This window comes from Rhizobium sullae (assembly GCF_900169785.1).
Classification (GTDB): Bacteria; Pseudomonadota; Alphaproteobacteria; order Rhizobiales; family Rhizobiaceae; genus Rhizobium; species Rhizobium sullae.
Genome location: NZ_FWER01000019.1, coordinates 53886 through 99103 on the forward strand (window position 1 = coordinate 53886; position 45218 = coordinate 99103).

The 45218-nt window shown below is 60.2% G+C and carries 46 protein-coding genes and 4 pseudogenes (1 of these 50 only partly in view); 28 read left to right on the forward strand and 22 right to left on the reverse strand.

Annotated elements, in window-relative coordinates; all coding sequences use genetic code 11:
* The 4 genes from BN1800_RS41445 to BN1800_RS18770 all read left to right on the forward strand — a co-directional run.
* Positions 1–100, forward strand: the final stretch of a protein-coding gene (locus tag BN1800_RS41445; protein ID WP_179213823.1) for a hypothetical protein. Its footprint begins 107 nt before the window's first position; 100 of the gene's 207 nt are visible here — the last part of the coding sequence; its start codon lies beyond the left edge, outside the window; it ends in the stop codon at positions 98–100.
* Positions 101–165: 65 nt separating this feature from the next.
* Positions 166–546 carry a COG4315 family predicted lipoprotein gene (locus BN1800_RS18760; RefSeq protein ID WP_027508900.1) on the forward strand — a complete coding sequence of 127 codons (381 nt, stop codon included), beginning with the start codon at positions 166–168 and terminating at the stop codon, positions 544–546.
* Between the two features lie 10 nt (positions 547–556).
* A complete protein-coding gene (locus BN1800_RS18765) occupies positions 557–1072 on the forward strand; it encodes an RNA polymerase sigma factor (protein ID WP_087000079.1) in 516 nt (171 codons plus the stop codon).
* Positions 1069–1851, forward strand: coding sequence for an anti-sigma factor family protein (locus BN1800_RS18770; protein WP_087000081.1), 783 nt, complete (start codon positions 1069–1071; stop codon positions 1849–1851). The genes BN1800_RS18765 and BN1800_RS18770 overlap by 4 nt, the downstream gene beginning before the upstream one ends.
* A 3-nt stretch (positions 1852–1854) precedes the next feature.
* On the opposite strand, the gene BN1800_RS18775 is transcribed toward BN1800_RS18770, so the two are convergent.
* From BN1800_RS18775 to nthA, 3 genes are read right to left on the reverse strand one after another with little or no spacing between them, the layout of a single operon-like run.
* Positions 1855–2226: a nitrile hydratase accessory protein gene (locus tag BN1800_RS18775; protein ID WP_087000083.1), complete on the reverse strand. Its 372-nt coding sequence runs from the start codon at positions 2224–2226 to the stop codon at positions 1855–1857.
* Positions 2213–2872, reverse strand: a complete 660-nt coding sequence (nthB, locus tag BN1800_RS18780) for a nitrile hydratase subunit beta (RefSeq protein WP_087000085.1) — start codon at positions 2870–2872, stop codon at positions 2213–2215. Before nthB ends, BN1800_RS18775 begins: the two co-directional genes overlap by 14 nt.
* The gene (nthA, locus tag BN1800_RS18785) at positions 2869–3501 is read right to left on the reverse strand and encodes a nitrile hydratase subunit alpha (RefSeq protein ID WP_087000086.1); all 633 of its coding nucleotides are present in this window, start codon (positions 3499–3501) and stop codon (positions 2869–2871) included. Before nthA ends, nthB begins: the two co-directional genes overlap by 4 nt.
* Positions 3502–3599: 98 nt before the next feature.
* Here nthA and BN1800_RS18790 point away from each other — a divergent pair.
* From BN1800_RS18790 to BN1800_RS18800, 3 genes and pseudogenes are all read left to right on the forward strand, one after another.
* Positions 3600–4879: pseudogene (locus BN1800_RS18790) on the forward strand (SDR family oxidoreductase).
* Positions 4879–5356 (forward strand): annotated as a pseudogene (locus tag BN1800_RS18795) (DUF2269 family protein). Before BN1800_RS18790 ends, BN1800_RS18795 begins: the two co-directional pseudogenes overlap by 1 nt.
* Before the next feature lie 168 nt (positions 5357–5524).
* Complete coding sequence (locus BN1800_RS18800; protein ID WP_037141234.1) at positions 5525–5767, forward strand: hypothetical protein; 243 nt, start codon at positions 5525–5527, stop codon at positions 5765–5767.
* Between the two features lie 58 nt (positions 5768–5825).
* Here BN1800_RS18800 and BN1800_RS18805 read toward each other — a convergent pair whose 3' ends face one another.
* A complete protein-coding gene (locus tag BN1800_RS18805; RefSeq protein ID WP_087000088.1) occupies positions 5826–6419 on the reverse strand; it encodes a LysE family translocator in 594 nt (197 codons plus the stop codon).
* Positions 6420–6579: 160 nt separating this feature from the next.
* On the opposite strand from BN1800_RS18805, the gene BN1800_RS18810 reads away from it, so the two are divergent.
* Entirely contained in the window at positions 6580–7428 is an 849-nt protein-coding gene (locus tag BN1800_RS18810; protein WP_087000090.1) for an aldo/keto reductase, read from the forward strand.
* A gap of 27 nt (positions 7429–7455) precedes the next feature.
* Here the strand turns inward: BN1800_RS18810 and ilvN are convergent, their stop codons facing one another.
* Positions 7456–8028 (reverse strand): acetolactate synthase small subunit, encoded by a 573-nt coding sequence (gene ilvN, locus BN1800_RS18815; RefSeq protein WP_087000150.1) that lies wholly within the window; start codon positions 8026–8028, stop codon positions 7456–7458.
* 25 nt (positions 8029–8053) lie between these two features.
* On the reverse strand, positions 8054–9847 hold the full coding sequence (locus BN1800_RS18820) for an acetolactate synthase 3 large subunit (RefSeq protein ID WP_027508890.1): 1794 nt from the start codon (positions 9845–9847) through the stop codon (positions 8054–8056).
* A gap of 349 nt (positions 9848–10196) precedes the next feature.
* On the opposite strand from BN1800_RS18820, the gene BN1800_RS18825 reads away from it, so the two are divergent.
* Positions 10197–12233 carry an ATP-binding protein gene (locus BN1800_RS18825; protein WP_087000092.1) on the forward strand — a complete coding sequence of 679 codons (2037 nt, stop codon included), beginning with the start codon at positions 10197–10199 and terminating at the stop codon, positions 12231–12233.
* A 4-nt stretch (positions 12234–12237) separates the two neighbouring features.
* Here the strand turns inward: BN1800_RS18825 and BN1800_RS18830 are convergent, their stop codons facing one another.
* Together BN1800_RS18830 and miaA are read right to left on the reverse strand one after the other, a co-directional pair.
* Positions 12238–12498 carry a hypothetical protein gene (locus BN1800_RS18830; protein ID WP_027508888.1) on the reverse strand — a complete coding sequence of 87 codons (261 nt, stop codon included), beginning with the start codon at positions 12496–12498 and terminating at the stop codon, positions 12238–12240.
* A 72-nt stretch (positions 12499–12570) separates the two neighbouring features.
* Entirely contained in the window at positions 12571–13473 is a 903-nt protein-coding gene (gene miaA / locus BN1800_RS18835) for a tRNA (adenosine(37)-N6)-dimethylallyltransferase MiaA (protein WP_087000094.1), read from the reverse strand.
* Here miaA and serB point away from each other — a divergent pair, their 5' ends adjacent.
* The 3 genes from serB to BN1800_RS41985 are packed head-to-tail and all read left to right on the forward strand — an operon-like array spanning position 13474 to position 15689.
* Positions 13474–14364, forward strand: coding sequence for a phosphoserine phosphatase SerB (gene serB, locus BN1800_RS18840; protein ID WP_087000096.1), 891 nt, complete (start codon positions 13474–13476; stop codon positions 14362–14364).
* Positions 14361–14927 (forward strand): GNAT family N-acetyltransferase, encoded by a 567-nt coding sequence (locus BN1800_RS18845; protein WP_087000098.1) that lies wholly within the window; start codon positions 14361–14363, stop codon positions 14925–14927. The genes serB and BN1800_RS18845 overlap by 4 nt, the downstream gene beginning before the upstream one ends.
* A 6-nt stretch (positions 14928–14933) precedes the next feature.
* A complete protein-coding gene (locus BN1800_RS41985; protein WP_210191282.1) occupies positions 14934–15689 on the forward strand; it encodes a hypothetical protein in 756 nt (251 codons plus the stop codon).
* Between the two features lie 81 nt (positions 15690–15770).
* Here the strand turns inward: BN1800_RS41985 and BN1800_RS18855 are convergent, their stop codons facing one another.
* From BN1800_RS18855 to BN1800_RS18910, 12 genes and pseudogenes are all read right to left on the reverse strand, one after another.
* Positions 15771–16778, reverse strand: a complete 1008-nt coding sequence (locus BN1800_RS18855; protein ID WP_087000102.1) for a ScyD/ScyE family protein — start codon at positions 16776–16778, stop codon at positions 15771–15773.
* Positions 16757–17527 (reverse strand): formylglycine-generating enzyme family protein, encoded by a 771-nt coding sequence (locus BN1800_RS18860; RefSeq protein ID WP_244564550.1) that lies wholly within the window; start codon positions 17525–17527, stop codon positions 16757–16759. Before BN1800_RS18860 ends, BN1800_RS18855 begins: the two co-directional genes overlap by 22 nt.
* The gene (locus BN1800_RS18865; RefSeq protein ID WP_087000106.1) at positions 17514–18575 is read right to left on the reverse strand and encodes an ABC transporter ATP-binding protein; all 1062 of its coding nucleotides are present in this window, start codon (positions 18573–18575) and stop codon (positions 17514–17516) included. Before BN1800_RS18865 ends, BN1800_RS18860 begins: the two co-directional genes overlap by 14 nt.
* A 5-nt stretch (positions 18576–18580) precedes the next feature.
* Positions 18581–19450, reverse strand: coding sequence for a carbohydrate ABC transporter permease (locus tag BN1800_RS18870; protein ID WP_179213824.1), 870 nt, complete (start codon positions 19448–19450; stop codon positions 18581–18583).
* Positions 19451–19452: 2 nt separating this feature from the next.
* Positions 19453–20376 (reverse strand): carbohydrate ABC transporter permease, encoded by a 924-nt coding sequence (locus BN1800_RS18875; RefSeq protein WP_087000108.1) that lies wholly within the window; start codon positions 20374–20376, stop codon positions 19453–19455.
* 148 nt (positions 20377–20524) lie between these two features.
* Positions 20525–21784 (reverse strand): ABC transporter substrate-binding protein, encoded by a 1260-nt coding sequence (locus BN1800_RS18880; protein ID WP_087000110.1) that lies wholly within the window; start codon positions 21782–21784, stop codon positions 20525–20527.
* A 561-nt stretch (positions 21785–22345) separates the two neighbouring features.
* Entirely contained in the window at positions 22346–23017 is a 672-nt protein-coding gene (locus BN1800_RS18885) for a flavin reductase family protein (protein ID WP_027508878.1), read from the reverse strand.
* Positions 23018–24442, reverse strand: coding sequence for a M24 family metallopeptidase (locus BN1800_RS18890; protein WP_087000112.1), 1425 nt, complete (start codon positions 24440–24442; stop codon positions 23018–23020).
* 47 nt (positions 24443–24489) lie between these two features.
* Positions 24490–25311, reverse strand: coding sequence for an ABC transporter permease (locus BN1800_RS18895; RefSeq protein ID WP_027508876.1), 822 nt, complete (start codon positions 25309–25311; stop codon positions 24490–24492).
* Positions 25304–26134 (reverse strand): ABC transporter permease, encoded by an 831-nt coding sequence (locus BN1800_RS18900; protein ID WP_210191283.1) that lies wholly within the window; start codon positions 26132–26134, stop codon positions 25304–25306. Before BN1800_RS18900 ends, BN1800_RS18895 begins: the two co-directional genes overlap by 8 nt.
* 8 nt (positions 26135–26142) lie before the next feature.
* Positions 26143–27183, reverse strand: coding sequence for an extracellular solute-binding protein (locus BN1800_RS18905; protein WP_087000114.1), 1041 nt, complete (start codon positions 27181–27183; stop codon positions 26143–26145).
* Between the two features lie 57 nt (positions 27184–27240).
* A pseudogene (locus BN1800_RS18910) lies at positions 27241–28436 on the reverse strand (ABC transporter ATP-binding protein).
* Between the two features lie 527 nt (positions 28437–28963).
* Here BN1800_RS18910 and BN1800_RS18915 point away from each other — a divergent pair.
* The 5 genes and pseudogenes from BN1800_RS18915 to BN1800_RS42495 all read left to right on the forward strand — a co-directional run.
* Positions 28964–29896: an ABC transporter substrate-binding protein gene (locus tag BN1800_RS18915; RefSeq protein WP_087000118.1), complete on the forward strand. Its 933-nt coding sequence runs from the start codon at positions 28964–28966 to the stop codon at positions 29894–29896.
* A gap of 4 nt (positions 29897–29900) precedes the next feature.
* Complete coding sequence (locus tag BN1800_RS18920) at positions 29901–30779, forward strand: amino acid ABC transporter permease (RefSeq protein WP_087000120.1); 879 nt, start codon at positions 29901–29903, stop codon at positions 30777–30779.
* A gap of 85 nt (positions 30780–30864) precedes the next feature.
* Complete coding sequence (locus BN1800_RS18925) at positions 30865–31995, forward strand: sugar phosphate isomerase/epimerase family protein (RefSeq protein ID WP_087000122.1); 1131 nt, start codon at positions 30865–30867, stop codon at positions 31993–31995.
* A gap of 173 nt (positions 31996–32168) precedes the next feature.
* Complete coding sequence (locus BN1800_RS18930) at positions 32169–32915, forward strand: GntR family transcriptional regulator (RefSeq protein WP_087000124.1); 747 nt, start codon at positions 32169–32171, stop codon at positions 32913–32915.
* 619 nt (positions 32916–33534) lie between these two features.
* Positions 33535–33700 (forward strand): annotated as a pseudogene (locus tag BN1800_RS42495) (GNAT family N-acetyltransferase); the annotation flags it as partial.
* Positions 33701–33867: 167 nt separating this feature from the next.
* Here BN1800_RS42495 and BN1800_RS18935 read toward each other — a convergent pair.
* On the reverse strand, positions 33868–34704 hold the full coding sequence (locus BN1800_RS18935) for an SDR family NAD(P)-dependent oxidoreductase (protein ID WP_087000126.1): 837 nt from the start codon (positions 34702–34704) through the stop codon (positions 33868–33870).
* 333 nt (positions 34705–35037) lie between these two features.
* Here BN1800_RS18935 and BN1800_RS18945 point away from each other — a divergent pair, with 333 nt between their 5' ends.
* The 7 genes from BN1800_RS18945 to BN1800_RS18975 all read left to right on the forward strand — a co-directional run bounded on the left by BN1800_RS18945 (position 35038) and on the right by BN1800_RS18975 (position 40670).
* The gene (locus BN1800_RS18945; protein ID WP_027508844.1) at positions 35038–36078 is read left to right on the forward strand and encodes a cysteine synthase A; all 1041 of its coding nucleotides are present in this window, start codon (positions 35038–35040) and stop codon (positions 36076–36078) included.
* Between the two features lie 5 nt (positions 36079–36083).
* On the forward strand, positions 36084–36821 hold the full coding sequence (locus tag BN1800_RS18950) for an alanyl-tRNA editing protein (protein ID WP_027508843.1): 738 nt from the start codon (positions 36084–36086) through the stop codon (positions 36819–36821).
* 22 nt (positions 36822–36843) lie between these two features.
* Complete coding sequence (gene sseA / locus BN1800_RS18955; protein ID WP_087000130.1) at positions 36844–37713, forward strand: 3-mercaptopyruvate sulfurtransferase; 870 nt, start codon at positions 36844–36846, stop codon at positions 37711–37713.
* Positions 37714–37721: 8 nt separating this feature from the next.
* Positions 37722–38282 carry a GNAT family N-acetyltransferase gene (locus BN1800_RS18960; protein WP_027508841.1) on the forward strand — a complete coding sequence of 187 codons (561 nt, stop codon included), beginning with the start codon at positions 37722–37724 and terminating at the stop codon, positions 38280–38282.
* A gap of 87 nt (positions 38283–38369) precedes the next feature.
* On the forward strand, positions 38370–39596 hold the full coding sequence (gene chrA / locus BN1800_RS18965; RefSeq protein ID WP_244564551.1) for a chromate efflux transporter: 1227 nt from the start codon (positions 38370–38372) through the stop codon (positions 39594–39596).
* A gap of 76 nt (positions 39597–39672) precedes the next feature.
* Positions 39673–40056, forward strand: a complete 384-nt coding sequence (locus BN1800_RS18970) for a VOC family protein (RefSeq protein ID WP_027508839.1) — start codon at positions 39673–39675, stop codon at positions 40054–40056.
* A 104-nt stretch (positions 40057–40160) separates the two neighbouring features.
* Positions 40161–40670, forward strand: coding sequence for a DUF1203 domain-containing protein (locus tag BN1800_RS18975; protein WP_087000134.1), 510 nt, complete (start codon positions 40161–40163; stop codon positions 40668–40670).
* Positions 40671–40686: 16 nt separating this feature from the next.
* Here the strand turns inward: BN1800_RS18975 and ald are convergent, their stop codons facing one another.
* Entirely contained in the window at positions 40687–41805 is a 1119-nt protein-coding gene (ald, locus tag BN1800_RS18980; protein ID WP_027508837.1) for an alanine dehydrogenase, read from the reverse strand.
* A gap of 158 nt (positions 41806–41963) precedes the next feature.
* On the opposite strand from ald, the gene BN1800_RS18985 reads away from it, so the two are divergent.
* The 4 genes from BN1800_RS18985 to BN1800_RS19000 form a co-directional block, all read left to right on the forward strand.
* Positions 41964–42425 (forward strand): Lrp/AsnC family transcriptional regulator, encoded by a 462-nt coding sequence (locus tag BN1800_RS18985; RefSeq protein ID WP_027508836.1) that lies wholly within the window; start codon positions 41964–41966, stop codon positions 42423–42425.
* Positions 42426–42496: 71 nt separating this feature from the next.
* The gene (locus tag BN1800_RS18990) at positions 42497–43378 is read left to right on the forward strand and encodes a DMT family transporter (RefSeq protein WP_087000136.1); all 882 of its coding nucleotides are present in this window, start codon (positions 42497–42499) and stop codon (positions 43376–43378) included.
* An 88-nt stretch (positions 43379–43466) separates the two neighbouring features.
* Entirely contained in the window at positions 43467–43799 is a 333-nt protein-coding gene (locus BN1800_RS18995) for a PilZ domain-containing protein (RefSeq protein ID WP_027508834.1), read from the forward strand.
* A 100-nt stretch (positions 43800–43899) separates the two neighbouring features.
* The coding region (locus BN1800_RS19000) for a bifunctional 2',3'-cyclic-nucleotide 2'-phosphodiesterase/3'-nucleotidase (RefSeq protein ID WP_087000138.1) at positions 43900–45218 on the forward strand (1319 nt) is incomplete at its 3' end.

A 45218-nucleotide genomic window follows, 5' to 3' on the forward strand; every position in this document is an offset into this window, starting at 1 on the left:
GCAATTTAAGCGACGAATGTTTCTGGTTCAAGGCGGGCAAGTCGCCATCGGGCGCAAACGAGGCATTCATTTCAAAAATCTCACCCTCCACATGGAATAAAATCACCGCTCCCCGTGTCTCATCTCCGGCAGCGAAAAGCCTGCCGAACGTGAGGAGAGACCCGCATGAAATCCGCAAAATTCTTGATCGCTTTCGCCGTCGCATCCGCTGCGGCAACGGCTGCATTCGCGGCAGAGCCGGTGATGACCGTCGAGACCGCCAAGGGCAAAGTGCTTGCCGGCGAAAACGGCATGACGCTCTACACCTTCAAGAAGGATACGAAGGGCGTTTCCAATTGCTACGACCAATGCGCCAAGAACTGGCCGCCGCTGAAGGCCGCTAGCGATGCGAAGGCCGATGGGGCATATTCGATCATCGATCGCAAGGATGGCACGAAGCAATGGGCCAAGGACGGCATGCCGCTCTATTTCTGGGTGAAGGATACCAAGAAGGGCGATATCACCGGCGATGGCGTGGGCGGCAATTGGGAGCTTGCCAAGCCCTGAGTGAACCGGCGTGAAGACACCCGCACCTGAAACGTTCGAGGGCCAGATCCTGGCCCTCCTTCCCTCGCTCCGGCGCTATTCGCGAAGCCTCACCCGCTCCGACGCCGATGGCGAGGATCTGCTGCAGGACTGTGTCGAGAAAGTGCTTGCCCGCCGTTCGCAGTGGCGCGGCCTGAACCTGCGCGGCTGGGCACTGACCATCATGACCAATCTCTACCGCAACACGCGCCGCCAGACCCCGCCCGGCATGATGGTCGAGCTTGACAGTGCCGAGGTCGTGCCCTCGCCTGAGACGCCCGCCGACCCGCTGGAGCGCTTGCGACTGGAAGATGCGCTGAACAGCCTTTCGGCGGAGAGCCGTGCCGTGCTGATGCTGGTGGTCATCGAAGGCTATACCTACAGCGAGGTGGCCGCCGCGCTCGACATACCCGTCGGCACCGTCATGTCACGCCTGTCGCGCGCCCGCCAGAGGCTTGGGGACCGAATGAAGGCTGACAATGTGATTACGCTTCGGAGACCGAAATGAACGAAACCAACCCGACCGTGCCCGAAGCGGACCTCCACGCCTATGCTGACGGGCAGTTGCCCGAAAGCGCCCGCGCCCGTGTCGAGACATGGCTGCAGGACAATCCCGAGGACGCCGCCAAGGTGACGGCATGGCAGGCACAGAATGCCGCGATCCGCGCGATGTTCGCGCCTTACGAAAAATCCAAGGAAAGCGACATCCTGCTGGTCACGCCGGAGAATGGCACTTCCATTTGGGCAAGACGCTCGGCCATCGCCGCAGCCGCCGTTTTCATCTTCGCGCTTGGCGCCCTTGCCGGTCATTACGGCCCTCCGCTCGTCCAGCAACCCGAGCTGAAGCTTGCCGCTTCCGAGACGCTGCCGGCAGAGGCACAGAACGCATTCCTGGTCTATGCAAGCGAGGTTCGCCACCCGGTCGAGGTCTTCGCCAACGAGGAGGCGCATCTGGCGACCTGGCTCGGCAAACGGCTGTCGATCCCGAACCTGAAGGTGCCGGACCTGCAGTCCCTCGGCTTCCGGCTCGTCGGCGGACGGCTGCTACCGGTGGATGGAAAGCCGGGCGCGATGTTCATGTACGAAAACCAGGCGGGCGAACGCCTGACCGCGCTGGTCGGCCGCAACAAGGCGAACCGGACGACGAGCTTCCGCTTCGCCTCCGCCGGCGGTGTCGAGACGTTCTACTGGATCGACGGCGAACTCGGTTATGCTGTCACCGGCGAGATTTCGCGCGACATGCTGCGGCAGGTGGCCGAGGAGTGCTACAAGCAGTTTCCGTCGTGACGATCAGCGCAGCGGATCGTTGGAAAGCTCGATCGGCTTTCCATGCGGTGTCGCTTCCGCGGCACGCTGCCAGCTCTCCTGCAGCAAACGGACGGTACCAGCATCGGCGATGCCCTTGCTGACAAGGAGCGAGGAAAGCGCTGCAACCCAGCAGTCGAAATAATCGCTGCCGTCGATTGCCCGGCCAGGCGTGTGCAGTTCGACCGAAAGCGTCTCCGCCCATTCGCTCCATGTGAAGAGACTGCGTTCGTGGAGGTGTACCGTCATTGCAAAAGCTGCAGCCGCCCAGGGCTCGGGAAAGACGGGCTCGCCATCGGCGGATTTCGGCAGTTCGGGCAATCGCGCCAGCGGCGAAGCCGTTTCACACAGGCTCAAGATAGCTCTCCCAGGCATCGATCGACACCGTCAGCGAGGAATCGGCGCCCTCGCCCCAGATTTCCTTCCCGTCGAACGCGACGGTATAGACCCATTGCGGATTCTCGCCCTTGCCATGCGCATTGTCGTCCGGGAACACAAAGGAGCCCTGCACCGCCTCGATCACGCCGCTCCTGGCACGCGCATAGCGCGGCAACCGGGTATGCGTTTCCGGATTGAAATTCTTCGTCCGGACCTTGTCGCCGACGGCAAAGCGCGCAGCCGTTTCCACCGGACGGTCGCAAGCGCCTCCGCGCGCCAGAACGCTTGCAACCATATCCGCCTTCAGAACCCGTTTCGGCACCGCTCCGGCCGTCTGCTTGTGCCCGGCGTCGATCTCCGCAGCCGTTGCGAACCCGTGCCGCTCGAGCAGCACTTCCAGCGCCCGCATCCATATTTCATAATAGCTTGCAGAAAGATAATCAGCCGGCGGAATGTTCTCGCGCGCGTGCCGGCTCTCGTCGATCGTCCAGGCGCCGAAGGCACCGCAGGATAGCGTCAGGCCAAGCGCTCGTTTCTCCCATTCGGCATGGAAATACGGCTCGTCCTTTTCAGGCGCGACCGGCCCGAACCCCATCTGTCCGCCAAGATCGTGCGGCCCATTCATGCGGCAACTCCCGGCGCTGAGGCAATTGCTGTTCCGATCATCGCATCGCGGCTGACGAGACCGGCGAGTTGCTGCTCGCTCAGACCTTCCGTTCCCTCGGGACGCTCGGGAATGACGAGATAGCGCAGCTCGGCCGTCGAATCCCAGACGCGGATTTTCTTCTCCGCCGGGAGCGTCAGGCCGAATTCGGCAAGCACGCCGCGCGGATCGATCACGACCCGCGCGCGATAGGCCGGCGCCTTGTACCAGACCGGCGGCAGGCCGAGCACCGACCATGGATAACAGGAGCAAAGCGTGCAGACGACGAGGTTGTGGGTCTCCGGCGTATTGAAGACCGCGCGCATATGTTCGCCTTGCCGTCCGGTATAACCGAGGCTCGCGATCGCCGCCGTAGCATCGGTCTTCAGCCATTCGGCAAACGCGGCATCGCTCCAGGCCTTAGCAACGACATGGGCGCCGTTGCGCGGGCCGATCTTCGTCTCATAGGTCTCGACGATCGCATCGATCGCCGCCGGATCGATCAACCCCTTCTCCGTCAGCACCGTCTCCAGTGCTTTCACACGCGCCTGCATGTCGGAATAGCGGTTGTCGTGATGATGGTCGTGGTCGTGATCAGGATGATCGTGCAAGACGAGGCCCTCCGCGCATGAAACCTTATCTTAAGGCGCTTGGAGGCAACCCGCCAAGCCAATCTATGCGCCTTGCGGTTTTTCGATAATCTCGGCACATGAACATTCTGATTCTCGGCGCAACTGGTTTCATCGGCTCCGCCGTCGCCGCCCGTCTGGCGGCAGATGGCCATGTCGTAAGCGGCCTTGCCCGCACTTCCGTCCAGGCCCGGATCAAATGGCCCGATGTCCGCTGGCTGCGCGCCGATCTCGCGCACATGACCACAGCTGCCGATTGGCAGGAGACACTGAAAGACCAGCATGTGGTCGTCAACTGCGCAGGCGCCCTGCAGGACGGCCTCTCTGACGATCTTGCCGCATCACAGGCAGATGCGATGCTGGCGCTCTATGCTGCGGCCAAGATATCGAACATCCGCCTCATCATCCAGATCTCAGCAAACACGAGTGGTCCAGTTGCCGATCTGCCGTTCCTCGCCACAAAACGCCGCGCCGATAATGCCCTTGCGTCAAGTGGTTTATCTTACGTCATTCTACGCCCGGCGCTCGTTCTCGGCCGCAATTCGCACGGCGGTTCAGCACTCTTACGAGCACTCGCGTCTCTGCCATTTGGGTTGCCGCTTATCCATTCCCAAAGCCCGGTCGAGACGATCGACATCAAGGATGTCGCTGCCGCCGTCAACGCAGCGGTCTCCGGCGAAATTGCCAGTGGAAGCGACGTCGCGCTCGCATCCGGAGAGACGTTAACGCTCTCCGACCTCGTGAAACTGCATCGGACGTGGCTGGGCCTTCCGCCCGCGCCCGTCATCCCCATCCCAACAGCGTTGGCAAAGCCCTTAACTTGGCTTGCCGATATCGCCGGACGCCTCGGCTGGCGCTCACCCTTGCGTTCGACCGCCATGGCCGTCATGTCCAAGGGCGTCACAAGCAGCGGAACGATTCCGACCATCCCCAGCGGCTCGGCCGCGGCTACACTGGCAGCCAACCCGTCGGGCATTCAAGATCTGTGGTTCGCGCGCCTCTATCTGCTGAAGCCGCTGATGGTCGTATGCCTCGCACTGTTTTGGTTGCTATCCGGCATTATTCCGCTTCTGTCGCCAAAAGCGGCAAGTCAGCCTCTTCTACCCTTCATGCCGACCGCCGCGGCGATGGCACTCACCCTTTCACCTGCGCCGTCGACATCGCGCTCGGTGCAGCACTCCTTTTCCGGCCCATCGCCCGCAAAGCCCTCCTTGGCATGCTCGCCGTTGCTGTCGCCTATCTGGCCGGAGGTTCACTTCTGGAGCCCGAACTTTGGCTCGATCCGCTGGGACCGCTCGTCAAAGTCCTGCCGTCGTTGCTGCTGACGCTCGTCACCCTCGCCGTCCTGGATGAACGCTAATGCTTGCGCAATGTCTCCTGCACGCCCACGTGATCGGCGCAACGGTCCTCTTCGGAACAGGTGCGGGCATCGCCTTCTTCATGGTCGCGGCGCACCGGACACGCGATCCAAAACTGATTGCGCATGTCGCGGGGACAGTAGTGGTTGCCGATACGCTCTTCACGGCCACGGCCGTCATTCTCCAGCCGGTGACAGGGGTATCTGCTTGCCCGCATCGTCGGCTGGGATTTCAGTGAAGGCTGGATCGCGCTTTCCCTCCTGCTCTATGTCGTCACCGGCCTCTTCTGGCTGCCGGTCGTTTGGATACAGATCAGGCTTCGCGACCTGGCGCGGTGGGCAAGCACCAGCGGCGTTCCGCTTCCGGACGAATATTTCCGCCTCTAGCGGATATGGTTCGCGTGCGGTTTCCCCGCATTCTTCGCCGTCGCCGGCATTCTCTGGCTGATGCTCAACAAGCCCTCGCTCGCATTAATTTAGCTGCCGCAGCGTTAGCTAAATTGCCGTACGTCATGTGGGATGCGATCAAGGTCAACCCTGCGATGGCGTAAACACCTGAAACAAAAGAGCTAATCCCAATGATCCCGAGGCCAAATCCGGTTTGCGTGATATCCTTCGCCGGCTTGCAAGCAGGGGAAAGGCATTGCGATGAACAGGATCATTCTTCCCGCATTCGCTGTCGCTACTGTTTTTGCTTCTTGGGCGACCGCCGGCGATTACCACAATCTAAAAGAGGGCGAGTACCAAATTCCCGGACATCCCTATAAGTCCGCGGAGAACTGTCCGCGCATCGCACCGGTCGGCGAGTTCGACCGCCGCTGCGACATCCCGCTCTTGGGCTACCGCAACTTTACCGACCCGACGATCATAGTGCAGTCTGGCGGGTTATGATCGAATCGGCGGACGACTGCTTTGGATCGTCCGCCTTCTCCGTCGAAGGATCTTCCCATTATTTCAACATCGGCCAGAGGCTAACCACCAAGAGCGCCGCCATGGTGACGTTGAACCATTTGAGCCGTACCGGGTCGGATAGCCATTCGCGCAATGCGGAGCCGAAACCGGCCCAAGTCGAAACACTCGGAACGTTGACCGCCGCAAAGGCCAGGCCGACGATCAGCACGCTTGCGACGTAAAGTTCTGGATTGGTGTAAGTCGCCATCGCCGTCACTGCCATAACCCAGGCCTTGGGATTGACCCATTGGAAGGCGGCTGCCGCAACGAATGACATCGGCTTGACGCTTTCCATGCCCTCGCTCAGCGACCGTGACGTCGCGATCTTCCAGGCGATCCGGACAAGATAGATGCCGCCCCCGAATTTCAGCGCTGTATAAAGCGCAGGCACCGTATGCAGCAACGCGCCGAGCCCGAGGCCGACGCCGAGAAGCAGCGAGAAAAACCCAGCGCCAATGCCGAACATATGCGGGATCGTCCGGCGAAAGCCAAAATTCGCGCCCGATGCAAAAAGCATCATGTTGTTCGGCCCCGGCGTGATCGAGGTCGTGAAGGCAAAAAGAACGAGTGCCAGAAACGTATCCAGCGGCATGGAACCTCCCGCGGATCGTCATCAACCACGTCGATCCCTGTCAATCAGGCAGCTAACCGACCATTATTCCTTAAGCCAGATAATCATTGTCACAGTGACAGGATTGCTTGAAAGATGACGCGGCTGCGCAATCTTTGGAAGAAAAACGGAAGATTCGGCCATGCAAGACGACCCCATTCCCAAGATCACCTTTCCGAACGGCATCGAAGTCCCGGCCCTCGGCCAGGGCACCTGGAACATGGGAGAGCGGGCGTCGGAAGCCGAGCGCGAAATCTCGAGCCTCAAGGCCGGCATCGAGCTCGGCATGACACTGATCGACACGGCCGAAATGTACGGCGAGGGCGACTCCGAACGCATCGTTGGCCGCGCCATCAAGGGCCGGCGCGACGGGCTGTTCATCGTGACCAAGGTCTATCCGTGGAATGCCAGCCGCAGGGGGACGATCGAGGCCTGCGAGAGAAGCCTCTCCCGTCTTGGTGTCGACCAGATCGATCTCTACTTGCTGCATTGGCGTGGTGAACATCCGCTTGCCGACACGGTCGAGGCCTTCGAGGACCTGAAGGACGCCGGAAAGATCGGCACCTGGGGTGTTTCGAATTTCGATATCGGCGACATGGAGGAACTGCTTACCGTCCCAGGCGGCAGGCTTGTCGCCACCAACCAGGTTCTCTACAATCTCGCGCGGCGCGGCATCGAGTACGATCTACTGCCTTGGTGCCAGAAGCACGATATCCCGGTCATGGCTTATTCGCCGATCGAGCAGGGCCGCATCCTGCACAATCCCGAGCTCATCCGCATCGCCAAGGCCAATCAGGCGACACCGGCGCAGGTTGCCCTCGCCTTTCTTCTCGAACGCGACGGCGTAATCGCCATCCCGAAGACGTCGAATGCCGAACGCGCCGCCGAAAACCGCGATTGCGTATCGCTCGATATCAGCGACGAGGATTGGGCAGCCCTCGACGCCGCCTTCCCGCCGCCGACTCGCAAATCGGCGCTCGAAATGCTCTGAAAAGGCGGCGGCGAGCCAGACGCCGGTTCACATTCCCTGCGGGCCGCGGTTCATGGCCGCGATGCCTGTGCGGCAGACTTCGATCAGGCCGAGCGGCTTCATGATCGCCACGAACTGATCGATGTTCGAGGACTTGCCTGTGATTTCCAGAATGAAATGCTCGACGGTCGCATCGACTACTTTGGCATGGAAGGCATCGGCAAGACGCAACGTCTCGGCGCGCGTTTCGCCGGTCCCGACCACCTTGACGAGCGCCACTTCCCGTTCGATCGGCCGCTCCTGCCCGAGTTCGCGGGCGCGCACCGTCAGATCCACGACGCGATGCACCGGCACGATGCGCTCGAGCTGCGCCTTGATCTGCTCCAGCACATGCGGCGTACCGCGCGTCACGATGGTGATGCGCGACAGATGCGCCTGATGCTCAGTTTCGGAGACCGTCAGACTTTCGATGTTGTAGCCCCGGCCGGAGAAGAGGCCGATGACGCGGGCAAGGACGCCTGGCTCGTTATCGACGAGGATCGAAAGGGTATGGTTCTCGGCGGCTGCGGTTTCCGGCGAGATGAAGTAGGCGGAGCCTGTCGGCTGTAGATGTGCGTTCATTGTCTTGGCTTCCTCACCTTCGATATCAAACGAGCTGACGGCCCTTGGCGTCGATCGCATTGGCGACCGCTTCGTCCGTGGCTTCGTCCGGCAGCAGCATCTCGTTATGCGCCTTGCCCGACGGGATCATCGGGAAGCAGTTGGCGAGATTGGCGACGCGGCAATCCAAGATGACCGGCTTTTTCACGTCGATCATCTCCTGGATCGTACCGTCGAGGTCATCCGGCTTTTCGCAGCGCAGGCCGACGGCGCCATAGGCCTCCGCCAGCTTCACGAAGTCCGGCATCGCCTCCGTATAGGAGTTGGACAGCCGGTTGCCGTGCAGCAGCTGCTGCCACTGGCGGACCATGCCCATGTATTGGTTGTTCATGATGAAGATCTTGATCGGCGCATTGTGCTGGATCGCCGCCGACATTTCCTGGATGCACATCTGGATCGAGGCATCGCCGGCAATATCGATGACGAGGCTTTCGGGATGGGCGATCTGCACGCCGAGCGCTGCGGGCAGGCCGTAACCCATCGTGCCGAGGCCGCCCGAGGTCATCCAGCGGTTCGGCTGTTCGAAGCCGAAGAACTGCGCTGCCCACATCTGATGCTGGCCAACTTCGGTGGTGATGTAGGTGTCGCGGTCCTTTGTCAGTTCATAAAGACGCTCGAGCGCGTATTGCGGCATGATGACGTCGTTACTCTTCGTGTAGGCGAAGGAATTGCGCGCGCGCCAGCGTGCGATGCTCGTCCACCAGTCGGAAAGTTGGCCCTTCTCCGGCCTCTTCGGCAGGGCACGCCACAGGCGGACCATGTCTTCCAGCACGTACGCGACGTCGCCGCGGATGGGGATGTCGACGCGAACGTTCTTGTTGATCGAGGACGGGTCGATGTCGATGTGGATCTTCTTGGAATTCGGTGAGAAGGCATTGATGCGGCCGGTAATGCGGTCGTCGAAGCGGGCGCCGATGCAGACCATGACGTCGCAATCGTGCATCGCCATGTTGGCCTCGTAGGAACCATGCATGCCGAGCATCTTCAGCCAGTTTTTGCCGGAGGCCGGATAGGCGCCAAGGCCCATCAGCGTCGAAGTGATCGGGAAGTCGGTGAGTTCCACCAGCTCGCGCAGTAGCCTGCAGGCTTCCGGACCGGAATTGATGACGCCGCCGCCGGAATAGATGACAGGACGGCGCGCATTGGCCATCAGCTCGATTGCCGCATGAATCTGGTTGAGATCGCCCTGGAGTTTCGGCTGATAGCTTCTCTGAATCGTATGATCGGACGGCGGCGTATAGGTGCCTGTCGCGAACTGGACGTCCTTCGGAATATCGACGACGACCGGGCCGGGCCGGCCGGACTGGGCGATGCGGAAGGCTTCATGGATAACGGCAGCGAGCTCGTTGACATCCTTGACCAGCCAGTTGTGCTTGGTGCAAGGCCGCGTGATCCCGACGGTATCGCATTCCTGGAAGGCGTCTGAACCGATGAGCGAGGTCGGCACCTGGCCGGTGAGGCAGACGAGCGGGATCGAATCCATCAGAGCGTCCTGCAGCGGCGTGACGGCATTGGTTGCACCCGGACCGGAGGTGACCAGCATGACGCCGACCTTGCCGGTCGAGCGGGCATAGCCTTCGGCGGCATGGCCGGCGCCCTGCTCATGGCGGACGAGGATATGCTTGATCTCGTCCTGCTGGAAGATCTCGTCATAGATCGGCAGCACGGCGCCGCCCGGATAGCCGAAGAGATGCTCGACACCGTTGTCCTTCAGCGCCCGCAGAACGATTTCCGCTCCTGTCATCCGATTGTCTGCCGTCTGCTTGTCCGTGCCCGTCATGTTTTCTGTTCCATTTTGACTGCTGGGATTGAGGTCTTTGGTGCGGATGCCTGGATTTCAGGCATAAAAAAAGGCCCCAGAGGGAGCCTGTCATCTAGCGCATGGGTGGCTGTCGCCGGATGGTTACACCATCCTGCCCATGCGCTTTCCCACCACAATAAGAACCGCTGCGATTTTCATGGGCGCAATTGATAGACAGAAAATTTCACAGCGTCAACGCTTGCCGAAATAAAAAATCGGCGCCCGGCGCACCATGCCGCGTCGGCTATCCCATTAAGAAACAAGGTCCCGGAAGGATTTTGTTAAAGGATAAATCATAGGATTGCTGGCTAACGTAGGGAGTGGGCCGTTGCTCAACAACGACTTGCAAACGTCAGGCACAGCCAGCGAGCAGGACCGCCGCGACAATCTAACCCCCGGGAATCGCTTCCTTGGCCGTGTCGTCGCGTGCAGCGGTTCCCGCGCGACCATCGCCGCCATCGCGGAGGCCGGAGGCACCGATCTTACCGAACTCTGGTCCGTGGGCCGCCTGATCTCGATCAGCGTCGGCCGAAACCGCGTCGTCGCTCTCGTCTATGCCATGAACACCGGCACGCATGCCTGGGGCGAAGGACAGGACAACTATTTCAGGATCGAGACCGAACTGCTCGGCGAGGTTCGTGTCGAGGAAGACGGCCGCGAGGAATTCTCGACCGGAATTTCGTGCTACCCCCATCTTGGGGCTATCGCCCACCGCATCCGCGCCGCCGATCTGATGCGCATCTACGACGCCGGCGCCGGAACGACGGCGGTCATCGGCAAGCTCACCCAGGACGAAAGCATCGACGCGGCGATCCACGTCCCGTCGATGCTCTCCAAGCATTTCGCGATCGTCGGCTCCACCGGCGTCGGCAAATCCACGGCCGTCTCCCTGCTTTTGCATAAGGCGATAGAAGCTGATCCGAAACTGCGTGTCCTGATCCTCGATCCGCACAACGAATTCGCCGCCGCCTTCCCGAAGCATTCGGTCGTGATCGACACCGACACGCTCGACCTGCCCTTCTGGCTGATGCGGCTTGAAGAATTCGCCGAAGTCGTCTTTCGCGGCCGCACGCCGGTGCCGGAAGAACTCGACATGCTTCGCGACATCATGCCGGACGCCAAGCGCGCCTTCCGCGGCAGCGACAATTCGCTCGTCCGGCGCACGACCGAAAAGAGCTCGATCACCGCCGATACGCCAGTCCCCTACCGCATGGCCGACCTGCTGGCGCTCATCGACGAGCGCATCGGCCGTCTCGAAGGCCGTGCCGAGAAGCCCTTCCTGCGCTCATTGAAGATGCGCATCATCGCGGCGATCAACGATCCGCGCTACCACTTCATGTTCTCCAACAACACGATCAGCGACACGATCATGGACACCGTGGCGCAGATCTTCCGCATTCCCGGCGACGGCCGGCCGATCTGCACGTTCCAGCTTTCCGGCATCCCGTCGGAAGTGGTGAATTCAGTCGCTTCTGTTCTTTGCCGCATGGCCTTCGAAATCGGCCTCTGGAGCGACGGCGCCGTTCATATGCTTGTCGTCTGCGAGGAAGCGCACCGCTATGTTCCGGCTGATCCGAATCTCGGCTTCATCCCGACCCGCCAGGCGATTGCCCGTATCGCCAAGGAAGGCCGCAAATACGGCGTCTCGCTTGGCATCATCACGCAGCGCCCCGGCGAACTCGACCAGACGATCCTCTCGCAGTGCTCGACGCTGTTTGCCATGCGCCTTGCCAACGACCGCGACCAGGACATCATCCGCTCGGCAATCCCGAACTCGTCGATCTCGACGACAAGCTTCATCTCCTCGATCGGCAACGGCGAAGCGATCGCCTTCGGCGAGGCGATCAGCGTGCCAATGCGCATGCGCTTTTCGCGGGTCGAGCAGCATTTGCTACCAAAGGCGAACGGGGCGACCGCCAAACATTCCGACGAAGATCCCGACACCGTCGATCTGCGCAAGATCGTGACGCGCATGCGCGCCGTCAGCGGCGGGCCGGATATTTCGTCCTTCCAGCAAAGCTACAGCACAGCGCAGAGCGACATGCTGTTCGACGACGAAGAGCCGCCGGAGGATGTGCCCTATCCGGCACCCGTCTCTGCCCCACCGCTGGCACCGACCGATTCCTACAGGCCGGACATGCTGCCGCGCAGCGATGCACCTCGCGAGCCGCAAACCGTACCGCCGCAGACATCTCTGGACAGCCGCCTGGAAGCTCTTCGGCGCGAGATGCGCCTCGAGGAGACAGTTCCTCAGAAACCGGCATTCTCGCAGGATTCCACCGCTACGCCGCGCCGCGAGCCCGGCATGTCGCTCCGCGACAGCATTCTCAAGAAGCCGCTGAGCAGCCTCTACAACAAGGATTGAGTGCTTACTGCCCCTGAGGTTGCCTGGTAGCAGCGGCAATTACGCTCAGGTGGCGCTCTATCAGCGTCAGAAAGGCGATCGTTCCGCAGACCAGCGCGGCGACCGCGATGCCAGCGATCGCGCCGACGATCGCTCCGATCACGAACATTCCGGACCCGCCCTGAGCCGAGGCGGTGGTTGCGCCGGAGAGCGTGCAAAATGCCAGGATGACGACTGCGATCAAGGCATTGATGGAAGCGAGCGTCTTTGCAAGAAAATTGTTCATGGCATCCTCGGTCCGATGGTTTCTGTTCCTAGTGATTATAACGAGCTGACAAACTTGGAGCTTACGCGCTGATCACGGCTGCGGCGATGTCAGGTGCTTCCAGCTCTCGTCCATCTGATTGCGAAACCAGGTCATCTGCCGCTTGGCATATTGCCGCGTCGCAGCGGCACCCTTTTCGATCACTTCGCTGCGCGTCATCTCGCCTTTCAGCATGGCCGCAATCTGCGAGACGCCGATTGCCTTCATCACCGGCATTTCCGGTGAAAGGCCGAGCGCCAAAAGCGTCTTGACCTCATCTTCAGCACCCTGCTCCAGCATTTTCTCGAAGCGCCCGTTGATGCGCTGGTGGAGCACAGCGCGCTCCGGCAGGACGACGACCTTTTCAGCGCTTGCCGGATCGACGATCACCGGCCCTGCCCGTTCTTGGTAACGCAGAATCGATTGCCCCGTTGCCGCCACGACCTCCAGGGCACGCACGATGCGCTGCCCGTCCTGGATGCTGAGACTGCCTGCAGCCGCCGGATCGAGCCTGACAAGCTCGGCATGCAGCGCCTCCGCTCCTTCATCCAGCAAACGCGCCCGCAGGCGGGTGCGGATCTCCTCCGGTATCGCCGGCATATCCGATAGGCCGCCGGTCAGCGCCTTGAAGTAAAGCCCCGTCCCGCCTACGAAAACCGGCAATTGCCCCTTGGCGCGTAGCTCGGGCAGCAACACCGTGACGTCGCGCAGCCAGGCCCCCGTCGAATAGAGATCGCCGGCCGGCACATAACCGTAGAGATGATGCGGCACGCCCTGCATCTCCGCCTCGGACGGCCGCGCGGTCAGGATGCGAAGCGTATCGTAGACCTGCATGCTGTCGGCGTTGATGACAGCGCCGCCGTGGCGTTTCGCCAATTCCACAGCAAGCGCGGACTTGCCGCTGGCAGTCGGCCCGGTTATCAGGATCGCACTTGTTGCGCTCAGAAGGTTTTCCATATGGCTCTCGTTGCCACGCTTGTTGCCAATCCGTCAAATCCCGTCCTCACGCCGAGGTTCGCCGAACAGGCCGCCGAAACCGTGAAGGCATCCGGGCTCTACTGGCTGGCGGATGGTATCGCCTGCGATATCGCCCTTCGCGACGGCACCGATACGCAAGCCGCAGAGGCGAATATCCTCGCCATCATCGCCAGCGCGCCGATCGATCTGGTCGTCCAGGAGGCCGAAACGCGCCGCAAGAAACTGCTGATCGCCGACATGGATTCGACGATGATCGGACAGGAGTGCATCGATGAGCTCGCCGCCGAAGTCGGCCTCAAGGACGAGGTCGCAGCTATCACGGCGCGTGCCATGAACGGCGAGATCGCTTTTGAACCCTCCCTTCGCGAACGCGTGGCGCTTCTGAAGGGCCTGCCCGTCTCGGTCGTCGACGAGGTCATCGCTAAGCGCATCACGCTGACGCCAGGCGGTCCGGAACTGATCGCCACGATGAAATCGAAAGGCTGTTACACCGCCCTCGTCTCCGGCGGCTTCACTGTCTTCACCAACCGCATTGCCGCAATCCTCGGCTTCGACGAAAACCGCGCCAACATCCTTCTCGAAGAGGACGGCCAGCTCTCCGGCTTCGTCGCCGAGCCGATCCTCGGCAAGCAGGCCAAGGTGGATGCGCTCAGCGACATTTCCGCGAGGCTCGGCATCTCCACCGAAGAAGCGATTGCCGTCGGCGACGGCGCCAACGATCTCGGCATGATCCATCTTGCCGGTTCCGGCGTCGCCTTGCACGCCAAACCCACCGTCGCCGCCGAAGCGAAAATGCGCATCAACCACGGCGATCTGACCGCGCTCCTTTATATCCAGGGCTACCGCAAGACGGATTTTGTGACGCCATGACAGTGATCGCGACGACGGAGCGTCTGCTTTTGCGCAATTGGACGGATGCGGACCGGCCACTTTTCCACGAGATCAATTCCGATCCCGAAGTGATGGAATTCTTCGCCTTCCGCCGCGGCCGCGCCGAAGCAGATTCGATGCTGGACGGCATCCGCGATGCCATTGCCACCACAGGGCTTGGCTTCTATGCCATGGCCCTGAAGGAAACCGACGAACCGATCGGCTTTTGCGGCCTCTGGAAGCCAGATCTCGAACCGTTCCTCCCGGCGGGCACAATCGAAATCGGCTGGCGCCTTGCGAAGCGGCATTGGGGCAAGGGATATGCGACAGAAGCGGGAGAGGCGGCACTCCGCCATGGCTTCACCCAATTTGCTCCTCCTGAAATCGTCTCTTTCGCGGTAACGGACAATCATCGTTCCACCGCGGTCATGCGCCGGCTTGGCCTGCATCACGATCCGCACCGCGATTTCGACCATCCCCGCGTTCCCGACACGCATCCGCATCTAAAACGCCACGTGCTCTATGCGATCAGCCGTCAGCAATGGGAACGAGGGATCGGCTGACGCCGTATGCCCTTGCGGCTGTCGTCGCTGACCAGAGGAAGAGGATGTGCTGCATTCCGGCACGAACGGGTTGCGGGATGCGTCTCGGTCTATCCTTCGTCAAAATCGGGAAAGCCGTACTCTATTCCCCTCGACGAGCTTGATGCATGGGACGAAAAGACCACGGTGCAGTGCCGTGCATCTAAAGAATCCCAGTCGCTGACTTGCACCACGGATCCGAAGCGACCGCTCCTCGATGCGGCCATCGAATGGAATCATGCGGTGCTTCATGCGGCGAGCGAACGACTGTTCGAAGGGTCGGTAGAGGGCAACGTGTCGGTGAAGGTTGCCGCGATTGCGGACTGGATCGAGAACCGCGATCCACACACCGTCTTGCTTTCCGGCAATGTAAAGGTTGAGCAGGCTGACATCGCACTGAAACGCGCAGTGTCCGCGGCGGACGTGTCCGAGCCGCTCGCATGTCTCTTTCGCCTGCTCGCGCTCGACCCGATCGAGATCCGAGTTTTCCTTCTCGCATTCGGACCGGAGTTCGATCCCCGCTACCAGCGCTGGATTTCGCTGCTGCTGGACGATTCCAGCCAACGCGTGGGAACCCTCGGCCTGTTCGCTGAACTGCTGGGGGACCTTCCGAAATTGTCGGGCATATCGCGTCGGCTGACCGGCTGTCGTTCTGGCGGCTGTTCGACACGAAGGCAGGCGCGGCAGTTAGACGACTTGAATGGAAAGATCTTCGCTTGGGAAAGTTTGGTTGCAGGGGCGTGAAACCACAGAGACTTGTATGGCCTTCTTCGGATGTAAGCACTGATAAGCAGCCCATGCCTCGAAGCACATTCGCGCCGGTGGTCAACGAGCAGATTCGCGTGTCAGAAAATGGAGACTGCCGCCTAACTCGGAAACGACGAGCCGCCGCTCGTCCCAAACGAGGACAGACACTGGTCGCGTCAGGCCGTCGAGAATGATCTTTCGGTTGAGTGTCATTTTATTGAGCTCGAGCAACCGCCCGCTGCCCTTCCGAAAACCTTCTTTTTGGCTATAAGTGCCGTGTTCGAGGACAAGCATCTCTCCATCATTGTCGAAAGCGATACTCACTGGCGCATTAAGTCCTTCGACCTCGAGCTGCGGCTTCAATGCATGTTCGGCTTCGGGAAGCGAAACGATCTTTCCAGCACCAGCAAGGAAAGGAAAGCCGCCAAACAACGCAATATAGAGGCGCCCGTCTCGAAGGGCGATCCCGGTCGGCACCGCGTCGACTTCGTAGCTGTTGCCTTCCGCGAACTCCGTCGGCGAAAGGCTGCGCAATCCCGTGACCGCTTCCGACATGCGGCGGAATGTCATGAGCGTGCTTTTCCGGCCGTCCGCCTGCAGGCGTTCGATACTGTTTCGCGCGGAGTCGATCACATAGTAGGTTCCGCCCGCCACGATGAAATCGAACGGATTCCAGAAATCGCTGCTGATGATACGGGCCCGACCGGCGGCGTCGATCGCAACAAGAGCGTGATCGAACGGACCCTCATCGGAATTGACCGGTGTCCATCCCTGGGCGACCACAAAGACATCGCCGGCCCGGACGACACGATAGGGACCGGTCGGGTCGCCGATCACGTCGAGGCCATGAGGAAATATCGGACCGAATGCGACAAGCTTGCCATCCATGCTACGCCGGTAAAGCCGGCCGCTGGAGAGGTCGCTGACGAGCAAGCCCCCAGCATCACGGGACAGGCCGGCGAAAGCGGCGCCCGGCATGTTAAAGGTCTCGAGTTTGTAGCCGGGCGCAACCGCCGGCTCAGCGCCAGCGCCGGCTGCTAGGGACAGAAGACCAGTGACGATAATCAAGGCACAGAACGGACGCATCGGAAGCCACCATTGGCTGAGAACCGGAATTCGGGATCATAGGCGAGGCGATAGGTCGTGGTAAGGTGATTGGGATCGCTGTTCCATGAGCCGCCGCGAAGCACGCGGTATAGCCCGGTGCTTCCTGCGAAGGTCCCGCCTTCATACGGCGCATAGTAATCGTTGGTCCATTCCCAGACATTGCCGATCAGATTGAGTACGCCCTCTTGGCTCGCGCCGGCAGCAAAGGCATCCGCAGGCGCGGTCATTGCGTAGCCATCGCGCGCGTCGGCGGTGCAACAGGCATCCGATCCGGAATTTGCCCGCATATTGTCGGGGGGCGCGGCGCCCCATGGAAACGCGCCGCCCTCCGTTCCTCGCGCTGCCCTCTCGTATTGCTGCTCCGACGGGAGAGCCAATCCGTAGTGGCGGCAAAAGGCATCGGCGTCTTCCCAGTTCACCCCGACCACCGGCCTGTCGTCCAATCCCAGGATCGGATGATTTGCGTAGAAGGCCTGACGGTGACCGCTAGCATTGATGAAGCGTCTATATTGCCGATTGGTGATCTCGGTACGATTAATCGCGAACGCTCGACCCTCCCGCGCGCGGCGCGGTCGTTCGTTTTCGGGGCCGCCGTCACGGCCAAAGACGAACGCGCCCGCAGGAATTTCAATCAACGGATTTCCAATGATCGGGCCGACATCGGCAGCGGCCGCGCGGAATGCAAGGGTGACCGCTATCGCCGCCACGCAAACGCTAGAAGTCAACACGATATTGCGTCTCTCCATCGAATAGAAACACCCGATCCGTGGCAACCTTGACGCCGATCTGCTGGTCGATCTGACCGGTGAAATTCTTGTCGGCGCGCAAGGTCATGAGCTGGCCACCCAACCGCAGGCTGACAAGCGTGTTTTCGCCGGTGAGTTCCACCGAATAGATCGGCGCAACCAGGTTGACGTCCGCATCCGCGGCTTCGGTCGGATGGACGTCTTCCGAGCGGACACCGAGGACGGCGCGAGAGAGGTTTGCCTGGCCGATACCCGCCACCTTGAGGCCGGCACTAACGAATACACCGTTCCTCACTTCCCCCGGAATCAGGTTCATCGGCGGCGAGCCTATAAATCCGGCGACGAAGAGGGTGCGCGGATCGTTGTAGATTTCTCGCGGCGTCCCGAGTTGCTCGATCACACCCTTGTTCATCACCGCCACGCGGTGGGCAAGCGTCATGGCTTCTATCTGGTCGTGGGTGACGTAGATCGTCGTGACCTGCAGTTCATGTTGAAGGTGCTTCAGCTCGGCGCGCATCTGGGTGCGAAGCTTGGCATCGAGATTGGACAGCGGCTCGTCCATGAGAAAGACACGTGGCGTACGGACGATCGCGCGAGCGAGAGCAACTCGCTGGCGCTGACCGCCGGAAAGTTCCTTCGGCAGACGTGACAACATCGAGTCGAGCTCCACACGCCGTGCGACTTCGGCTATCCGTCGCTTGCATTCAGCGGGCGGCACTTTGCGGATCTTCAGCGGGTAGCCGATATTGTCTTCAACGGTGAGATGCGGATACAAAGCATATGACTGGAAGACCATTGCAACGTCGCGATACTTGGGCAAAACACCATTGATGCGGTCCGCATCGATGTAGATATCACCCAACGTCGCTTCCTCGAGACCCGCAACCATGCGCATGGTCGTTGTCTTGCCGCAACCGGAAGGTCCGAGCAGAACGAGAAATTCTTTGTCCCTGATCTCGAGGTTGAAATTTGTCACGGCGACGAATTCGCCGAACTTCTTGCAGACGTTTTTGAACGTGACGGACGCCATAGGCTTCAACCTTTGACGGCGCCCAGGGACAACCCCCGGACGAGGTGCTTCTGGACGATGAAGGCGAAGATGACGATCGGCACGCACGCCATGAACCCGGCCGCACTGATTTCGCCCCAATAGGTGCTGTACTGCGTTACGCGCCCGGCAATACCGATCGGCAGCGTCTGCGACTGCTCGGTCAGCGTAACGATGAGAGACAACAGAAACTCGTTCCACGAGATGATCAGACAGAAGATTGCGGTAGCTGCCAGCCCGGGCCGGGCGAGAGGCAACGCCACGTGCAGGAATGCGCCCCATCGCGTGTCGCCGTCAACAATCGCTGCCTCCTCCAGCTCAACCGGAAGATCCTGGAAATAGCTCTTCATCATCCACGTCGCGAAGGGCAGATTGAACGCGGTGTAGGCGACGATGAGGGCCGACTTCGTGTTGAGCATGTCGAAATAGTTGAAGAACAGATAGAGCGGAATAATGCTGACGATGGGCGGCATCATGCGCGTCGACAGGATCCAGAACGAAATCTGCTTCCGCCACTGCCACGGATAGCTGAACCGTGCCAGGGCGTAGCCCGCCATGGTGCCGAAGGTCACGGAAACGACGGTCGTTCCTACGGCGACGAGAAAGCTGTTCAGGGCATAGCGCAGGAACGGTCGTTCGATGAACGCCTGGTCATAGTGTTTCAGCGTCGGGTTTAGGGGCAGCCACTCCGGCGGCACTGCGAAAATGTCGATATCAAACTTGAATGAGTTCGATGCAATCCAATAGATGGGAAAAAGTGTGACGACCAGCGCGACGAGGATTGTCAGATAGGCCGACAAGCGGATGAGCACCTCTCTGGTGCGGCTGCGCGCGCGTATGGTTTTTGCCATTGTCATGGTTAGTCCGCTAGCCGCATGCGTTTCATGAACCAAGTGCTCAGAATGATCGTCACAAATAGCACGAAAAGCGACATCGCCGCCGCGTAGCCGGGATCGGCGAAGCGGTAGGCGACCTGATAGATGTAAAGGCTCAAGACCTTGGTCCGGTCAGCCGGGCCTCCTCCCGTCAGGATGAAGACTAGATCGAAAAGACGCAGTGCATCCATGACACGCAGGAGCAAGGCAATGGCGATAACCGGCTTGAGGAAGGGCAGCGTCAAGTCCCGGAACTGCTGCCAGGACGAGGCGCCGTCGAGCGCGGCGGCCTCGTAGGGCTCAACCGGCAGGCTGGCCAATCCCGCCAACATCAGAAGGAATATGAACGGCGTCCATTGCCAGACATCGGCGACGATGATCGAGAACATCGCGAGATTCACGTCGCCCGCCCATGCCTGCAATGGCAGACCAAGGCGGAACATGATTTCGTTCAGGACGCCGAACTGGGGCTCATAGATGAGCTTCCATGTGATCGCGACCGCGATCGGCGGCAGCATCATGGGAATCATCAGGACGGTCTTCAGAAAAGTCAGCCTTCGGATGAATTTATCGAGGAGCAGCGCCAGACCGAGACCAAGCAGGAATTCGGTCGCCACCGCCGTGACTGTGAATATGATGGTGTTCCATAGCGCGACATGAAATTGCGCGTCAGAAAGAAGCCGCGCGAAATTGCCAGCACCGACGAATTCCCAGGGCAGATCGGGATTCGGGCTGATTTTGTGAACCGCCGCATAGAACATGTAGAGGCTGGGAAAGATCGTCAGCCCCAGCAATATGAGGACCGTCGGGGCAAGCATGAGGAAGCGCAGGTGACGCTCTGCCCAGCGCTCCAGACCACTACCCGGCCGGAACTCTGCGGTCGATGTGCCGCTTTCGGACGTCAACATTGTCCTCTTCCGTAGAGCCCCATCCCGGCCTGGGTCCGCAAACCCGGGTCCGCCTGGCGGCAAAAAGAGCGCCGCGCATCCGATTGGACACGCTAGAGACGCTCTATCCCTTTGAATCTGCGCATAACCTTTCCGACATCGTTATGCGCTAGTAAATGTTCGTAATCCGTGAGACCGCCTCCTGAGCATTCTTCAGGGCCTCTTCTGGTGTGACCGTGCCCGCGACGGCTTTGGAAAGCTCTATGCCGAAGGCATTTTCGATCTCCGGCCACTTCGGGTGACGCGGACGGGGGGTCGAGGCCTGGATCGCCTCCATCAGCACTGGATAGTGTCGGAACTTCTCTTGCGAGGTCAGTTCCGGATCGGTGAAGACCGAGGTCCGCACAGGCGGATTGCCGCGTGTGGCGGAAATCTTTATCTGTTCGGCCGAGGTCGCCCACACCATGAAGTCGAAGGCTTCCTGCTTGTTCTTGGAAGCGGACATGATGCCCATGGTCCAATGGCCGATTTCCGAGCTGCCCGGTTTGGTCCCAGCGGGAATGGGGCCGTAGGAGATCTTGCCAACCATCTTCGACTGGCTCGGATCTTCGAAGGTCGCAACCCAGTTCGGCCAGTTGATCGATGAAGCAGCAGTACCGGCGGCTAGCGCCGTGCCGACCTCGTTGGCATTGTAGCTCTCCACGCCTTTCGGCGAGACGTCGCGCAGAGCCATGAATGTCTTCATGGCAGCGGCCCCTTCCGGCGTGTCGATCGTTACCTTAGTTCGGTCGGAGTTGAACATATCAGCGCCATAGGACCAGAAGATCGGCATGAAATCGGCAACCACGGGGTTGCCCTGACCGCCGCGGAAGACGTAGCCGAAATAACGGCCACCTCCGTTTTCGGTCAGCATCTTGCTCGCCTTCAGTACGTCGTCCCAGGTCTTCGGGGCATCGACGCCGGCTTCCTTGTACTTGGCAGCGTCATAAAAGAACATCTGCGCATTTCCCACATAGGGCAGGCATACATAGGGTCCCGTATTGTAAGGGTTGCGGCAGACCGCCAGCGACTTCGAAAGGAAATCGCTGTCCGGTCCTTCCATTCCGGCCTCCTTGAAGAAAGGCGTTAGATCCTCCAGATGTCCGTTCTCGGCGAAAAATGGAATCCACGGGTCGTCCATGAGGATGATATCGAAGACGCCGGACTTGGTGGCGCCGGCATTGGCGCCCTGCTCGAACACGTTGGCATAAGGCGCCTGAACGGCCTCCACCTTCGTGCCCTTCATCTTCGCGTAGTCTTCAGCGGCGGCTCTAAGGCCGTCGCCCTCGCTGCCCGAAGGTACGAGGATGGTGATGTCAGCCCATGCGGCTCCGTTGATCGCGAGTGCGGACGTCGCAATAGCCAAGGTGAGAAACAATTTGCGAAGCATCGTACACCTCCCATTCCGAGCTGTTATCCAGAGGCCTTTCATAGGGGGCCCCGCCCTTACGGGCATGGCGGAAAATGCTACTTCGACGCCTGTGCAAACCACTTTCCGACAAACCGAAACATCCCCCGCATCTCCTCCTGGAGCCGGGCGCATTCCCGGCGTTAATTTTATCACATCGAGAGCTATATTTAGAGAGCTTATATTAGCATTCTGTGGACTTTCGCCCTAGCCAGTCAGAGAGGTTCGGGAACTAGGTTCTTGGTTTCCTAGTGCCTGGTTGTGCCATTGTTCCCGCGGCAACTCATCGCTTGCGATTATTTTTCTACACGCAAAAAGGCTCGCCTGTTTTGAACTGACCCCATAAAGTTGGATGACAACCTTCGGTTTCAGTTCATTTTGGCGGGCTTTGCACTGGTTGCGGGGGAGCGCAACCAACGATTCCTGCGATTGATCGAGCGACACATATCAAGGCTCGCAGCATAAACGGCCAGCGGTGGCCTTGAATGGAGTCCTCCCAATACGCTTGGAACCTGAAGTCGCAGTGCGCGGAAATTGCTTTGGTCAGGCATCAGCAGATTTTAAGATTTCCTCGCGCGAAAACCACTCCTCCTTCGTCATGGTTTTGACATCGAACTGATCGCGCGTCCGGGCATAGGTGTTGCCGCCCATTCGTCCGACTGCATCCATCATCTGCTGATCGACATGGAAGTTCGAGGGGTTGACCGCATCGCTTCGGACAAAGACGCCGAGCACCTCTCCAAGAATGATCTCGCGGGCCGGGCCGACCTGCAGGGTCGTGTGGCGGCGGCATTCGAGCGCAGCCGGTGCCGACAGGATGCGGGGGCTTCGCACCATCTGTCCAGGCGCCGTCGCCAGGCCGGCCTCGGCAAGCTCGCTCACGTCGGGGCCGAACTTGATCGCACAGATTTCCATCTGGTCAACGAGTGCCTGATCGACGATGTGGATGGTGAACTCCCCTGTTTCGCGGATGTTGCGGGCGGTATCCTTGAAGCTCATATCGGAATAGTTCTCGACGCCGATGGCGACGACGGCTGGATCGTGCGTCAGCACATTGAAGAAGCTGAATGGACCGGCATTGGGTTCGCCATCCCTGCTCACCGTGGTGATCAGGGCGATCGGCCGGGGAATGACCGTTCCGATCAGGAGCTTGTACCGCTCCCGTTCTGTCAGGGCTGCGAAATCGAAATGGGTGTGTTCTTTTTTGTTGGTCATTTATGCCTCCGCAGCGACGCGAAATATTTCAAGCGGGGTGTGGCGGCTGAGATTTTCGAAGCCGTCCTTGGTCACGACATAGAGGTCGCCGATGTTGCAGCCTGCGGACAGAGGTTCGAGCCATTGGGTGTGCAGAACGAACACCATGCCCTCCTCCAGCCGGTCATAATTGTGAGACGAGATGTTGAAGCTGTTCTGGCCGCCAGCCATGCCGACGGAGTGTCCGAGGTTCGGGTTGTGGGGGCCTTCCGTCGCGGGATAGACGTGCATCAGCTTGCGTCCCTGCGCTTCCCAGTCCACGTTCTTGACATATTGTTGCGGGATCAGCCGCGCCTGACCGTCCGGCATCGAGGACCAGTTATAGGGCATGGTGCGCGCTTCCGGGGAGGTCAGCATGCCCCGCTCGATCATCGGCTCGAAGGCGGCATTGTTGATGTCGCGCATCAGGGCGCCCGGCCTGATCAGCTTTTCGGCGCGTTTGACGCCGTCGGTGCAGACGGCGAGCACCTCTTCCTGGCGTTTGGTGATATCGCCGACCGCGATCATCCGCGCCGTCTGCGCGGTATAGCCGCGATAGGTCACGTTGGAGATGTAGAGGTTGATCAGATCGCCAGGCCGGACAATGTGCCCATAGGGCTTGCCGCAATGCGTGCCGAACTCGTTGATGCCGATCTGGTAACCGTCGCCGGTTTCTCCACCGAGCGCAAGCTGGGCATAGCTAAAGGCCGAATAGATTTCATGGTCGGTCACGCCGGGCTTGGCGACATGATAGGCTGCCTGCGTGCCGATGCTGACCAACTGCGCGGCGGCGCGGAACAGTTCGATCTCGCGCGGCGATCGGACCTTTTGCATGCGGTCCAGGATGCCGTTATCGGCCACGAAGTTGGTCTTTGGAAGCTGCTCCTCCAGAGCCGCCCAGAAGGTTAGCGAGGTCTTGTCGCCGATCCGGCCGATCTGGGCCTTTGCAAGGCCGAGATTGCCGAGGACCTCGGCGCATTTTTCGGCGGTCTTGATGATGGAATCACCGGGACGATCCGAATATTCCCGGCCGATCGGGCCGATCTGCCAGATTTCATCGACCAGCACCGGTTCGCCGCCGGGTGGGAGCAGCACGGACTGCGTGAAGAAGGACAGCAGCACCATCGCCTTGTCCGAATCGGTCGGAATGATCAGCACGCCTTCGCGCATCCAGTCGCAGATATAGCGGAGATAGGCGTTGGACGTATGGAACCAGCCGACGCCGCCCGTATGAACGATGAGCGCATCGTGACCAGCCTCGACGGCCTGCCGCCGGATGCGGCGCAGGCGATCTTCGAATTCCTCGACCGGTAGTGGAAGCGGTGCTGAGAATTCGAAATCCGGTTGGAAATTGGCCAACAGCGATCCCATCCGACAGGCGCCAGTCTTGGTTGCGCACATGTTCATTGAGCTATTCCTTCAAAATTCACCAAAAGTTGGTTTGTTCGCATGGATCATGCCTGCTTCGGCGGTGCGAGAACCCGTCTAGCGACTAGCATCACCACGAGGGTCAGCCCGATCAGAATGCCGGAGATCGCGGCTACGCGGACGTCCAGCGATTCCTCGATCAGAGCGAACATCCGCAGGGGCAGCACGGTGGTCTGGGCGTCTGCGAGGAAGAGCGAAACCGAGACATTGTCCAGCGACTGGATGAACACCAGAAACGCCCCGGCCAGAATGCCGGGCATCAGCAGGGGCAGCGTCACCCGGCGCAGCGTCGTGAACCATGATGCGCCCATGACCGTCGAGGCCTCTGCCAGAGACGGATTGAGCCCCTGTGCGACCACGGATGCGGCGCGGTACATCAGCGGCCCGAACACCACGATATGGCCAGTGACCGTCAGCCAGAGCGAAGGCTGGAGCCCGACAAAATTCGCCACGATCAGGGCGGCAAGACCATAGACCAGACTCGGCAGAACCAGAGGGGCCAGCAGCAACGGCTCGATGGTGCCGACGGTGCTGCGCCGCATCCGCGTCATGCCGATGGTGGCCGGGATCGCAAAAAGCAACGCTCCCAGAACCGCAAGACCAGCGATCTTCAGCGAATTCCAAGCCGCTATGTGCTCGGTTGCAGACCGGACCGGATCGAGCAGCGCTTCATACCAGCGGAACGAAAACCCTTCCGGCGGATATTTCAGCGTCTGTCCCGACGTGAACGACATGGTCAGCGCAATGAAGATCGGAGCGACGAGATAGAGTACGCACAGGCCGCCGAAGCCGAAGACGAAGGCCTTGTAGAGAAACGAGGGAAGTGGATTTTCTCTGATATCACGCATGGCCGACCAGCCTCCTGTGGCGGGAAATCATTGTCATCGCGACCAGCAGGCAGCCGGTCGAGATCAACAGAACCACGGCGATTGCCGATGCCAGCGGCCAGTCGAACAGCGTTCCGACCTCGCGGTAGATGAGCTGCGGCACATAGACATTGCGCGCGCCGCCGATGACGGCCTGGGTGACGAACGAGCTGCTGGTGCTGGCGAAGACGAGAATCCATCCGGCGAGCATGCCGGGCAGCATCAAAGGCAAAAGCACCGTGACGAAGATCCGCCAGGGGCCGGCACCGGAGATCTGGGCAGCCTCGCTGAACTGCACCGGCGTGCGCGACAGGATGGCGATCAGCGGCAGGATGATCAAAGGCAGGTCGATCTGGCACATCGCCATCAGCAATCCGAATTCCGTGAACATCAGGCTGATCGGGCTTCCCATCAGGCCGAGTGCCATCAGCGCCTCGCTGATCGGTCCCTGCCGGCCGAGGATGACGATCCAGGCGAAGGTGCGCACCACATTGCTGGTGAGCATCGGAATGAGCGTCAGGAAAATGATGACCTGGCGGGCGGTCCTGCCGCTATGCCAGTACAGGAGCGCGATGGGCACGCCGAGCAAGGTCGTGCCCACCACCGTTTCCAATCCGAGCCGTGCGGTGTTGACGAGAACCCGGAAATTGAACGCATCGCCGAAGAAGCGTCCGTAGTGCTCTAGGGTAAACCCTGCGGAGCCGGAAAAACTGAAGCCGACGAGAACAGCGAGCGGCGTCGCAAAGAATGCCACCGATAGCAGAAGCATCGGAACAACGTAGGGGAAACCGCTCGCCTTCATCATCTTGATCCTCAGCCAGCGACCAGAGCGTCGAACTTGCGGATCCAGTCCGCGCGGTTCTTATTGATGGCAGCCCAGTCCGGATAGACCATGTTGGCGAGCTGATCGCGGGTAACATAGGCTTCGATGCTCGGCGTCAGGGCGACGTCCTTGTTGGTCGGGAACATTTCCGTCGGCGGCATTTTCAGCATGTCCTGCGCGGCCTTGGAGATGGCGGCATCCATGTAGGCATAGGCCGCATCCAGGTTCTTGGCGCCCTTGGTCAGATGGATGTTGACCGGGGCAGCCGGCGAGCCGGTTTCGGGCTGAACGAACTCGGCCTTCATGCCCAGCGATTTCAGGCGGGCGACGTTGCCGGTCGAGCACATGAAGACGGAGATCTCGCCCTGCTGGAACAGCGTCATCTGGTGGTTGGTGCTGTCGACGACACCCTTCAAGTGTTCCGGATTGTCCCTGAACAGCTTGAAGACGGCATCCATGTCGGTCGGTCCCGAACCGAAGATCCTGGCGATCTGGCTATAGGCCATGACGGCGGTGTTCGAGGCAAAACCGGTCCAGGACACCTTGCCCTTGTAGGCCGGGTTTTCGAACAGGTCGCGATAGCCTTTCGGCTTCGGCACCATATCCGGGTTGTAGGCGATGCCGTTGACTTCGATGGTGACGGTCGGGCCGTATTCGCCCTGGAAGGCCGGAGCGAGCATGCCCCAGTTCTTCAGCCGGCTCGGATCGATCTTCTGGATGAGATCGTTCTCGATGGCAGTGGCCATCTGGCCCGGCGACATCAGCAGCGTGTCGTAGGGAGGGTTGCCAGGGCTTGCCATCACCTTGGCCAGTTGGTCCTGCGCCATGGCGGGAGCGATCGTCAGACCGTAGCCTTCCTGCTGCAGGATTGGCGTGAGTGCCTTGCGATAGCCATCCTCCCAGTTGCCCGGGAAGGTCGCGGCGACGGCCGTGCCGCCGGCCGCGCGGGCAGAGAATGGAAGCGCGGCAACTGCGGCAGCGCCGGCAGCCAGCATGCCGAAGTGGCGGCGGGTAATGTTGAAGTTTTTCATCCTGTTCACCTCTGTTGGTTGTGTTGGTTGGTTCATTCTCTTGGGGGAAATTCCCGGTTACCCCGGAAAGGCATGACACCTGGAGGTGTCGATCTCCGCGAAAAGTGTCGTTCCCGGTTCGGGAATATGGGTGGAAGGTCCCCGGACCTCTGACGAGCGCAGGCCGGTGCCGTCATCCATGACGAGGTCGTGGACGAGCGATGGCCCCAACGGCACGGAGACCGTCAGCTTGGCGGCAAGCGAGTTTTGGCTTTGCACCGGCATCAGACGAACATTCTCGGGACGGAAGGTGATCGCCACGTTCGATCCCGGCGTAAAATTCAGGCGGCGCGGCAAAACGAGGGACTGTTCGCCGGGAAGACTGATCACCGTGGCCTCGGCATCCAGTCGATCGACCGTGCCATTGAGTATGTTCGCCTGACCAATGAACGCGTTGACAAACAGTGTCTTCGGCCGGTCGTAGACCGCCATCGGCGTGTCGATCTGTTCCACATTCCCCTTGTTCATCAGCACTAAGCGGCCTGCGAGGCTTTGTGCCTCCTCCTGATCGTGCGTCACGATGAGCGTGGTGATCCCAAGAGTTTTTTGCAGGTGAAGAAGCTCGACCTGCAGATCGAAGCGAAGGGCGCGATCCAGTGCGCCGAAGGGTTCGTCGAGCAGAAGCAGGGACGGACGCCCGGCAATGGCGCGGGCGACGGCCACGCGCTGCTGCTGCCCCCCGGACAGTTCGCGCGGCAGCCGGTTTCCATATCCGTGCAGTCTGACAAGCGACAGCATCTCGTCGACACGCGCCCTGCGCTCGGCCCGCGGGACCTTTTGGCAGGCGAGCGGATAGGCGATATTTTCCGCGACGGTCAGGTGCGGAAACAGCGCATAGTTCTGAAAGACCATGCCGATGCCCCGTGCTCGCGCCGAGACATTGGCGAGATCGTCGTCCCCCAGTATGATGTTGCCTGCCTTCGGATGGATCAGGCCTGCGATGGCGCGCAGGACCGTCGATTTGCCGCAGCCGCTCGGGCCGAGCAGCGCGACGATCTCGCCCGCCTCGACATCGAACGAGACGTCGCTGACGGCGTTTTGCCCGCCGTAGCTGTGGGTCACACCCCGGACACTGAGCCGCTTTCGATCGGCCGTCTTTGCAATGTCTAGCATTTGGCTTCCCCGATCTTGCGTTGTGGTCACTGACGATTCAGCCCCTTCGTCGCGAGACGAAAATGCGGACTAGTCAGAAGTGTTGCGTCAAACGTGTTCATGCAAAGGGAATAGCAAGGGCCGTGCCAGTTTGAATTTCCGACGTTCCACGATTTTACAAACAACTGAAATGAAATAAATATTTTTGATTTATGTACATTCGAAACTTTATAATTATATAGATCTCTGCGTTTGTGCGAATTTTATGTTTGCGTAAAGTTTCACCAAAGCATCGCATTTATAAGCACGCTTTTGACCATAAATTGAACGATCACTCCCCGACGCGGTGCAAAGACACACCCTCAAATCATCGTATGGCGCCACCTTAATGGCGCACCATGGCGCACCAATCGAGGCTGGAAGCCGGAAACTCTTCAAATATGCCTCAAAAATGGCCGTCAGGCGAAAATTTACGCATACCTCTTTCGAAATATTGTGCGAAATAATGTCCGAAAGTTTGTATTAAAATGATAAATTCACAAATACTGATTTAATTTCATTGCGTTATAATCACCTAGACGCAACTGGCACGACGATTGCGTTGCTGATCCCAGGAAGTTCACACAAGCGAGAACGATAAGGGGATCCCATGAACAACGTGCAGAAAAACTTGAAGGCAGGTTTGGCAGGCGCAGTGATCACGTTGATGGCCGCCTCCTCATTTGCGGCGGAGAGTGCGGCAGTCAAAATGGTGCCCGATACCGACGTGGCAACACTGCCGGGCGTCGCCCTTACGCAGAAACTGGCAGACGCATTGCCATCGTCGATCAAGTCGGGCGGCGTGCTGAAGGTCGCCACCGACCTGACCCCGCCCATCAGCTTCCATGCCGACGATGGAAAGCTGATCGGGATCGATGCGGACATCGCCGCAGCGCTGGGCGTCATCCTTGGCGTCGATGTCCAGATGACAGATGTCGGCGCAGGTGCGGCGATCGTTCCCTCCATCCTGTCGAAGCGTTTCGACATCTCGATCTCCGGGATCAACGACGACCTCGAACTGGAAAAGCAGGTCGACGTCATCGACTATATGTACGACGCGACTACGATCATGACGATCAAGGACAATCCCCTCGGCATCCAGGCAATGACCGACCTCTGCGGCAAGAAGGTCGCCGTCCCGGTCGGTACCTTCCAGGGAAAAATGGTCGAGGCGGCGTCTGCGAAATGCGCGACCCCGATCGACATCATGTCCATCCCGAAGATGCCGGATGTTCTTCAGGCCGTTCGCACCGGCCGCGCGGATGCGACCGTCAATGGCTACGCCACCAGCGTGTACACCACGGCCAACCAGACCGGCAACGGCAAGGGCCTGCAGGCGCTTCCGGATATCCGCCTTGCTGTCGGCTATCTCGGCATGCTGACCGCCAAGGACAATCCGGAACTGCGCGACACGGTGGTCGCCGCCCTGCAGCAAATGGTCGATAGCGGGGCCTACGAGACCATCATGAAGAAATGGGGCCTCGGCCCGCTCGCCGTGAAGACCGTCAAGGTCAACGACGCAGCCAACATGCCGGTGGATTGAGCCCATGTCCCTGTTTGCGGCTCAACCGGCGTCACTGACCCTTGCCCCGCCATCAGCTAAGCCGATCCGGTGGGGCCAGATCGCAATCGGTGCCATAGCGATCCTTGCGCTGGCATTCTTTGCCCAAATCGTGGCGCAAAGCCAGAGCGTCCAATGGGCCGAGATACCGCGCTATCTCGTCCATCCCTCCATCCTGAGCGGTGTTCTCCTGACGCTTGAGTTGACAGCCGGCGCCATGGTGTTCGGGATCGTCCTTGGATGCATTCTGGCGCTGATGGCAACGTCGGAGAACCTGGTTCTCAAGGCTCTGGCTGCCGCCTTCGTCTGGTGGTTTCGCGGCGTGCCGCTGATCGTCCAGATCTTCTTCTGGTTCAATATCGCGCTCTTCATCCCGCAGGTCGGGGCGGGAGACTACAGCATCTCGATCAACGACCTCGTGACGCCGGCACTGGCGGGTTTTCTGGCGCTCGGGCTGCATGAAGCCGCAAACATGGCGGAGATCATCCGCGGGGGGCTGATTGCAGTCGATCGAGGACAGCGCGAAGCTGCAACCGCTCTTGGCCTGAAGAACCGGCAGATTTTTCTGACCGTTATCCTGCCACAGGCAACACGTCTCATCGTCCCGCCGACAGGAAACCAGGCCATCGGCATGCTCAAGGCCAGCGCCATCGTGTCGGTCATCGGCATGCAGGATCTGCTGACGCAGGCGCAGGCGATCTACGCCCGAAACTTTCTGGTCATCGAACTGCTGTTCGTCGCCTCGATCTGGTACCTCGCGATCACCACCGTGGCATCGATCGGCCAGCACTATCTCGAAAAGAGTTTTCTGCCCAAGAACCGCCACTCGGCAGAGAAGCCCCGCGCCCGGCGGCGCGCATCATGACCGCCGGGGAATTGAAAAAACGACTTCACACGACCAAGGACGCCATCGAAGTGCGTCCGATCAGGAAACATCAAGGAGTTTTGATATGAAACTGGGTATCGACAGCATTAAGCTGCCAGAGTCGAAAAAACGGGGTCCTTTGGCTAGCCTCGATCACGTCAAGGAACTGGGGCTGGCAGGCATCTTCTTCAGTACGGCGCTCGACATGAGTCCCACTGTCGACCTCGGCGAACTGCGAGACATCCGATCGAAAGCCGACGAACTGGAGCTCTATCTCGAGAGTGGTATCGGAAAGATCAATCCCTATTGCAGCGCCGAGGAACCGGCGCTGCGGGCCATTGGTGACGGCGACATCATAGCCGGCTTCACGCGCATGATCGAGGCGAGCGCCGCCATCGGCTGCTTCGAGTTGTGGGTCGCACCAGGCAACTTCAAATCCGAATATCGCGGCCGGATGGCCAACGACCGTTTTCGCACGGACGTGACCTGGGAAGAGCAGTTGGCCGGCATCGAGAAGGTGCTGCAGAAGCTCGCTCCCGTGGCACGCGCGAACGGCGCACATATGAATATCGAAACTCACGACGAGATTACCTCCTTCGAGATTCTGAGATTGATCGAAAAGGTCGGCTCTGACTGCGTCGGCGTCGTCTTCGATACGGCGAACGGGTTGCAGCGGGCGGAACATCCGGTCTTCGCCGCCAAACGCCTGGCTCCCTATATCCGCCAGACGCATATCAAGGATGCCTATGTCGGGCGCGCGCCCGGCGGTCTCGATTTCCAGACCCGGCCCTGCGGCGACGGGATCGTCGATTTCGCCACGATCCTACCCATTCTTGCGGAGGCAAACCCTGCGCTGAACCTGTCGCTCGAAGCTGCTCAGTCTGTGGACGACAAGCGTCGCAAGGCGAATCCGCGCCAGTGCATCGAGATCGACGATCCGATCTGGAGAGCCGACCACCCCGATCTGACGCCGGATGAACTCGCCGCGTATATGGCGACGGTCGATGCCTATGAAAAGCGGGTCGCCTCCGGTGAGGTTGCCGATTGGGAAGCGTATGAGGCGAGCCAGTACGGCTACCCGACCTACGAGCACCAGTCCTATGGCTTTGATGCGGCGATCTGCTTCATCAAGCAGTCGGCCCGCCATATCGAGGCAATCTGCCGGGATAAGGGCATCGCCCTATCCTCCCCGGCGCAGAAACAGAAGGCGGCCTAGTCGCCAGCCGGGTGTTGGCGGCATTGGCTGCCAACACCCGAAATCGTCGCGCACAACAGCAGGCCAGACTTGCGCACAAACATTCTTATAGAAATAATTATAGCATAACGATATCAGAATGCGGTGACTAGTTCGGGTGGAGACTCGAACCCGAATCTGACCCGGAGACGGCAATGAAGAAAACGCGCCGCCAAAGCGCCAAGACCACGCCCGTCGTCAATGGCGGGGCAGAAACTGCCGACAACAATGACGATGTTTCGGAGCGCATTCGCACTACGCTGGCAGCTGCCATTGGCGAAGGCGCGCTGAAGCCGGGCACCAAGATTTTGGAGGAAGCAATCGCCGAGCATTTCAGCGTCAGCCGAACGGTAGTCCGCGGCGCGCTTGGTGTACTCGAAAGCGACCATCTTCTTGAGCGAAAGCGAAACCGCGGCACGTTCGTGGCCGAGCCGAGCATTGAACAGGCCAAGAGCCTTTTCGAAGCACGCCGAAAGTTAGAGCGGCTCCTCCTGGAGCTTGTCGTCACACGAGCGACATCGGAGCAACTGGATGCGCTTCAGAAGCTGACGGACGAGGAAGAACATATCCATCACCACGGAGACGAGAAATCCAAAACGGTTCTTTCCGGCAAATTCCACATCGTTCTGGCCGAGTTGACCGGTAACCCGGTGCTGACCGAAATGCTCGCGAAGATCGTCGCGCGTCTCTCCCTCGTCATGGCCCTGTATGAAGAGGAGCGCAAAGACGACTGCGGCGCTGACCACCATCGCATGATCGTTGCCGCCCTGAAGGCCAAGGACTTGGAGAAGGCGCAGCAACTGATGGATCACCATTTGGCCGACATCGAGGGCCGGGTTCGGCTGACCGAAGGACAAGGCGACCGGCATACCTTTCTGGCGGTGCTGGAGAACTTTTCCTGACACTGGCGATTGATCGTTTAGGGTCGACAGCGATCGCCTTGAATGGATTTGAACCCGCTTGCCCCGTAATCTAGTTGTGCGGATGAAGCGACCTCTTCACGGGCGGCTGAGCGCCGCTCGCGACATGACCGGGAGGGCTTTGAGTTTACGCTCAAACACGCTTTCAGCGCAGAGAACAGCCGATTTTCGCATCACCATTGGTTGCGAAGTGAGCCTGACCCGATTTGCCTGCGGAACCAAGTGATTGTTTTTGTTGAATAGAAGATCTGAATCGGGGAATTTCCGTCAAAGAAAAACCCCGGCAACTTGTTGAGTTACCGGGGTTTTCTGGATTTTATATTGGTTGCGGGGGCCGGATTTGAACCTGCGGCCGCAACGAAAACTGTTGAGTTAAAAAGGTGGCGAAAGAGATAGCTAAAGGCTCAACCGTGGCCGCACTTTCGATCAAATCGGAGAAGGCATAGGAGGCGTGAACACCAGTAGTCTTCGATTTCCATCTCCTAATCCCCTGCCCCAGACTCGACCTTGAACCTCCAAGTATTGCCTTTTTACGACCTTTAAGCCCAGAGATGCTCCGGCGTGCACCATGATGATCCATCGTGTCCAAGAGTGACTGAACGTGATCCATAATCATCGTTCCACCGCGGTCATGCGCCGGGTTTGGCCTGCATCACGATCCGCACCGCGATTTCGACCATCCCCGCGTTCCCGACACGCATCCGCATCTGAAACGCCACGTGCTCTATGCGATCAGCCGTCAGCAATGGGAACGAGGGATCGGCTGACGCCGTATGCTCATGCGCGGCAGAGATAGGAGAGTGTTGTGCTGTCTGGATGTGCGGCACTCCAGCCCGAACTGGTCGTGGGAAGCGCCATCGCGACGCAACTTCTTCAATTCGCTCCGTTTGCCTATTCCGGGTGATGAGCCCCCGCTATATGCCGAAGCCGCTGATCACTCAGCAGGATGCGGTGTTTGCGGATGGTGGCCGGGCGAAGAGGGTGGACGCTTCCACCAGCCGGCCGAACGATTCACCAGCCGGAAATAGAGGCCGTAGGGCATCAGCCGGAGAAGTTTCAGCATATAGGTGAAGCGTTTCGGAAAGCTGACTTCGAAGCGGCTGGATTTGAGGCCTGCCGCGATTTGTCCGGCGGCTTCCTCTGGCGAAACGAGCGGCGGCATGGGGAGGCTGTTTTCGCGCGCCGCCGGCAGATCGGCGAAGCCGGGGCAAATGATCTGGATGCGGATGCCCATCTTGTCGAGATCGAATTTCAGGCTTTCGGCCATGTTGATCAGCGCCGCCTCGGTGGCGCCATAGGCTGCGCTCGTCGGAAGCCCGCCATAGCCGGCGGCGGAAGAGACGATGGCGATCTGCCCCTGCCCCTTGGCTTTCATGTGCCGGATGGCAGGCAGCAGGCAATTGACGACGCCGGAAAGATTGACGGCGAAGCTCTTCTCGAAATCCGCGCGGTTCAATTCCTCGGCATGCACAGGCTGGTAAATGCCGGTATTGAAGACGGCCAAGGCGAGCGCGCCGTGCTCGTATTCGATCGAGGCAAGCACATGCTCCATATCCTCCGGATCGGTGACGTCGCCGTCGAGAACGACGATGCTGCCGCAAAGACCGCGTGCTTCGGCCTGCAGTTCGGCCAGTTCTTCATGATTGCGCGCAGTGACGGCGACTTTATATCCCTCGCCTGCCAATTTCAGCGCCAACGCCCGTCCGATGCCTGAATTCGCGCCGGAAATCCAGGCGATGCCATGTTCGGGACGGGCGACGAATTCACGCATGATAGACTTCCTCCAGACTGCCGATTCAGCACGAAACCAGGTCCGGAAGTTCCTCGCTGCCTCCCGGATTCATGCCTCTATCATGCTATTGTGGCTCATTTCAGCCGATCCGGCCGTCGATGGTCCGGCAGAACGGGTTGATGTGCTTGATCAGCTTCTGGGACCGCCAATGGGGGCAGTCCGGAGGCAAATTGCAAGTCACGCGGGATTTTTGAAAGCAGAAGTCTAATTTTATCGTGGCAGGCGGGGTCCTGGAATAGCATTTCTTGCCAACCCAGCCTTGTGAAGGGAAAAGACCGTTCCTAAACTACCACTTCCACAGAGGCAGATTCCATGACCTTCCACCCATCCGTCATCGAGGCGATCGGCAACACTCCGCTCATCAAGCTCAAGGGCGCATCCGAAGCGACCGGCTGCACCATCCTCGGCAAGGCGGAGTTCCTGAACCCCGGCCAGTCGGTGAAGGACCGCGCCGCGCTCTACATCATCCGCGATGCTGAGAAAAAAGGGCTGCTGAAGCCCGGCGGCGTGATCGTCGAAGGCACCGCTGGCAATACCGGCATCGGGCTGGCGGTCGTCGCCAACGCGCTCGGCTACCGCACGGTGATCGTCATCCCGGAAACGCAGAGCCAGGAGAAGAAGGATGCGCTGAAGCTGCTCGGCGCCGAGCTCGTCGAAGTACCTGCCGTGCCTTACAAGAACCCCAACAACTACGTGAAGGTTTCCGGCCGCCTGGCTGAGCAACTGGCGAAAACCGATCCGAACGGCGCCATCTGGGCGAACCAGTTCGACAATGTCGCCAACCGCCAGGCACATATCGAAACCACCGCCGCCGAAATCTGGAGGGATACCAACGGCAAGGTCGACGGCTTCGTCAGCGCCGTCGGCTCGGGCGGTACGCTTGCGGGCGTCGCAGCCGGTCTCAAGGCGTTCCGCAAGGACGTCAAGATCGCCATCGCCGATCCTGAAGGGGCGGCGCTTTACGAGTTCTACAAGAACGGCGAATTGAAGTCCTCCGGTTCCTCGATCACCGAGGGTATCGGCCAGGGCCGTATCACCGCCAATCTCGAAGGCTTCACGCCGGATTTCGCTTATCAGATTCCCGACGCCGAAGCGCTGCCTTACGTCTTCGATCTCGTCGAACACGAGGGCCTCTGCCTCGGCGGCTCGACGGGAATCAATATTGCCGGTGCGGTACGCCTCGCCAAGGATCTCGGCCCGGGCCATACCATCGTGACGATCCTCTGCGATTATGGCAACCGCTACCAATCGAAACTTTTCAACCCCGATTTTCTGACGTCGAAGGGGCTGCCCGTTCCGGCATGGCTGACTGCGTCGCAGGACATAAAGATACCTTACGAACCAGCAGCGTGAGACCCATGCCAGTCAATCCCCTCTATCGTGACGATTTCTATCTTTCGACATGTGAGGCGGTGGTCACCGCCATTCACGAAGACGGGGGAATCGAGTTGGATCAGACCTGCTTTTATGCAGCCTCCGGCGGCCAGCCGGGCGATACGGGCTTTCTCGAACGCGCCGACGGCTCGAAGATCGAACTCGGCCCGACGAAACACGGGGCGACCAAGGATATCGTCATCCACACCCCGCCTGCGGGCCAGCCGCAGCCGGTCGTCGGCGAAAAGCTGGTGCTGCACGTCGACTGGCCGCGCCGCTACCGGCTGATGCGCATGCACACGGCCTGTCACCTGCTGTCCGTGGTCTGCTCCTATCCGATCACCGGCGCTGCGGTCGGCGAGGACGAGAGCCGCGTCGACTTCGACATGAGCGAAACGATCGACAAGGATGAGGTGACGGCGAAGATGATGGAGCTCGTCGCCCAAAACCACCCTGTCTATGTCCAGTGGATCACCGACGAGGAATTGGCTGCAAACCCCGGCATCGTGAAATCGAAGAACGTGCGCCCGCCGATCGGGCTTGGCCGGGTCAGCCTAGTCTGCATCGGCGAAAACTCGGCGATTGACAGCCAGCCCTGCGGCGGCACACATGTCTCCGAAACGCAGGAAGTCGGCCAGATCCACATCGCCAAGATCGAGAAGAAGGGCAGGGAGAACCGGCGCTTCCGCATCCGCTTCGGCGTGCCTGGCAGCGAAGCCTAGAATCAGTCAGGGAGAGATCAGAATGAGCGAAGAGAAGAGCCGTTTCGTCGTCTCGGCCGATTGGCTGCAGGGTGAGCTCGGAAAGCCGGACCTGCGCGTGCTGGACGCCTCCTTCTACCTCCCAGCGCAGAACCGCGACGCGGACGCCGAATATTCAAGCGGCCATATTCCGAGCGCGATCCGCTTCGATCAGGACAAGATCGCGGACCATTCCACCGGTCTGCCGCATACCATCCCCTCGCCGGATTATTTCGCGGAAGAAGTAGGCAAACTCGGCATCAGCGAGACGGACCGCATCGTCGTCTACGACGGCATCGGCATGTTCGCCTCCCCGCGCGTCTGGTGGCTCTTCCGGGTGATGGGAGCGAAAAACGTCGTCGTTCTCGACGGCGGCCTCGATGGCTGGAAGGCGGAGGGTCGCCCGCTCGAAACGGATGTCCCGGCCTACAAACCGGCGACCTTCAAGACGAGCTATGACGCAAGCCGCGTCGTCACCCTGGAAACGATGCGCGACATCGTTTCCAGCGCCGCCCTGCAGATAGCCGATGCCCGCAGCGCCGGACGCTTCGCCGCCACCGAACCGGAACCGCGCGCCGGGATGCGCTCCGGGCATATGCCAGGCGCCCGCAACCTGCCGTCCGGCGTTTTTGCCAATCAGGGCCGTTTCAAATCACTGCCCGAATTGAAGCAAACGATCGAAGATGCTGGAATCGATCTTTCGAAACCGGTCGTCACCTCCTGCGGTTCGGGGATTACGGCCGCGATCATCACGCTGGCGCTCGAATCGATCGGCCATACCGACAACAAGCTCTATGACGGCTCGTGGAGCGAATGGGGCAGCCGCGACGATACGCCGGTGGTGACCGGTCCTCCCGACCCGATCAAGGCCTGAGACGCGCCATGGCGAAGTCCCCCTCCTCGCTCACGGCCCATATCACCCGACTGGAAATGACTTCGCCGCCGAAGGCAAGCCTACCGGTGCCGGTCAACATTCAGACGGCGATCATGCGCGCGCCCGGCATTCCGCTGCCCTTCTACCGCTACCTCTACCGGCAGGTCGGCGCCCGCTGGCAGTGGGTCGACCGGCTGCGGATGAGCGACGAGGCGCTGGCGGAAACCCTGCACGACAAGCGTAACAATATCAGCGTGCTCTACGTCAACGGCGCCCCTGCCGGCTTCTACGAGTATTTCTGCGAGGACGAGGACACGATCGAGCTCTGCCATTTCGGCCTGATCGAGCACGCGCTCGGCCTCGGCATCGGCAAGTGGTTCCTGCTGCAGGCGCTTTACGCGATCTGGACACTGAACCCGACACGCGTCACGACGACCACCAACAATCTCGACCATCCGCGCGCCCTGCAGCTCTACCAGATGTTCGGTTTCTCGCCGGTTTCGACCGGCACCGGTATCGTACGGCCGCTGAGCGATAAGGAACTGCTGGAGATTGCCAGGAAGAGCTGACGGTGCACTCTACGATCACCGCGATATGCCCGTAATCTGGTGTCGCTGCCCTTCAAGTGGCCAAAGAAAATGCCAAGGAGCTGTTCCGTGAAGTCCTCCCCGACAGCTGTGTCTGCGATCGAACGCCCGCGTGGCAGTCCCGGTGAAGTCTTCTGGGTCTTCCTGAAACTCGGCTTGACCTCCTTTGGCGGCCCCATTGCTCATCTCGGCTACTTCCGCGACGAGCTGGTGATGCGGCGCAGGTGGACCGACGAGGCCGGCTATGCCGATCTCGTTGCACTTTGCCAGTTCCTGCCGGGACCGGCGTCAAGCCAAGTCGGCTTCTCGCTCGGCATCCTGCACGGCAACGGTTTGCTTGGCGGGCTTGCGGCATGGTTCGCCTTCACCATGCCGTCGGCGATCATCCTCCTGGCTTTCGCGCTCGGTGCCGCCGTTTTCACCGGACCCGAAGCGGAGGGATTCCTCCACGGCTTGAAGCTCGTGGCCGTTGCTGTGGTGGCCCAAGCGATCTGGGGCATGGCGAAGAGCCTCACGCCCGACCGCGAACGTGGCGGCATTGCGCTGGCAGCCGTTGCCATCGTTGCCTTCATCGGAGGATCGTTCGGCCAGATTGGCGCAATCGCGCTGGGTGCCGTCGCCGGGCTTTGGCTCTGCCGCGCGGAAGTACCCGCGTTGACCGGTCATCTCGGCTTTCCCGTCTCGCGCCGGGGTGGAGCGATCGCACTCGTCTTGTTCGCAGCCTTCTTCCTGATCCCGCCGCTGGTTGCGGGCGCAACGGGCCATCAGGCGGTCGCGCTGTTCGATGCCTTCTACCGCTCGGGTGCGCTGGTCTTCGGCGGCGGGCATGTCGTGCTGCCGCTGCTGCAGACAGAAGTGGTGACACCCGGCTGGGTGACGAACGAAGCCTTCCTCGCCGGCTATGGTTTGGCGCAGGCGGTGCCCGGGCCGCTCTTTACCTTTGCGGCCTATCTCGGCGCGGTCATAGGACCAGCGCCCCATGGATTTGCCGGAGCGGCCATCGCGCTTGTCGCCGTCTTCCTGCCGGGACTGCTACTGGTCTATGGCATGCTGCCTTTCTGGGATGCGCTGCGGCTGCGGCCGGCCGCACAGGCCGCCATGCGCGGTGCGAACGCCGCCGTCGTCGGGATCCTCGGTGCCGCACTCTATAGCCCGGTCTGGACGAGCGCCGTGCTCTCGACCGTGGATTTCGCGCTGGCGCTCACAGGATTCCTCCTGCTTACGGTCTGGAAGACGCCGCCCTGGATCGTGGTATTATTGTTGGCAGCGAGTGGTACGCTTCTCCATCTGATTTGAGATCTCCGGCCAAGACGAGAATTTTCGCGTTGACTCGGGATTGAAGCAATGAGGAGTACAACGGAGGAAAACGATCATGCCAGGCATCAGCGTGCGCTACATCGTCGATGACGTCGATGCGGCAGTGGAATTCTACACACAGCGTCTCGGCTTTTCCGTCGCGTTTCGTCCCGCGCCGGGCTTTGCCATCCTGACCAGGGACGGTTTCCGTCTTCTCGTCAGCGGAATGACGGGACCGGGCGGGGCGCCTCAGGCGATGCCGGACGGGCGCAAGCCGGAACCGGGCGGATGGAACCGCATTCAAATCGAAGTCGCGGATCTGGAGACGGAGGTCGCGGCGCTGCGCCAAGCCGGCGCGCGCTTCCGGAACGAAATCGTGCAGGGAATGGGTGGCAAGCAGATTCTTCTCGAGGATCCCGCAGGAAACCCGATCGAACTGTTCGAAGCGCCGAAAAAATGAGCTTCGTGAATTTGCGCAGCCGGCATTGAAACAATGGCGCAGGAATCGGGTGGTTAAAGCGGCTTTGAAGGCGCATTTCATGGCAATTGCGAAGGAGATTTGCCATGTCAGCCATCCGTTTTTCCGCCATGCCGTCCGCCGATGCCGAGCACCTCTGGAACGGCGGCCGTGATGCCTATGACAACCTGCCGGAGACCATGGTCTCCGATGGGCCGGGTCATCCCTGCCGCCATTGCCTGAAGAATATCGATGCCGGCGACGCGCTTCTCGTTTTCGCCTACCGTCCGTTTCCGGAATTGCAGCCCTATGCCGAGACCGGCCCGATCTTCCTGCACAAGAATCGCTGCGAACGTTATGCGGCGGCGGAAGTGCTGCCGCCCGTGCTGACGACGAGCCGCGATTTCATCGTGCGCGGCTATGGCGAGAACAACCGCATCGTCTACGGCACCGGCGCCGTCACCGCGATCGCCGACATTCCGGGCTATGCCGAAGAGCTGCTGAAGCGTCGGGAAATCGCCTATGTGCATGTCCGCTCGGCGCGCAACAATTGCTTCCAGTGCCGGATCGACAAGCAAAAGGCGCCGGCCTTCAGCGAGACCGGCGCCTTCATCTAACGCAGCGTGATGGGATTTACGCTACGTTCAATACGCTTTCCGCCGCGTGGGCTTCGTAGCCAAGCGCATCGGCAACCGGTTTGTTGGTGATGCGGCCCCTGTGGACGTTCAGGCCGTTGCGTAGATGCTTGTCCTCGGCGATGGCGCGCAGGCCGCGGTCGGCGAGGGCCAGACCGTGGACGAGCGTCGCATTGTTCAGCGCATGTGCGGACGTGACGGGAACCGCGCCTGGCATATTGGCGACACAGTAGTGCACCACGCCGTCGACCTCGTATGTCGGCTCGGAATGCGTCGTCGCATGCGAGGTCTCGAAGCAGCCGCCCTGATCGATCGCGACATCAACGATCACCGAGCCCTTCTTCATGCCCGAAAGCATCTCGCGGGTAACGAGCTTCGGCGCGGCAGCGCCGGGGATCAGCACAGCGCCGATGACGAGGTCGGCGGAGAAGACCTCCTCCTCCAGCGCCTGGATGCTGGAATAGCGCGTGTGGATGCGGCCGCCGAAAATGTCGTCGAGCTGGCGAAGGCGCGGCAGCGACTTGTCAAGGATGCTGACGTCGGCGCCGAGGCCGGCTGCCATCTTGGCTGCATGCAGGCCGACGACGCCGCCGCCGATGATTGCGACCTTGGCCGGCAGCACGCCGGGCACGCCGCCAAGGAGAATGCCGAGACCGCCGTTGGCCTTCTGCAGCGCCGTGGCGCCTGCCTGGATCGACAGGCGTCCGGCGACTTCCGACATTGGCGCGAGCAGCGGCAGGCCGCCACGCTCGTCGGTAACGGTTTCGTAGGCGATTGCGGTGACGCCGGACGCGAGCAGGCCCTTGGTCTGCTCCGGATCGGGTGCCAGGTGCAGGTAAGTATAGAGAAGCTGGCCGTCGCGAAGCTGCGCCCATTCGGAGGGCTGCGGCTCCTTGACCTTCACGACCATGTCGCACTTCTCAAAGATGTCTTTTGCCGAGGCCGCGATCTTCGCGCCGGCGGCGGCATAGGCGGCATCATCGGCACCAATGCCGGCGCCTGCCTTTGTTTCGACCCAGACGTCATGGCCATGGGCAACATATTCACGAACCGAGGCGGGTGTCAGGCCGACACGATACTCATGATTCTTGATTTCTTTCGGGCAACCGACACGCATTTAGCGTTCCTCTCATTTTATGTCCGCTTATGCGGCGCGCTATCGACGATCCAAATCCAAACACCGGGCGCGCGAAATGTCCTTGCAAAGACCATTTGCGCGGATGCTATTTTTCGAAGATTATTGCGCAAACCCCGCTGTTTTCGAAGGTTATTCGAATGTCGGAACTTGATACCATCGATCGTGCGATTCTGAGGGCGCTTCAAGCGAACGCCCGCATCACCAATGCCGACCTCGCCAACAAGGTCGGCCTTTCGGCCTCGGCCTGCTCGAGACGGCTCGACATTCTCGAGAAGAGCGGCGTCATCGGGGGCTACCACGCACGTCTTTCGCACAAGGCGCTGGACTACAAGATGATCGCCATCGTGCACATCTCGCTCTCCGGCCAGTTTGCGAAGACCCTTGCGGAATTCGAGGCCGCGGTGAAGCGCTGCCCGAACGTGCTCGTCTGCTACCTGATGTCAGGTGAATACGACTATATTCTGCGCGTCGCCGCCCGCGACCTGGAAGACTATGAGCGCATACACCGCGACTGGCTTTCCGCCCTGCCCCATGTCGTCAAGATCAACTCCAGCTTCGCGCTGCGGGAAATCATCGACAGGCCGAATGTCGGCCTTTGAGGCCTTGCAAAGCGGTAAGAATCCTGACCTGCTTCCGTCGTATGCGGGCCTCTCCCGCCTTATGGCAAGACATGAATTCCAAGACGCAAGGCTATATCTTCGTCCTCCTGGCGATCACCATCTTTTCCGTGCAAGATGGGATCTCGAAGCATCTGGCGAGCATCTACCCGCCGGTTTTTGTGACGATGATCCGCTACTGGGCCTTTGCGCTTTTCACGATCCTTCTCGCGTCGAGAATGCGCGGCGGCCTGAGGGAGACCGCGCACACGAAGCGGCCTCTGCTTCAGGTCCTGCGTGGCGTTCTACTTGCCGCGCAGGTCGTGTTGGCGATCACTTGTTTCGCGATCATCGGTCTTGCGCACACCCAAGCGATCTTTGCCGGCACGCCGATCCTGATCGCCCTGCTTTCGATGCCGCTGCTCGGCGAGCGCGTCGGATGGCGCCGCTGGACGGCAATCTGCGCGGGGCTCGCCGGCGTTCTTCTAATTCTGAAGCCCGAAAGCGGTTTCATTGATCCGAAGCTGCTGCTTGCGGTCTTGGGCTGCTTCCTTTTCGCCTTCTACGTCATCGCCACCCGCCTCGTCAGCCGCGATGATTCTTCGATGACGAGTTTCTTCTATACCGGGGTTGCGGGCGGCGTAACGATAACGCTCATCGGTCCTTTCTACTGGACCTCGATGTCGGCCGGCGACTGGGGCTGGATGGCGCTTCTCTGCCTGACCGGTATCTCCAGCCATTACTTCCTGATCCGCGCCTACGACATGCTCGATGCCGCAGCCGTTCAGCCGCTCACTTATCTGCAGCTTGTCTACGCCTCGATTATCGGCGTCGTCATCTTTGGCGAAGCCCTAAGCCTCAACACGATCGCCGGCTCGATGATCGTTGTGGCTGCCGGCATTTTCACCATCTGGCGTGAGCATGTGGTGGCGCGCAGCAGCGCTGTCCGAAAATAGGGTCATACTCGTAATTTAGCATCTACTGTAAAAGGATTTTCAACCTTTTCGCGATAGTGAATGCTAAGTATTCTTTTGAGGGCAGGAAATGCGCAATCTGAATATCATTACCCGCAAGGCCGAACGCAAGTATTGCCGCATTTTCGGCAAGGTCCGCTATCTCAATAACGAAGTAGACGTCCGCATCCTCGATCTCTCGATAACGGGCGTTGCGCTGGAAATTCGAACGCCGCTGCATGCGGCATCAGGCAGCCGCGTTCAGATCGTCGCCGAAGACCTTGGAACGCTCTATGGTATAATCCGGTGGAGCCATAACGGACGCCTTGGCATCGAGTTCGATCCGAACTCGAACTCCAGGGCACAGGTTGCCTCCTATTTCCGATTCTTCCACAAGGAAGTCCGGCCGGTGTTGAAGCGATAACATTCAACACCAGCCTGTCATTTTCCCGATGCACTCCCGTGCAAATCACTCTAGGCTCGCCGCTGCGTTGAGCCATGCGTGATTTGTGAAGGAATGTTCGATGTCTTCCATCCTTAATTTGCACCCGATTACCCGCCGGTCGCTGCTCGGCGGACTTGCCGCGACTTCGGCGCTCGTTCTGCTTCACCCGTTCGCGGCGCGGGCGGCCGCCAACCAGGCGCATCTGCGCCTCATGGAAACCACCGATATCCACGTCAACGTCTTCCCCTACGACTATTATGCCGACAAGCCGAACGATACGATGGGTCTGGCCCGTACCGCGACGATCATCGACAACATCCGCGCCGAAGCGGCAAACGCACTGCTGATCGACAACGGCGACCTGCTGCAGGGCAATCCGATGGGCGATTACATGGCCTATCAGCACGGCATGAAGGACGGCGACGTGCATCCGGTCATCAAGGCGATGAACACGCTTGGCTACACGGTCGGCACGCTCGGAAACCACGAGTTCAACTACGGCCTCGATTTCATGTTCAAGGTGCTCGGCGGCGCGAATTTCCCGTTCATCTGCGCCAACCTCACGAAGGGCCAGCTTGCCTCCGATCCGAAGAAGGACGATCTCTTCTTCAAGCCCTATGTGATCGTCGAAAAGCAGATCAAGGACGGCGCAGGCAACGAGAGCCCGGTCAAGATCGGCTTCATCGGCTTCGTGCCGCCGCAGATCATGCTCTGGGACACCAAGAACCTCGAAGGCAAGGCGCAGACTCGCGATATCGTCGAGGCGGCCAAGGCCTGGGTTCCGGCGATGAAGGAGGAAGGCGCGGATATCGTCATCGCGCTTTCCCACTCCGGCATCGATGGCGCGGCACCCTCCGAGAAGATGGAAAACGCTTCGCTGCATCTTGCCGCCGTCGACGGCATCGATGCGATCTTCACCGGCCACCAGCATCTCGTCTTCCCCGGTCCAAAGAGCTGGGACGGGATTGCCAATGCCGATCCGGTGAAAGGCACGCTGCACGGCAAGCCGGCTGTCATGGGCGGCTTCTGGGGCTCGCATCTCGGCCTCATCGACCTGCTTCTCGAAAAGGACGGCAAGAGCTGGAAGATCGTCGATTTCACCGCCGAGGCGCGGCCGATCTATCACCGCGACGACAAGAAGAAGGTCGTTGCCGATGTCGCTGACAAGAAGGACGTGATCGAGGCCGCAAAGACCGAGCATGAGGCGACGCTTGCCTATGTCCGCACCCCGGTCGGCAAAACTTCGGCACCGCTCTATTCCTACTTTGCGCTCGTTGCCGACGACCCGTCGGTGCAGATCGTCAGCCAGGCGCAGACCTGGTACATCAAGCAGATGCTGGCCGATACCGAATTCAAGGATCTGCCCGTGCTTTCGGCCGCCGCGCCCTTCAAGGCGGG

What these genes read in the sequence shown, in the direction of transcription:
- BN1800_RS18930 (WP_087000124.1), top strand. Translation starts at nt 32,169, where the DNA reads ATGAAGAAAACGCGCCGCCAAAGCGCCAAGACCACGCCCGTCGTCAAT.
- BN1800_RS18925 (WP_087000122.1), top strand. Translation starts at nt 30,865, where the DNA reads ATGAAACTGGGTATCGACAGCATTAAGCTGCCAGAGTCGAAAAAACGG.
- BN1800_RS18880 (WP_087000110.1), bottom strand. Translation starts at nt 21,784, where the DNA reads ATGCTTCGCAAATTGTTTCTCACCTTGGCTATTGCGACGTCCGCACTC.
- BN1800_RS18905 (WP_087000114.1), bottom strand. Translation starts at nt 27,183, where the DNA reads ATGAAAAACTTCAACATTACCCGCCGCCACTTCGGCATGCTGGCTGCC.
- BN1800_RS18845 (WP_087000098.1), top strand. Translation starts at nt 14,361, where the DNA reads ATGACAGTGATCGCGACGACGGAGCGTCTGCTTTTGCGCAATTGGACG.
- BN1800_RS18990 (WP_087000136.1), top strand. Translation starts at nt 42,497, where the DNA reads ATGAATTCCAAGACGCAAGGCTATATCTTCGTCCTCCTGGCGATCACC.
- BN1800_RS18900 (WP_210191283.1), bottom strand. Translation starts at nt 26,134, where the DNA reads ATGATGAAGGCGAGCGGTTTCCCCTACGTTGTTCCGATGCTTCTGCTA.
- BN1800_RS18830 (WP_027508888.1), bottom strand. Translation starts at nt 12,498, where the DNA reads ATGAACAATTTTCTTGCAAAGACGCTCGCTTCCATCAATGCCTTGATC.
- BN1800_RS18885 (WP_027508878.1), bottom strand. Translation starts at nt 23,017, where the DNA reads ATGACCAACAAAAAAGAACACACCCATTTCGATTTCGCAGCCCTGACA.
- BN1800_RS18935 (WP_087000126.1), bottom strand. Translation starts at nt 34,704, where the DNA reads ATGCGTGAATTCGTCGCCCGTCCCGAACATGGCATCGCCTGGATTTCC.
- BN1800_RS18920 (WP_087000120.1), top strand. Translation starts at nt 29,901, where the DNA reads ATGTCCCTGTTTGCGGCTCAACCGGCGTCACTGACCCTTGCCCCGCCA.
- BN1800_RS18805 (WP_087000088.1), bottom strand. Translation starts at nt 6,419, where the DNA reads ATGCCGCTGGATACGTTTCTGGCACTCGTTCTTTTTGCCTTCACGACC.
- BN1800_RS18975 (WP_087000134.1), top strand. Translation starts at nt 40,161, where the DNA reads ATGTCAGCCATCCGTTTTTCCGCCATGCCGTCCGCCGATGCCGAGCAC.
- BN1800_RS18870 (WP_179213824.1), bottom strand. Translation starts at nt 19,450, where the DNA reads ATGACAATGGCAAAAACCATACGCGCGCGCAGCCGCACCAGAGAGGTG.
- BN1800_RS18970 (WP_027508839.1), top strand. Translation starts at nt 39,673, where the DNA reads ATGCCAGGCATCAGCGTGCGCTACATCGTCGATGACGTCGATGCGGCA.
- miaA (WP_087000094.1), bottom strand. Translation starts at nt 13,473, where the DNA reads ATGGAAAACCTTCTGAGCGCAACAAGTGCGATCCTGATAACCGGGCCG.
- BN1800_RS18875 (WP_087000108.1), bottom strand. Translation starts at nt 20,376, where the DNA reads ATGTTGACGTCCGAAAGCGGCACATCGACCGCAGAGTTCCGGCCGGGT.
- ilvN (WP_087000150.1), bottom strand. Translation starts at nt 8,028, where the DNA reads ATGAACGCACATCTACAGCCGACAGGCTCCGCCTACTTCATCTCGCCG.
- BN1800_RS18855 (WP_087000102.1), bottom strand. Translation starts at nt 16,778, where the DNA reads ATGCGTCCGTTCTGTGCCTTGATTATCGTCACTGGTCTTCTGTCCCTA.
- BN1800_RS18950 (WP_027508843.1), top strand. Translation starts at nt 36,084, where the DNA reads ATGCCAGTCAATCCCCTCTATCGTGACGATTTCTATCTTTCGACATGT.
- nthB (WP_087000085.1), bottom strand. Translation starts at nt 2,872, where the DNA reads ATGAATGGGCCGCACGATCTTGGCGGACAGATGGGGTTCGGGCCGGTC.
- BN1800_RS18890 (WP_087000112.1), bottom strand. Translation starts at nt 24,442, where the DNA reads ATGAACATGTGCGCAACCAAGACTGGCGCCTGTCGGATGGGATCGCTG.
- BN1800_RS18865 (WP_087000106.1), bottom strand. Translation starts at nt 18,575, where the DNA reads ATGGCGTCCGTCACGTTCAAAAACGTCTGCAAGAAGTTCGGCGAATTC.
- BN1800_RS18915 (WP_087000118.1), top strand. Translation starts at nt 28,964, where the DNA reads ATGAACAACGTGCAGAAAAACTTGAAGGCAGGTTTGGCAGGCGCAGTG.
- serB (WP_087000096.1), top strand. Translation starts at nt 13,474, where the DNA reads ATGGCTCTCGTTGCCACGCTTGTTGCCAATCCGTCAAATCCCGTCCTC.
- BN1800_RS18820 (WP_027508890.1), bottom strand. Translation starts at nt 9,847, where the DNA reads ATGACGGGCACGGACAAGCAGACGGCAGACAATCGGATGACAGGAGCG.
- BN1800_RS18985 (WP_027508836.1), top strand. Translation starts at nt 41,964, where the DNA reads ATGTCGGAACTTGATACCATCGATCGTGCGATTCTGAGGGCGCTTCAA.
- BN1800_RS18895 (WP_027508876.1), bottom strand. Translation starts at nt 25,311, where the DNA reads ATGCGTGATATCAGAGAAAATCCACTTCCCTCGTTTCTCTACAAGGCC.
- BN1800_RS18995 (WP_027508834.1), top strand. Translation starts at nt 43,467, where the DNA reads ATGCGCAATCTGAATATCATTACCCGCAAGGCCGAACGCAAGTATTGC.
- sseA (WP_087000130.1), top strand. Translation starts at nt 36,844, where the DNA reads ATGAGCGAAGAGAAGAGCCGTTTCGTCGTCTCGGCCGATTGGCTGCAG.
- BN1800_RS18810 (WP_087000090.1), top strand. Translation starts at nt 6,580, where the DNA reads ATGCAAGACGACCCCATTCCCAAGATCACCTTTCCGAACGGCATCGAA.
- ald (WP_027508837.1), bottom strand. Translation starts at nt 41,805, where the DNA reads ATGCGTGTCGGTTGCCCGAAAGAAATCAAGAATCATGAGTATCGTGTC.
- BN1800_RS18800 (WP_037141234.1), top strand. Translation starts at nt 5,525, where the DNA reads ATGAACAGGATCATTCTTCCCGCATTCGCTGTCGCTACTGTTTTTGCT.
- BN1800_RS18760 (WP_027508900.1), top strand. Translation starts at nt 166, where the DNA reads ATGAAATCCGCAAAATTCTTGATCGCTTTCGCCGTCGCATCCGCTGCG.
- BN1800_RS41985 (WP_210191282.1), top strand. Translation starts at nt 14,934, where the DNA reads ATGCCCTTGCGGCTGTCGTCGCTGACCAGAGGAAGAGGATGTGCTGCA.
- BN1800_RS18945 (WP_027508844.1), top strand. Translation starts at nt 35,038, where the DNA reads ATGACCTTCCACCCATCCGTCATCGAGGCGATCGGCAACACTCCGCTC.
- BN1800_RS18770 (WP_087000081.1), top strand. Translation starts at nt 1,069, where the DNA reads ATGAACGAAACCAACCCGACCGTGCCCGAAGCGGACCTCCACGCCTAT.
- BN1800_RS18960 (WP_027508841.1), top strand. Translation starts at nt 37,722, where the DNA reads ATGGCGAAGTCCCCCTCCTCGCTCACGGCCCATATCACCCGACTGGAA.